Here is a 53166-nt window from a genome sequence, read left to right as displayed (position 1 = left end):
AGCGAACTTGTCAGCACTTTCTGCGAAATGCCGTTCACGCGCCGCTTCAATTCGTTGAAGCGCAACGGCTCCTCATTGAGCCGCTCTATGATCAGCGAGGTCCACTTGTCGCCGATCAGCGACAGGATTTCGCTGATGGGGCGGCAGTTCTCCGAGATGTGGCCGTGACGTGGTTTCATAAAGGTGCCTTCTTGCAACCCGTTTTCCTCTGCCAGATATAGGGGCGGTTACCAAAGGATACCACCGGGAATTTGACCCCGGGCGGACAGAGGAATGAAAAATGAAGAAAATCTTGGTTCTCGTTGGCTCCAACCGGAAGGAGTCGATCAATCGCAAATTCGCCGAGGCGCTGGAAAAGCTGGCCGATGGACGCCTGGAGTTCGAATATTTCGATCTCACCGCTTTGCCGATGTACAACGACGATGACGTTGCGGAATACCCGGCATCCGCGCAAAAGCTCAAGGACAGCGTTGCAGCTGCTGACGGCATTCTCTTTGTTACACCGGAGCACAACCGCTCCATTCCCGCCATTCTCAAGAACGCGATTGACTGGGCGTCAAGGCCCTGGGGACAGAATAGCTGGACCGGCAAAGCGACCGCGATCGTCGGTTCCAGCCCGGGCGCGATGGGGGCGATCGCGGCGCAGATTCACCTGCGCTCGATCATGGTCAGCCTCGGTGCCACGCTGATGACGAGCCCGGAGGTCTATCTCCAGATGAAGCCGGGCCTGGTCGATGAAAACAATGACATCGCCAATGAAGACACAAGGGCTTTCCTGTCCGGCTTTGTCGACAGGCTCTCTGCCTGGGTCGGTGTTGCGCAGGAGCGCGCCGCTGCCTGAGTGGACGGCTTCGCCAACAAAAAAAGCCGGCACGCGTGGCCGGCTTTTTCATGCTTGCGGGAAGGCGATCAGTCGAAAAGGCTCGAGACCGATTCTTCTGTCGCCGTGCGCGAAATTGCTTCGCCGATAAGGTCGGAAATGGTGATGGTGCGGATGTTTTCCGCCGCTTCCACTGCCGAGCTCGGCTGGATGGAATCGGTGATCACCAGTTCCTTCAGCCGCGATCCGGAGATGCGTGCTGCCGCGCCGCCCGAAAGAACGCCATGCGTGATATAGGCGGTCACACTGGTTGCGCCGTTGTTCAGTAGCGCGTCTGCCGCATTGCAAAGCGTGCCGCCGGAATCGACGATGTCGTCGATCAGCAGGCAATCCTTGCCGCTCACGTCGCCGATCACGTTCATCACTTCGGATTCGCCCGGCCGGTCGCGGCGCTTGTCGACAATGGCAAGCGGCGCATCAATGCGCTTTGCCAGCGAGCGGGCACGCACCACGCCGCCGACATCCGGCGAAACCACCATCACATTGGAGAGCGTATAGTTCGCCTTCACGTCGCGTGCCATCACGGGCACGGCGAAAAGGTTATCGGTCGGGATGTCGAAGAAGCCCTGGATCTGGCCTGCATGAAGGTCCAGCGTCAGAACGCGGTCGGCGCCTGCCTGGGTGATCAGGTTGGCCACCAGCTTGGCCGAGATCGGCGTGCGGCCCGAGGTGCGCCGGTCCTGCCGCGCATAGCCGAAATAGGGCAGCACCGCAGTGATGCGTCGGGCCGAAGAGCGCCGGAAGGCATCGATCATGATGAGAAGTTCCATCAGGTGATCGTTGGCCGGATAGGCGGTCGACTGAAGGACGAAAACGTCCTCGCCGCGCACATTTTCCTGGATTTCGACGAATATCTCCTGATCGGCGAACCGTCGCACGGTGGCTTTGCCAAGAGAAATGTTGAGATAGCGGGAAACGGCCTCTGCCAAAACCCGGTTGGAATTGCCCGCAAAGAGCTTCATGGAATGTCCTCGGAGAACGCCTTGACGCTTGACCGCGCTTTTAACGGGGTGAGGCTTTATTGCAAGCGCCTGAGGAAAGAATCACGATGAAATCCCGAAAAAATCAGCCCTGCCGCTGCGCCAGCCATGCGGACAGTTGACTGATGGTCGAGTCTGCCACGGCTTCCATCGTGGCGCTGGTGACGGAAGACCAGCCGTCGCCCTGACCGCCGGGCGCAGCCTGCTGGCCCTGGATGCGGTGCAGCCGGTTGCCCGACGGGTCGAGCACGTCCCATACATAAATCACGGTCGTTTTGCCGCCATCGGCGATGGCCGAGAAGTAGCCTTTCATCACCATGGAGGCGCTTCCGCCCTGGGGCACAATCGCGATGCCGCTCTGCCGCGCGCGCGCCTCGAGACGCCGCGACAGGGCCGGCACGGATTCAGCCGTCGCGCCGATCACCGGGGCAAACTGGATGCGCTCGCTAGTGGTCACGGCCTGCAGGGGGGCTGCCGCAGTCTCGTTCGCCGCGTCCGTCTGTAAGGCGAGGGCGGTTTCGGTCGGCTGCTGCTGAAGCCCGGTCTGCCCACCGGGCACGGTGCCCGACGGTGTCGGCCCAGAGCTCAAGTCGAGCATGGAGCCCGTGTTGCAGCCGGCAAGGCCGGCAAGGCTCAACATGGCGATGCCCGTTATGGCGCGCTTCGTAAAAATACCGCAGCCCCCCTCAATGGCTTCGATCCTGCGCGGCATATTGCCTTCACCTCGTTATAAGGTCCAGCCCGTAGCGCGAAAGCGGCTCGGGGTCGTCTTCGGTGGTCAGATAGGTGCGGCCGAGGCACATGGCGCTGCCCGTGTCGGAATCCATGATGATCATGTGCGCGAACAGCGTCATGCCCGGCGCGATGGGCTCTTCATTGCCGGCATAAAACATCTGTGGATCCATCCAGGACGGCGAGAACCGCGCGCCCAGCGAATAGCCGCAGGCGTTCAGCCGGTGCTTGGTCAGGCCATGCGTCTCCATCACCCGCGCATGCGCGTCGAACACGTCGCCGAACGTGTTGCCCGGTGTCATCGTCTTCTGCACCGCGGTCAGCGCATCGCGTGCCGCGTCGAAAAGCTCCTGATGCCGCTTGGAGACCTTGCCCGTCAGCACGGTCTGCATCATCGCAGCGTGGTAGTGGTGATAGACGCCGGCCCATTCGAGCGTGATCTGGTCGTTCTTGTTGAGCTTGCGCCGGCCCGCCTTGTAGCGGCACAGAAGCGCGTCCTCGCCCGAACCGATGATGAATTCATTGGCCGGATAGTCGCCGCCGCCGGCAAACACCGCACCCTGCATGGCGGCCAGAATCGCGGCCTCGTCGCCGCCCTGTTTGATCAGCGGCAGAGCTGCATCCAGCGCTTCGTCACCGAGCTTTGCGGCGCGTTTCACTTTCTTGATCTCCGCCTCGCTCTTGAACAGCCGCAGCCGGCTGACGAGGTCTGACGCGTCCTCGATCTTGCCAAATGTCTGCAACTGTTCATCAAGCAGGCGGGTGCTGCGGCCCGTCAGGCCATGTGTGTCGTATTCGACACCGATCCTGGCACCCAGCAGGTCGAGATCGTTAAGCAGATTGCGCAGGTCGACGGCCGGGTTGGCGTCGTGCCTGTCTGTCCACAGGACGATGTTTTCGATGGTGGAGGTGTGCCGCGCCTGACGCAGATCGGCCGAGCGTGTCAAAAGCACCATCGAGCCATCGGCTTTCACGACAAGGCACTGGAAGAAGCAGAAGCCGAACGTGTCGTAACCCGTCAGCCAGTACATGCTCTCCTGCGCGAAAAGCAGCATGGCGTCGAGCTTGCGCTCGGCCATTTCGATGACGAGGCGATCGCGCCGGGAATCGAATTCTGCCTGGTCAAAATGAAGCGCCATCAAATGTCCTCCAGGATGATCGCTGAAATCTGGCGTCCGTAGTCCCGTTCACCGCGATGCGTGGCGCGGCGATAGGAGTAGAAATGCTCTTCTTCTTCATAGGTGCAGCGCCCGATCTGCACGGCATGGACGCCGGCTGCCGTCAGCCGCGCCACCGTGTATCCATTGAGATCGAAAAGCGCATGCCCGGCCTTGGGCGACGGGCGGAACCAGTCCCGGTTTGCCGGATTGTGGTTGACGAAACGCTCCACGAATTCCGGCCCGACCTCATAGTTTTCCTGGCTTATGGAGGGACCCAGCACGGCGGTGATGTTTTCCCGCTCGGCGCCCAGCAGTTCCATCGCCGCGATGGTGTTTTCCAGAATGCCGGTCAGCGCGCCTTTCCAGCCGGCATGGGCGGCTGCGATCACCCGCGCCTTGCCATCGGCGAGCAGAATGGGCCCGCAATCGGCAGCAAGCGCGCCAATCGCCAGCCCCGGCCGGTTGGTCACCAGCGCGTCGGCCTCGGGTCGCTCTCCTGCAAAAGGTTCATCGACAATGACGGCATGGGGCGAGTGCACCTGGTGAACCGTCAGAAGATGGTTTGCGTCGACGCCCAGCCATTCGGCCACGCGCCTTCTGTTCTCGGTCACCGTCTCGCGGTCGTCGCCCGAGCCATAGCCCACATTAAGCCCTTCATAGAGCCCCGTCGAAACGCCGCCCGCTCGGGTGAAGAAGCCATGCTTCACACCATTCTCCCGCTCACGGTCCAGTAGCGGGGACCGCAGGGGTTCCGGCCTCGTCGTGTCAAGCATGCGCCGCCTTTTCAGATGTTCTCAAGCGGCGGGATGGTGGGGCAGGGGCGAAATCAAGTCAATGCGCTGAGACGAATGGCGGAACCGCCACTGTGGATGGCGTCACGGCCAATACCTTGAACAATGTTCCCATCTGGTCGGGGCCGGCGAGGCGCTCCACATCGTTGCGAATGGCCTGCTGCTCGGTGGCGTTCCTGCCGGCGCCCAGTCGTCCGGCACGCTCCAGAAGGCCGAGCCCGATGAGGAAGTCACCCTGGCTCATCAGTTCGGCGGCCAGACCCTGCTCCTTTGCCGCACCCGCCAAAGCGGAGAAATCCACATGCGCCGTCAGGTCGGCCTTGCCGGGCTCCTTCAGCACGTCCTGATAGGCGTGGCCGCGCATCGCCTGCAGCGTGTCGCCGGTGGCCGGTGTCGCATAGCCATAATCGATGAAAAGCCCGGCGCCGCCCTCTCTGCCGATGCGTTCGGCGAAGCGGGCCATCAGGGCATTGCGAGCGGGCGCGAGTTCCACGATCGCCCCCTCGGGCGCGTTATTTGCAGCCGGCGGTAAAAGAGCGGGGTCCGCAGAGCCGGCGCCTGCCATGAACGCAAGCCGTTCTTCCGCATCGAGGCCAACCACGCGTTCGCGCCAGGCATTTCCGATCTTCACATATTGCCGGATGGGGATGGCGTCGAACAGCTCATTGCCAATGATGAAGAGTGGCCCTTCCGGCAAAGCGTCCAGATCGGCGATCCATGCCACTTCACCTTCCGGAAGCCCAAGCGTCTTACGCTGCACGTCGCTCAGCCGCGGGCTCGCTTCGATCATGAAAAGCCGCATCTGCTTTCCGAACGCCGGGTCGATTTTGGCCCATGTCCGGAGCATGTCCTTCATCAGCGTTCCGCGTCCGGGGCCAATCTCGGCCACAACAGGCGTTTTCGGTGCGCCGCTCGCCTGCCACGCCGTGTAGAGCCAGATGGCGCACAATTCGCCGAACATCTGGCTGATCTCCGGCGCGGTGGTGAAATCGCCTTCGGCACCGAAGGGCTCGCGCGTCGTGTAATAGCCCTCTTCGGGATCGAAAAGGCAAAGCGCCATATAGTCGGCGATGCTCATCGGCCCCGCCGTTTCGATCTGCGCCCTGATGCGATCCTTCAGTGTTTTCATCGGGCTGCGGCCCGCGCCCTCAGCATCGCCCACACACCCACAAGCACCATGGGCAGCGAAAGCACCATCCCCATGGTCAGCCACCCGCCGGCCAGATAGCCGATATGCGCATCAGGCTCGCGGAAGAACTCGACCACGATGCGCGACAGGCCGTAGCCGCACACGAACGCGCCGGCCACGAAGCCAGGCATTTTTAGCTTCAGCCCCTTATGGGTGAGAAGGCGCAGCACCACGAAAAGCACCAGCCCCTCGAGCGCTGCTTCATAAAGCTGACTGGGATGGCGCGGCTCCGGCCCGCCATTGGGAAAGACAAAGGCCCAGGGCACGTCCGTCACCCGGCCCCAGAGTTCCGAGTTCACGAAGTTGGCCACACGCACCAGACCGAGACCGATCGGCACCACCGCCGAGACCGTATCGAACAGGCTCCAGGCATTGATGCCGCGCTTTCGGGCGAAGAGCAGCATGGCGAGCGTGACGCCGAGCAGCCCGCCATGGAACGACATGCCACCCTCCCACACGGCGAGAATGTCGAGCGGGTTAGCGATGTAGCGGGGGAGGTCGTAGAAGAGAATATAGCCGATGCGTCCGCCGGCGACGATGCCGATCGCGGCCCAGAGAACGAAATCGTCGAGATCCGTGACCGTCATCGCCGGCTTGCCGCCTGCCCACAGGCGCTCGTTCGAAACCAGCCGGCGCGCATACCACCAGCCAAGGAGTATGCCGACCACATAGCCAAGCCCGTACCAGTGGATGGCAAGCGGTCCGACCTGCAGCGCCACCGGGTCTATGTTGGGAAAGGGCAGGGCGGCCAGGGGCGTCATCAGATAGTCGGTCAATCGGGCCTCCGGGCGCGTGGAACTCAGACGCGGCAGGTATTGCGGAGCATCGGGGCGAGGTCAAGGCGCGCTGTGCCGCGGTTTCCCATCTTCAATCTGGAGAAGGCGCTAGGGTCAGGACCCATTAATATGGCCGCAATGGTCGGCTTGATTTGTGCGGATACGCGAAGCAAGGCCGCAGGAAGACTTCATGTCTTTCAAGGTCTTGCGACAAAGTAGGCCGTGCAAATCAGGCCGATCCGAAGGACGTTCGATAGACCGGCGACCTGCTGCGTCAAACCCCTTGACCGGGGGAAGGACCCCGCTCTGCAGGCTTTTCCTTGCATCTCTTGGTCTATCGATCGCCATTGTGGTCATATTAATGGGTCCTGACCCTACGGCTTTCAGTCTAGTCGCTACTTCGCCAGCGGAAGCGTAGAATTGTGGTCTTCAGTCTCGGCAACATGATTTCTCGAAAAGGAGCAGTATCAACCCGGGAGGTAATGATGACCGATACCAAGTGGATGATCAGGGGACGTGAATTTATTCACTGCAACTGCGCGTATGGATGTCCATGCCAGTTCAATGCCCGGCCCACGCATGGAGGCTGTCACGCTGTCGGGGTGGTGCATATCGATGAAGGCCAGCATGGCGGCGTCAAACTCGACGGCCTGAGCATGGCCATGATTGTGTCATGGCCGGGCGCCATTCACGAAGGCCATGGCAGCGTCGTTCCCATCATCGATGAACGTGCCGATGAAAAGCAGCGCGCAGCAATGCTGCGGATCATGAGCGGTGAGGACACGGAACCCGGCGCGACCTTCTTCCAGGTTTTTTCTACCACCTATGAGAAAGTGCATGACCCGGTTTTCGCAAAGATCGATTCTGAGGTCGATGTGACCGGCCGATCGGCGACGTTGAATGTGCCCGGCTGGATCAAGGCACGTGGCGAGCCGATCATCAATCCTGTCAGCGGCCAGCCGCATCATGCGCGCATCAATCTGCCGAGTGGGTTTGAATATGATATCTGCGAGGTGGGACGTGGCTGGGCGGATACGCAGGGGCCGATTGCCCTGTCGATACCGGACTCGCACGCTCATTTCTCGAAGGTTCACATGACCGGCGAGGGCGTCGTGCACTGAGCCGATCGTTCCAGGAGGGCAAGGCATGGCTGCCACCGCACTGGAAAGCACTCTGCGGCGCGACCGCCTGATTGTCGGCGCGGCCCTTGCCGCGCTGACGGTTGTTTCCTGGCTCTATATCCTGTGGCTGGTCGATTCCATGGACATGGCAATGCCCGCTGGCGACGGGATGAAGACGTCCATGCAGGCTGCTGCGCCGGTGGGCGAGGGGATGGTGATGGGGCTGCATCCGTGGAACCTCACCTATTTCGCCTTTATGTTCGTCATGTGGGCGGTGATGATGGTCGGGATGATGACGCCATCCACAGCGCCCATGATCCTCATCTATGCGCGTGTTGGTCGTGCCGCCGAAGAAAAGGGCAGGCCGCTTGCGGCGACCGGCTTCTTTGCCAGTGGCTATCTTCTTGCCTGGACCGCATTCTCCTTCATTGCCACGCTGGGCCAGTGGGCGCTGGAGCGAGCGCTTCTGCTCACACCCATGATGGCGAGCGCGAGCGTACTTTTTAGCGGGCTGGTGCTCATTGCGGCCGGTCTGTTCCAGTGGACCCCGCAGAAGGATGCCTGTCTCAGCCATTGCCAGGCGCCGCTTGCCTTTGTCCATGCCCATGGCGGCTTCCGGCGCGAGCCGGCAGGCGCGCTGGCGCTTGGCTTCCGCCACGGGCTTTATTGCATCGGCTGTTGCTGGGCACTGATGGCGCTTCTCTTCGTTGGCGGTGTGATGAACGTTCTCTGGATCGCCGCCATCGCGATCTTCGTGCTAGCCGAAAAGCTGCTGCCGCCGCGCTGGCCGGTGTCGCGCGTGGCCGGGGGCGTTCTGATTGCGCTCGGCATCTGGGTGCTTGCCGGTGGCACGCTGTAGGCGTGATTCCTGATGGCGCTGCGACAGCAAATGACCTTGCATTCGGCGCGCGAGCCCACTACCTCAAATGGATCAACCTGAAAGGCGCGCCATGACCAACGGAAGCAACCGAATCCTCGACGAGTTCGCCAAGCTGATGACCGATGCCGCAGGCGCGGCCCAGGGCGTGCGCCGTGAGGTGGAGACGGCCTTTCAGGCACAGGCCGAACGCATCCTCAACTCGATGGACGTCGTCCAGCGCGAAGAGTTCGAGATGGTGCGCGAGATGGCGCTCAAGGCACGCGAGGAAAATGCGGCGCTCACCGCCCGCATCGAAGCGCTGGAAGCAAAACTTTCAGAAGGCGGTGCCGCAAAAGCTGCGAAATCTGATTCGAAACCGGCGTCATCCACCCGGACGAAAAAATAATTTTTTATTACCGGCGCCTGTGTATGGCGTCGAAAAATCCTTGTTCGAGAGTCGCTTACGCCGCGCCGCCCGATGCCGCGCGGTGTTTCTATCCACACACCCCTTGGCCTTTCGGCAAAAAAGGTCTGGTCACGCGACTCTGCATCAATACACTGAATTTACAGCGTGATTCGTAACTGGTCATGCAGTCGGGCAGGGGCGGGCCCGCGTTAGTTCCATGCGTTGTCGTTGTCGCTCCACACTGTGTTTCAGGTTTGAAACGTCTTGCGGAAGAGCATTTCCGCTGTGGATTCTTGCGGGGTGTTGCGGCGCCTCCAGATACGGGAAAGCAGATTAATGAGCCTTCTTGAACTCGACATGACCCGTGATGCGCATCCCGTCGATGTCATCGAGCATGTCGCGCACACCAATGACTGGAGCTTCGAGCGCAATGGCGACGACGAGATCGCCATCGCCGTGGCCGGCACATGGACCGACTACAACGTGTCCTTCTCCTGGATGGAGGAATTCGAGGCGCTGCATGTTGCCTGCGCCTTTGACCTGAAGGTGCCCGCGAAGCGTACTCTGGAAGTCATGCGGCTCCTTTCGCTCATCAACGAACAGATGCTGTTCGGCCATTTCGATCTCTGGGAGCGCGAGAATGTGGTGATGTTCCGCCAGGCGCTCGTTCTTGCCGGTGGCGTCGAGCCAACGGGCCAGCAGGTCGAGACCATGCTGAACAGCGCTCTGGAAGCCTGCGAATGCTATTATCAGGCTTTCCAGTATGTCATCTGGTCGGGCAGCACGGCGCAGGAAGCGCTGAACAGCGTGCTGTTTGAGACCTACGGCAACGCTTAGGTCGCAAGCAGGGGAGCGGGCATGTCATCGGAAATGGCCCCGGAAATCACCTTTGACGATTTCCTGAAGGTGGATATCCGTATCGGCACCGTCATCGAGGCAGAGCCTTATCCGGAAGCCCGCAAGCCTGCCATCAAGCTTAAGGTCGATTTCGGTCCGGAGATCGGAATCAAGAAATCGTCAGCGCAGATCACCGTCCATTACACGCCGGAGACTCTCGTCGGACGGCAGGTGGTGGCGGTGGTGAATTTCCCGCCACGCCAGATCGGCAAGTTCATGTCCGAGATTCTCGTTATGGGGTTTTCAGACGAAAATGGCGCCATCGTTCTGGCCGGATGCGACGGGAAAGTGCCAAACGGCAGCCGCCTTCACTAATGCATGTCGCTTTCAAATGAAGACATTTGAAAGACAACGAACATGCATCATTTGAAAGTGTTACAGCGTCCTTTGCGCGTCTTTTAAGACGCACGGCGCTGTAAACAAACTCAGCAGACCTGATCCGGGTTGTATAAATTCGGTCGTCCGTGTCTCAATCCAGATAATCAAATTTGTCCGCACCATCGAAACGGCGAATGCGCAGGCCGGCGATCGCACCCGGCTCCATCAGCCGTGCATTGATGGCCATGCGGTTGCCTTCACCGGTCGGGCGCCAGTGCGTCGTGCACCCGCAGGTGGGGCAATGGTGGATTGCAAGCGTCCTGTCGCCCTGCACATAGGCGACGGTGTCGTCTTCGCCGCACAGGAAGGTCACTTCGGCAGGATCGCAGTGAAGCCAGAGCGCACCGAGCCTGCGGCAGAGCGAGCAGTTGCAGTCGGTCAACCACAAGGGCCGCGCGGATGTCTCCATCCGCACGGCCCCGCAATGGCATGTTGCCGTGAGCATCGCTGTCCGTCAGGCGACTTCGTCGTCGCGCTGGTTGACGAAGATCAGGACGCCGATGATTGCCATGTAGAACTTGAAGGCCGCGTCCTGGCCGTTCCATGTGTCGGACTGCCACATCAGGAACCATTCGCCGCCGACGACCATGAAGCCGAAGAACCAGACAAGAAAACCGATTGTCGCCCCGGCGACCATCAGCTTCTTGGATGCATGGAACTCTGCAGCCGAAGCGCTGCGCGCACCGAGCATTCTGAGGCCGCCGAGCAGCAGGAGCACGAAAGTGAGGCCTTCGCCGGCGATGATCAGCCAGTATCCGGCATGCCACAGCGCTGGCGTGGTGATGGCGCGATACATGGCTGAATTGCCGGGGAATGTCGTGTCCATGCTGAACACGTGCTGCACGAAGGCGAAGTTCGAGCCGTAGTCGGTGATGTTGTTGAACGTCACCATGAACGCGAAGGCAGCGAGTGCCAGTGTCATGGCGATTTTTGCGTAGCGTGAGGTCATGAGCCCCCTCCTTGCGATGAGCGGCCGGGGAAATCATGCGTCTGTAGCCCGGTCGCGACTCAGTGTGTTAGACGAAAGGATAACGTGCATTCTGTCGCGGGCGAAAGATCAAGGGCATGGCCTTCCTTCCGCAGGGTTATCGACAGCAGGAGACGTGCGCTTGAAGACGATTATCGAATTGACCAGTGCCGCGCGCCGCAAGGCCGGGCTTGCCGGACTCGAGGCGCAGCTCGACCGTCTCAGCCTTGGTGAATGGGCCCGCAAGGGCGATTTCGTCGAACTGGCGGGGCGCGGCGAGACCATTGTGTTCATGATCCGCGCCCGACGCATCCGTGTTGATGCCAATGATGTGCAGACGCTGGTCTTTGAACTCGATCATCCACCACGCCCGGCCGTGCGCTGACGCATCTGGTCCGAATTAAGACGGCACCCGGATCACCGCCCGAAGTCCGCCAAGCGGGCTGTCGTCCAGCGTCACGTCGCCGCCATGGCTGCGGGCGATGTCGCGGGCGATGGAAAGGCCGAGCCCCGTGCCGCTTTCGTCCTGGTTGCGCGCTTCATCGAGCCGCACGAAGGGCTTGAACACGTCCTCACGCATGTCGGCGGGAATGCCGGGCCCGTCATCGTCCACGGTGATGGTCAGCGTTCCATTGGTGTTGCGCGCGGTGATTTCCACATTGGAGGCGTAGCGGAATGCATTGCCGATCACATTGTTCAGAAGCCGGCTGAAGGCATTGGGCCGTGCGTGCAGGTGCGTGCTGCCCACGGTCTCGACCTTCAGCGTGCAGTCGCGCAGGCCCGCTTCCTCCACGGCGCGGTCGAAGAAGGCGGCCAGATCGAACGCGCCGGGGTCTTCCGCCGCCTCGCCGCGGGCGAAAGCCAGATACCCTTCCAGCATCGAGCGCATGTCCTCGATATCCTGGTTGAGCGCTTCGATGTCTTCCTTGCTGCCGGCCACGGCAAGCTGCAGCTTGAAGCGCGTCAGGATGGTCCGCAGATCGTGGCTCACGCCGGTCAGCATGGCCGTTCTCTGCTCGATCTGGCGCTCGATCCTTTCGCGCATCAAGAGGAAGGCGCTGCCGGCGCGGCGGATTTCCTCCGCGCCGCGCGGCCGGAAATCGCTCGGTGTCGGTCGCCCCTTGCCGAAACTGTCGGCGGCGGCGGCCAGTTGCAGGATGGGGCGGATCTGGTTGCGCAGAAACGCGACCGCGATGGCGATGAGCACGAGCGATGTACCGACCATCCACAGAAGGAAAATATGCGTGTTGGAAGCATAGGCCTGGCTGCGTCTGGCAAAGACACGCAGCACCTGATTTTCGAGCTGAATGCGGATCTCGATGATGTTCGAATTGCCCACCGTGTCGAGCCAGAAGGGCCGGTTGATCTGTCGGGTGATCTCCTCGCCGAGCGTCTGGTCGAGGATGGAGAAAAACGGTTTCGGGCCGGGCGCGGGCAGGGGGTCGGGCGGCAGAAGGTCGATCTTCAGCGCCAGCCGCTCCTGGGCGATGCGGATCACCTGCGCATAGCCGTCATTGCCCGGATAGGTCTCGATCATGTCGATGATGGCGGAGATGTCGCGCGTGACCGCCTGGCTCAGCCGCTGCGTGACCGTCTGCCAGTGGCGTTCCATGAAAACGAAGGCAATGACCGACTGCAAAAGCAGCATCGGCGCGATCACGATGATGAGGGAACGCGCATAGAGCTGTTTGGGCATGTAGCGCGAGACGATGCGCCAGAACCGTCGCCACGGTCTGCGCATCGCGCCGAATGCCTGTCTGAAGCGCGTCAATGGCGTGATCTTCCCGGCCGGCGTCTTCTGATCTGAGCTGATGTTCAATTCCGCCATTCGCCCTTGCGGGCATCCATTCCCGAACTGCAATCCGGTCTGATCCTATGCATTGGAGGCGCAAGAGGAAACAGCTTTTCCGTGCGCTGCAAACATGCGGTCAACGCGACGCCGCGTGCAGGCCGGAAAAAGCACCGACCGCAGCGAAAGACCTCTTGACTTAAAGTCAACTTGAACTTCGACAGTGCGCCGCATCACCGTTCCATCCGTCCTTCAAGGAGACACCATGTCCGCACGCCCGCAAACCGCGCCTTCCGCCAATGCTATCTACCGGGTCGATAAATTTGCCGTACCGGCGCCGGCCCGCGAAGAGTTTCTCGAGCGCGTTTCCGCCACGCACGCCCTCCTGCGCCAGCAGGCGGGTTTCCTGGGCGACGTCATTCTCGAACAGGCATCGGGGCCGGGCGAGTTCAATTTCGTCACCATGGTCGAGTGGGAAGGGCCCGAAGCGATCGCGCGCGCGGGCGAGGCCGTCGCGCGCATGCACTCGGAAACCGGTTTTGACCGCCACGAGATGATGGACCGCCTCGGCATCCGGGCCGACATTGCGAACTACCAGTCTCTTGCCGTCTGACGCCGCGGGTTACTCGACGCTCAGCCGGTAGCCGATGCCGCGCACGGTCTGCAGGTAGACCGGGTTGGACGGGTCGCGCTCGATCTTGCGGCGCAGGCGATTGATCTGCACGTCGATGGTGCGCTCGCCCACTTCCGAGTCCTCGCCCACCAGTTCGTGCCGCGGCACGGTCTCGCCGGCCCGTTCGGCGAAGATAACCATGATCTCGCGTTCCCGGTCGGTCAGCTTCACCAGCTTGCCGCTGTGCTTCAGTTCGCGCTTGGCGATCTGGAAGGCGTAGGGGCCGAACACCACCTGCTCCACCTTTGGCGTGGACTGTGGCGTGCTGCGGCGCAGAATGCTGTTGATGCGCAGCACCAGTTCGCGTGGATCGAACGGTTTTGGGAGATAATCGTCAGCGCCGGCTTCCAGCCCGGTGACGCGGCTGTCGGTTTCCGAGAGCGCCGTCAGCATCAGGATCGGCGTGTCCTTTTCCTCGCGCAGAGATCTGGTCAGCGATACGCCGTCTTCTCCCGGCATCATCACATCGAGCACGACGAGGTCGAAATCGAGGCCCACCAGCTTGCGGCGCGCCTCGGCAGCGTTGCCGGCAATGGTCACGCGGAAGCCGTTTTCACGCAGGAAGCGGTTGAGCAGGCTGCGAATGCGCGTGTCGTCGTCCACCACCAGCAAATGCGGCGCATCATCGCTCAGGACAGCGCGGTCCGTCTCGAGATTGCCGGTTTCGCTCATTGTGACGATCTCCTCAACCGATGTGCCCGATGTGCCATGCATCTTCTACTTAGAGCGTCCGTTGGGCAGTTTGTCCATCTGGGCGCGCAGTTCCGGGTTCACCATGGCGCGCAAAAAACGCTCCACCGCGGCACTGTCGCCCGGTTCCGCCTCTTCAAGTGCCGCACGGATGCGGCGGGACTGTGGCAGCGCCAGCGCCAGCGCCAGGTCGCGGCCTTTCTGTGTCGGGTAGAGTTCGCGCTGGCGGCGGTCGCGTGGCCCTGGAACCTGCACGATATACCCATCGTCGATGAGCTGTTTCAAGACGCGCGCCAGGCTCTGCTTGGTGATCCTCAGGACCTCCAGCAGTTCCGCCACGGTCAGCCCCGGCAGTCGGTTGACGAAATGCAGAACCCGATGATGCGCCCGTCCAAAACCATATTCGTCAAGGATGGCGTCCGGATCGGCAGTGAAATCCCTGTAGGCGAAGAACAGGTGCTCGATGATGGCGAAATCTACACCATCGTCGAGTGTCAGCGGGGTTTTGATCGGGTCGGCGTCGGTCATGCTCTTGGGCTGCTTCCGGTCGTTTCGGTCGATTGACAAAGAAATTATGTCAGCCTTATTGACATAATTTCAAGGCGTGGTAATTTTTGACAATGTTTTCGTCCCGGCACGAACGAAAAGGTACTCTGAAGGTCATTTTTCGGAACATCCTTCAAATTCCTTTTGGTAACGCATAGGCTGTGACGATTGAAGGCGTCGCCCACGGGCGGTATTTTCGGTTTGCCCGGTCCCACGGAAACGGACCGGCGGGAGAGGTTACATGGCAGCGGTTCCTTTTGATCAGCTCGAGGGCTTTATCTGGCTCAATGGTGAATTCGTCAAATGGGCAGATGCGAAGATTCACGTATTGTCCCATGGCCTGCACTATGCCAGCGCCGTGTTCGAGGGCGAGCGTGCTTATGGCGGCGAGATCTTCAAGCTCACCGAACATACCGAACGCCTGCATGAATCCGCCCGCATTCTGGGCTTCACCATCCCGTGGTCGGTGCAGGAAATCGACGATGCATGCCGTGAGCTTCTGGCGCGCCAGGGCTTTGCCGATGCCTATGTGCGGCCGATCGCCTGGCGCGGCAGCGAGATGATGGGTGTTTCGGCGCAGAACAACCGCATCAACCTCGCCATCGCCATCTGGCAGTGGCCGAGCTATTTCGACCCGGAACAGCGCCTGAAGGGCATCCGCCTCGACATGGCCGAATATCGCCGGCCCGACCCGCGCACCGCGCCGTCCCGGTCCAAGGCTGCCGGTCTATACATGATCTGCACGCTCTCCAAGCATGCGGCCGAGGCAAAGGGCTATGCCGACGCCATGATGCTCGACTGGCGCGGTCAGGTCGCTGAGGCGACGGGCGCCAACATCTTCTTCGTCAGGGATGGTGTTCTGCACACGCCGACACCTGACTGCTTCCTCGATGGAATCACCCGCCGCACGGTGATCGATCTTGCCCGCCACCGCGGCATCGAAGTGGTCGAGCGCGCGATCATGCCGGAAGAGCTGGAAGGTTTTGAACAGTGTTTCCTGTGCGGTACCGCTGCCGAGGTCACACCTGTCTCCGAGATCGGCCCTTACCGCTTCGAAGTGGGCGAAATCACGCGTTTGCTGATGAATGACTACGCCAACGAAGTGCGCCCGAAACTGTCTGTGGCGGCCCAGTAAACCGTCGCAACCGCAGGTTACTTCATCAAATATTCACAGCCTCTTATTTGACATGGGCCGGAATCGCGCTTTCATGGGCGGGCCGGCCCCTGGAGGTCGGCTCTTTGAGAGGGACCGGACATGGAAGCTCTACTTCCCATTATCGTGCAGGCTGTGACTGGCATTCTTGGCGGTGAGGCAATCGGCTCAGTCGTCAAGAAGGCTGCGATGGGTCACGGCGCCAAGATACTGAGTGGCATCATCGGCGGCGTTGGCGGTGGTGCTCTGCTTTCCGGCATGGGCGGCGATGCCGGTGCGCTGAGCGGCCTGTTGGGCGATGCTATCGGCGGTGCTGTCGGTGGCGGTGTTCTGACTGGTATTGTCGGCGCCGTCATGGGCGCGATGAACAAGAGCTGATTTTCATCAATTCTCTGAAACGGGCAGCCGGGGGCGGTTGCCCGTTTCCTGTTTCCGCCCCGCATCTCCGGACCACCAGCAAGAGGGCTTCATGGGCAATCTCCGTGCCGGTGTCATTCCCGTGACGCCATTCCAGCAGAACTGCACCATTCTCTTTGACGAAGATATCAAGAATGGCGTGGTGGTTGACCCGGGCGGCGAGGTGGATCGCATTCGCGCAGCCATTGATGACAACGGCATTACCATTGAATCGATCTGGCTGACCCACGGCCATATCGATCATGCCGGTGGTGCGATGGACCTCAGGGAGGCGCTGGGCGTGCCGCTGATCGGACCGCATGAGGACGACCGGGAGCTTCTGGCCAACCTGGAAAACCAGGCGCGCATGTTCGGCCTCGATCAGTCCGTGCGCAACGTCACGCCCGACCGCTATCTGAGCGAAGGCGAGACGGTGTCGTTCGGTGAGCATGAGTTCGAGGTTCTGCATTGCCCGGGGCATGCGCCGGGCCATGTTGTCTTCTTCAATCGCAAAGCCCGCTTCGCGCATGTGGGCGACGTGCTTTTCAACGGTTCGGTCGGCCGTACCGACCTGCCGGGCGGCGATCATGATGCGTTGATCCGCTCGATCAGGGAGAAGCTTCTGCCGCTCGGTGACGATATCGGCTTCCTGTGCGGCCATGGCCCCGGCGGGCGCTTCGGCGACGAGCGGCGCTCGAACCCGTTTCTCGTATAGTTGCGCGTTCAGTCTGTGCGGAGCCGGGCAATCCCGTAGCCGGCAAGCGCCAGCGCAATGCCGGATGCGATCGTCCGCGTCTGGTTCCAGAACTGCCAGCGTGAAGAATAGTCGGACCAGATCGTTTCTGCCGCTTCAATCTCTTCCGGCACCGCAATGAGCGCCAGCGCCTCGTTCATCGGTACGTTGACCGTCATCGTCAGAAAGAGACCGAAGACCAGGTAGGTCGCGGCGCCCGCAGCGATCCAGAAGGCGGGGCCCCTTTGCCCGTCGCGCCAGATCACCAGCGCTGCCAGCGCAAGGACCGCGGGCGTCAGAAAAAAGGCGGGAAAGAAAACCGCATTGCGCACCGAGGCGTTCATCGCCTGCATGGCCGCGATCGCCACACGCGGGTCCGCCTGGTCGAGGCCCCACATGGTCGAGCACACCCAGGCATAGAAGAACCCGAAAATCGCCCCGGAGAAAAGAACAGCGGTTACCGAAAGTCCCGTAATCAGGCTGCGCATCGCCACGTCTCCCAAAAATCGTACATATGTGTACACTTTCTAATCTCGTACATTTGTGTACGGTAGCTGTCAAGACAGCGGGAGATGCGCATGCGCGAGGAAGCGAGAACAGAACGCCAGGCTCAGATAGAACGTGCCGCCTATCGGCTCTTGCGCGAAAGGGGCTATGGTGGAACGTCGATGCTGGCCATTGCCCGGGAGGCTAGGGCGTCGAACGAAACGCTCTATCGCTGGTATGGCGACAAGAATGGCCTCTTCAAAACGATGGTCGAGGCGAATGCGCGTGAAACCCGCGAAGCCTTGCTGCGGGCAATCGAGGCGGGGGACGATCCGCTGGAATGTCTGGAGAACGTTGCCCCGGTTCTCCTCTCCATGCTTCTTGGCGAGAGGGCGATTGCTCTCAACCGTGCCGCTGCCGCCGATGAAAGTGGAGAACTGGGCGCGGCGATTGCCGCTGGCGGGCGCAATGCCGTGGCGCCGCTCGTCGAAGAACTGCTTCGCCGGGCATGTGAGGCAGGCAGTCTCACAGCATTGTCACCGTCTACCGCTGCAGAACAGTTTCTCGGCCTTCTGATTGGCGATCTTCAGATCAGGCGCGTTATCGGTGTTTTGCCGGAACCGGAGGCCGATTTCGTGGAAGCGAGGGTTTTCACCGCCATGACTGCATTCAAAAGCCTGTGCGGTTCTTCTCGTATTGATTGACAGTTTGTAAAAAAATCAACTATGGATTGTTTCCCGTGCGGAATGATCGTGAACATCTGCGGATGGCCTCGATCCAGGTCCAGTATACGTTGCTAATGCATGTCGCTTTCAAATGAATTCATTTGAAAGACAACGAACATGCATCATTTGAAAGTGTTACAGCGTCCTTTGCGCGTCTTATAAGACGCGCGGCGCTGTAGTGTCCGAGTGCCGGTTCTTCGTTTTTCCCTGAGTGTCCATTGGATGCGTTCGCAATCTCCACATCCAGCTTTTCATGAAGAAAGGCCGGGCTGAGCCCGGCCTCATTTCTTCTCGGGGCAGGGAACTCCGAGATTAGCGCGGCTGGCAGAAATGCCGCTGGCCATCATAACCCATGAAGGTGCCGGTGCGGCCGTCAAAGCTGCGATAGCGGTTGGCGCAGTACCGGAACCATTCGCGCGACCATGGCTCCATCGCGGGGCGATAGCGAACCGGATGTTCGCGATATACCGGGCGTTCCCGGTAGCGGTATGCTGGGCGTTCTCGGTATTGGTAGACAGGCTGGTAGTCGGGACGATAGGGCGGGTCGATGTAGACACGATCGTCGCCGCGGCGCGACTCGGAGATGAGCCCGCCGACGATGGCGCCTGCGGCCAGGCCGATGACGCCGGCAGCAATCGCGTCACTGTTGTTGTTGCGGTGACGATGGCGGTGACCGGCATCGGCGGTGGAGATCGCTCCGAGCGTCGTGGCCGCGACGGCCAGCGAGAGAATGCCCGTCTTCAGGAAGCGTTTCATGACTTTACCTCTTCAAACACGAGCTGCGTTTTTTCAGGGGGAGCCGCAGCTTTCGCACTGGGTTTATCCATTCGCACCTGAATGGCACCTGAATGAGGCAGGCAGCCTGCGTTCAACCATTATGAACGCTCCTTATCCTGCGTGTTGCGGGTGTGACCGATGTCTGGACGGCGATCCATCGTTTCGCCCGAACGCGGGTTGCGCTAATCTCTGATTCCGGTGCTGCCCGCGCCGCCTCCCTCCATCGGGAAAGCAAACGTCATGCAGGGCTGTCTGCCTTTTGAAACCGACTGTTCGGGCGGCTGCATAAGGAGGGGTTGCGAAACCAGCTCGCAATGGGAGGTTTCCGATGAAACTGACTGCCCCTCTCTATGCCCTGAAGCGCAGGGCGAAATTCCTGTCCCGCCGTGATGGCGTCCCGCTCCACGCAGCGCTCGATCGCGTTGCCTGCGAACAGGGATACGGTGGATGGAGCCTGCTGGCGGCAAAGGCCGCATCGCGTCCGCCGGCAGCCATGCTGTTGTCCAGGCTCACGTCCGGCGATTGCCTTCTGCTTGGCGCGCGTCCCGGTCAGGGTAAAACGCTTCTGGCGCTGGAACTGGTCGTCGAAGCCATGAACAACGCACATTGCGGCGCATTCTTCACTCTTGAATATACCGAACGCGACATTGTGGAGCGGTTTGGCGCTCTGGGGGCGGAAGCGGTTCGCCATGCCGGCCGCTTCATCTTCGACAGTTCTGACGAGATCTGCGCCGACCATATCGTGCGCGCGCTTTCGGCAGTGCCGCGCGGCACACTTGCCGTTGTCGACTATCTCCAGCTTCTCGATCAGAAGCGGGTCAATCCCGATCTTATGGAACAGATGCGGTCTTTGCGGGGGTTCGGCGGCAGGAGAGGGGTGATCTTTGTTTTCATCTCCCAGATAGACCGCTCCTTCGATCTGTCGGGCAGGTCGCTGCCCGATATTGGCGATGTCCGTCTGCCCAATCCGCTGGATCTGTCATTGTTCAACAAACACTGTTTCTTGCACAATGGCGATGTTCGCTTCCATGGGTAGTGCCATTGCGGGCGCTTTCCTGCGCGATTGCATCGGGCCGGCGGGAACGGAAACGCAGGTCGCAGGCCGCCATTTTTGCCTGCGGTCTGCTGCGCCGGTGCCTGAAATTTGGTGAAAAAGGAGAAAGAGCGCGCGGCGGCTCGACTGACGCGCGTTCCCTGTTCTGCCTGCAGCAGAAGGGCCTGCCCGGAGGGCAGGCCGAAGCCCGGCGCTTTCGAAGCGGTCCCCGGAAAAGCGGAAGCCGGTTTTCCGGTCGGAACTGTCCGAAAACCAGGACCTGAGCCGCTTCGCCAGTTTACGAAAACGATGAAGCGGTCTGGCCGGCACCCGTCACCCGGTCAGGGCGCAACCTCCAGGTTGACGGCTTTCGGGCCTTTGCCACGCTTGTCCGGCTCGGTCTCGAACGTGACTTTCTGCCCGTCCTCGAGGCCCTGCAGGCCGGATGCCTGAACGGCTGAAATATGAACAAACACGTCCTTCTCGCCATTATCCGGGGTGATGAACCCGTATCCCTTGGCCTGATTGAAGAACTTGACGGTACCACTCTGCGACATAGGAAGGAGTCCTTTCTCCCTTTATGCTGGTTTCGGCGGGCAAACCTCTTGGTGGGTTCTCGCCCATGGCGTCATCGGTCGTTTACTGGGGGAGAAGAAACAGTCAGCTTCACGCCTCTCATCGGGACCTGTGGTGCGGGCTACTTGCCCGGACAAGTTGTTTGTCCTCGTTGCTTCGACGCGACTTCCTGAGGGCGTGATTATATCCGCCGCCAGGGCATGCCATTCCAGTCTCCGGGCCGGCAAATGCCCGAATGGCAGGGAGCTTGTTCGATTTTTTTAAAGGGAGCAAGCGAAAGTTTTGTGAATAATACGAATTGCGAAGAACAATGCGCCTGCAATCTCTGCGGGCAAATAAAAAGCGCGGCGAGTGAACGCCGCGCTCGATATGTGCATTCGGGGAGCCTGGAAATCAGACTGCCGCCAGATTGACAGCCTTCGGGCCCTTGCCCATGCGGTCGGGCTCAACCTCGAAGGAAACCTTCTGGCCGTCGGTGAGCGTGGTCATGCCGGAGCGCTCGACTGCCGAGATGTGTACGAACACGTCTTTCGCGCCATCATCGGGGGTGATGAAGCCGAAGCCTTTGCTCGCATTGAAGAATTTAACGGTGCCTGTCTGGGCCATTGGGAAACTCCTTTTCCCTTTGAGAAGTCGCGTCTGCGCAACGTGCACAGCTTAGCGGTGGTTCGAGAGTTTGAAGAAAATCGGGGAAAGGGGCCGTCCAAATCATAAAGCTTCCAGTCTCCGGGTCTGCAATCACCCGAGCGCGGGGAATCTATGGCACGAAAGGGAAATGGCTACAAGACTGCCTGAAAAGCCGGCTCTCATCCTCTTTTGGTCATGCCGCCGGCCTGTTCTGCGGAAACGCCCGGGTAGCGGGAGGCCGGCAAAATGCCATTTCCCGCCGGCTCCCGAGGCAGATTCCGGCCGATCTTCGACCAAGGTATAATGTCAGTCAGCCCCTTGCGGCGGCTTCAAGTCCGGCAATGTCGAGCTTCACCATTTGCAGCATTGCCCCCATCACACGCTGCGCCCTTGCGGTATCCGGATCGTTTATCAGTTCGCCAAGCCGCCGCGGCAGGATCTGCCAGCTCAGGCCCCAGCGGTCCCTGAGCCACCCGCACTGTTCCGTCGTTCCGCCCTCGCCAAGCGCGCTCCATAGCCGGTCGATCTCGGCCTGGGTTTCGCATTCGAGCATGATCGAAAAACTGTGGTTGAACGCGTCGAGCGGTCCTGCCTCAAGCCCCTGATAGCGCTGATCACCAAGTGTGAAGCTTGCTACTTTCACACTTCCTGCCGGCCCGCCCGGTGTTTCGGTGGGCAGCGCCTTCATGCTCTCTATTCTGGAGCCGGGGATCAGCGAGGTGTAGAGCCGGAGCGCGCTTTCCATGTCTTTTTCGAACCAGAGATGCTGTGCGACCTTCATGGCATTGCCCTTTCATTCTGATGGATCTTGCCACATAGGACGCACGGCGCACCCCGCTTCCGACACGGGTCTCAGACTTCTGGCGCAATGCGCATCCAGTGGGGCAGGATTTCCATGTCCGGCAGTGTTGCGGGCCAGAAATGGCCTGAAACGGCTGGTTATGCGCACGGTCGATGGGAATGAAAATGCGTTTTGCCATTGCTCTTTTTCTGCCACGGCGCGCATGGCGCGTCCATCCTGCGGGAGCGCTCAGTCTTGTGGCGCGGTGCCAAGCCGCGCGCCTTCATAGCCCTGTCTGGCAATCGTAGAGCACAGGCCAAGCCATTCGCAGCCAAGGCAGGCCTGCCGGGTCTTGCCCCCGGCAAAGGCGGTGCGCATCCGCCCGATCAGTTCCCGGTCGGGGTGAAGAATTTGCCCTGCGGCAATCTCATCGCCGAGCCAGCGCGAGAGGGCGCCTGCCGCCCGGGCATCCCGCTCCCGCACGCGCGCGTTCAGGCAATGCGGCTGCGGCTCTTCATCGAGCAGTGGCCGGCAGATGTCGTCCGGTCCTTCGATGACAAGCACATCCTCGCCCGCGTTGAGGCGCGCAACGATGTCGTCGTAATTCTTGGTGAAGGCGGGGCTGTAGCCCCGCCCGACATAAGTCAGCATGCACAGAAGGTGATGTGCACGCAGCCGCACCGTCATTGCGCATCACCGCGCTTTGCCGTGCGTGCGAGCGCCACCAGAGACGCAGCGCCGAGCGCCGACTTCAGGATGCCGCCGATCACGAATGGCGCAACGCCAAGCACGAAGGCCTTCTCCATGCCGATCAGGCCGGCGAGCCAGACACCGCCCATGGCGAGGCAGAGTGCATTGGCTGCCAGCATGGAGGTGAAGGCGAGGAGCGGGCGCTCGGCGTTCCAGCCGCGCTCTGCCAGAAGGCCGACAAGCAATGCCATGACCGGGAAGGACGCCAGGTAGCCGCCCGTCGGTCCGGCGAAGTGTGCGAGGCCGCCGGCGCCGCCGGCCAGAACCGGCAGGCCAACCATCGCCTCGCCGAGCCAGGCGAGAACGGTCAGCGTGCCGAGACGCGCACCATAAAGCGCTCCTATCATGGCAATCGCAAATGTCTGCATGGTGACCGGCACCGGCACCATCGGCACCTCAATGCGTGAGGCCAGGGCCAGGAACAGCGTGCCAAGCACGACCGCACCGGCCCTGAAGGCGAACGATCTCTGGTCGAGCTGCAGCGCACCGGCGCTGCCGATCAGCCTTGTGGTTTGCGATGTGGCGAAACTCTCAGACATGGGGCACCTTTCGAATTATAGATAATTTTAAGTCTTGATCTATTATTGAGTCCACATTCGCGCGCTCTTGGCAAGAGGGGTGTGGACAATCCCTCCTCTTTCGTCCGCTTGCGGGTGATTGCGCTTAGTTCTGGCGCTTCCGGTTCCGGAGCCTGGGCGCCGGCAGGAGACGCCGGGGAGGGCGTGCCCCGGTCAGCCCTCGATCACGAAGGCCTTGCGCTGCTTCCCAGACGCGGTCTCGACGGGTTTGTGCCCGATCCATTGCACATGCCGCGCGAGCACCGTGCAGGCCGCATCCAGTTCACCGCGGCGCAGATGCTCAAGGATCGCGCGATGGTCGCGGTCGGTGCGCGTTTCCCAGTTCGAGCGCCAGGCCGAGAAGAGAAAGCGGGCGCTCGCCGCATGCAGGTCGTCGATGGCCGCCAGCAGGCGCGGCATGCCGCATGGGGTGACCAGAAGCCGGTGAAACCGCCGGTTTGCGGCTTCCCAGGCCATCACGTCCCGCGCCCGGTCGCCTTCCAGCGTCGCCTCTTCGGCAGAGGCGAGGATCGCCGGCGTCAGGTGCTGCGCGGCGTTGCGCAGGGCCAGCACTTCCAGAGCCGCCCGCATCTCCGCCACTTCGCGCACCTGGTTCAGGTCGAATGCCGCCACCCGCACCCCGCGGCGTGGTTCGTTCTTTGCCAGTCCCTGTGCTTCGAGCAGCCGAAACGCCTCGCGCACCGGCACATGGCTGGCACCGAACTCCTCGGCGACATGGTCCTGCCGCAGCCGGGCGCCAGGCTCCAGCGTGCCGGAGATGATGCGGTCGGCCAGCGCGCGTGCGATCTGGGCGGCTTTGGTCTCTCTGTGCTCGGTCATAATTATAGATAATTTGGTCGGCGCGGCTTTGTCGAGTGGGCATGTGTCCTGATCGTGAGAAAGATGAGGCGGTAACGATGTCGCTTGACGATTTCCATATTTGGGATAATTTCTCAAACATGGATTCTTCTTCGTACGATGATCACACCATAGACCAGCGTATTGCCGAGCGCCTGCGCGCGCTTCGTCAGGAGCGCGGCTGGTCGCTTGATGATCTCGCCACGCGCTGCGGGGTCAGCCGCGCAACGCTTTCGCGGCTTGAAAACGCCGAGGTCAGCGCAACCGCCAGTGCGCTGGGCAGGCTTTGCCAGGCCTACGGCATGACGCTCTCGCGCCTGATCCATCTGGTCGAGGACGATTTTCCGCCTTTGGTGCAGCGCGCCGGGCAGACGGTCTGGGAGGATGCCCGCTCGGGCTTTGCGCGCCGCATCGTCTCGCCGCCCGCCCGTGCGCTTGCCGGCGAGGCGATGGAGGGTGTGCTGCGCCCCGGCGCCCGCATCACCTATGAGGGGCCGCCGCGCGCGGGGCTGGAGCATCATCTTGTCCTGCTGGAAGGTGCGCTTCGCGTCACGGTGGATGGTGTGGCCCACGCGCTTCATCCGGGCGATTGTCTTCGGTATCAGCTTCGCGGGCCGAGCCGGTTTGAGGCTGGTGAGGCGGGCGCCCGCTATCTCCTTTTCACGGTCTGAATCATGCAGGTTTCTTCTACCCTCTCCATAGAACGCATGGATGCCGGTGCGGCGGAGCACATCCTGCCCGAACTGGCGGCGCTGCTTCATGCCTGTGTCCATGACGGAGCGAGCATCGGGTTCATACTGCCCTTTGGCATCGAGGACGCAGCGGGCTTCTGGCGCGGAACCATCCTTCCCGCGCTTGTGTCAGGCGGGCGCATTCTCTTCATCGCCCGGCAGGGCGGCGCGCTCGCAGGCTCCGTTCAACTCGTTGTCGACACCCCGCCCAATCAGCCGCATCGCGTCGAAGCGTCCAAGCTTCTGGTCGATCCCGCCTTTCGCCGGCGGGGCATCGGCCGTGCGCTGATGGGGGCGCTGGAAGGCGAGGCGCGCAGCCTTGGCCGCAGCCTCATCACGCTCGACACGCGTACGGGCGACAGGGCCGAACCGCTTTATGCAGCTCTTGGCTTTTCCGTCGCAGGTATCATTCCCGGTTACTGCCGCGATCCCTTTCACGACCATCTCGACGCCACCACGGTCATGTACAAGCGGCTGTGACTCCGGATGCTGTCTCACGCGTCCGATACCGTTGCGAACAGATCGTGATGCAGCCTGCGGAACGCGCGCGTGGTAACGGCACTTGTCTGTCGGGGTGGCTTCAGTTCGGCGAATGGAATCATGCGGCATCTCAGAAAACTGCATCGCGCGCGGATGCCTGCGCATCGCGGTGGTCATGGGCTGCTGCGGCGCACAGGTTCGTTCCGCAGGCGTGAGGTCCCGCGTTCCCGTTCAGGCCGGCATTTCATGAATGAGCAAGGGACACTGTACATCCATGATCGATTTCAACCGACGGGATTTTCTTTCTCTCGCGGCGGCGTTTTCTGTCGTCGCGCCGTTGCCGGGCAGGGCGCTTGCCGCCGCCGGCGCGCCCGGCCTGACCTTCGGGCCGGCAAAACCCTTCAGTTTCGACTGGTTGAAAGAAGAGGCGAAGGCGCTCTCGGAAAGGCCATGGCAGAATGCGCGCTCGCCCCATGGCGAAACACTGGAGAAGATCGACTACGATGCTTTCCAGAAGATCCGGTTTCGCAGCGATCATGCGCTCTGGGCTGATGGAAAGGGCGGTGCGCCGGTGCAGTTTTTCCATCTCGGTCGGTATTTTCAGGAACCCGTCCTTATACACGTGGTGGAAAATGGCGAGGCCCGCGAGGTGCTCTACAGGCAGGCGTATTTCGACCTTCCTGCAGATCATCCCGCCCGAGGCCTGCCCGACAATATCGGGTTTTCCGGCTTTCGCCTGCATGAACCCTCGCAGAAGACCGACTGGCTCGCCTTTCTCGGTGCGTCCTATTTCCGCTCTTCCGGTGCGCTCAACCAGTATGGCCTCTCGGCGCGCGGTCTTGCCATCGACACAGCTCTGCCGAAGCCGGAGGAGTTTCCCCGCTTCAGCCGCATCTGGCTTGAGCGTGTGGAGGGCGAGCCCGACCGGGTGCTGGTTTATGCACTGCTCGACAGCCCCAGCATCACAGGCGCCTATCGCTTCGACTGCGCAAGGGCCGACGGTCCGGTGATGGACGTTTCCTCCACGCTCTACCCGCGCAAAGCCATTGAGCGACTGGGCGTCGCGCCGCTCACCTCCATGTACTGGTACTCCGAAACCAATCGCGGACAGGCGGTCGACTGGCGGCCGGAAATCCATGATTCAGACGGACTCGCCATCTGGATGGGCAATGGCGAGCGCCTCTGGCGTCCTCTCAACAATCCACCCGCAACCGTCACCAACGCCTTTGTGGATGCGCGCCCGCGTGGCTTCGGCCTGCTACAGCGCGATCGGGAATTCACCCATTACCAGGATGATGGCGTCTTCTATGACCGCCGCCCCTCTGCCTGGGTCGAGCCGGTCAATGAGTGGGCGTCGGGGCAGGTGCAACTCGTTGAGATTCCGACCGACGACGAGATTCACGACAACATCGTCATGTACTGGGTTCCCGATGAGCCGGTGGAGCCGGGCAGGGCGCTTCAGTTCGACTATCGCCTTCACTGGACCGCGAGCGAGCCCTTTCCTGCAGAACTACTCGGACGCGTCATGGCCACCCGGACCGGTACGGGCGGTATTCCCGGTCAGCCGAGGCCGAAAAACACGACACGTTTCGTCGTCGATTATCGTGGCGGCGAGGTCGGCGCGCTCGAGCGCGGTGATGCCGCGCCGGTCGTCGATCTTTCGCGCGGTGAGGTGACGCTCGCCGATTCGCATCCGGTTGTTGGCCAGTCCGGCCTGTACCGCGCTTTCTTCGATGCGCGGATCGAGGGCACCGACCCTGTCGATATGCGTATGTATGTGAAGGGAAAGGGCGACCGCGCCCTCACGGAAACCTGGCTCTATCAGTATTTCCCCAACCGGAGTGCGCAGGGCCGCGGTTCGTGAAGCGGCCTATCCACCAATCAGCCAGGTGCTTGCCAGCGCGGCCAGATAGAGCCCGACCCCGAAGGAGGTGTGCGCGATCAGGCTGCGCAGCCGGGCCGTGTTCGGAGCCGGTGTTCTGGATGCTGCAATCCCGGCACCCATTCCGGGCTGAAGTGTAAGGAAGGGGGCGAGCACCGTTACGAGGCCCGTTGCGAGTGCGGGCAGGAAGCTGGGCTGGCGTGCCCAGTCCAGTCCTGCAATGGCGATCAGCGCTCCGGCAAAGACCACGCCGATGGCATAGTGCGCAACCCAGCCGATCCCGCGTTCACCGGCAATCGGCTGGGCGGCGCCGATGGCCGCATGGCGGAATGCTCCCCTGCCCAGATGGCCGATCCAGCGCCCGACCATCGCGTAGTTGAGGCCGACCACGCCAAAGGCCCGTTTCTGAAACAGCGCCCAAAGGTCCATCACCGCCGTTGCGCCCACTCCGATCAGAAAGGCGCGTACGCAGAATTCGATTGTTTCGGCCGTCATGACTCACCCTGTTTCCTGCCTGCCCGGATGCCGGGGCTTCGTTTTGCATCGGCTGCTCGGGACCAATGCACCGAGCGCCATTGGAACGGCTCACCGCTTCACGGAAACCCGCTCCGTTCTATCTATCTGTTTTTCCGCATTTATGCGGACGTCAGGTGATTCCGCCTGACTGCAAAATGCTCCAGATCGCCGTCCGTCCATCCGGGCGCACAAGGCACGATCTAAGTTATTGATGGAGCATCGGAATGATCCGAAAACCGGATTCCACTTTTCGGTCCGATGCTCCAACGCATCGTCGGACATCCAAATAAATATTCAATTGTTTTATTGATTGATTGCTTGAAAGCTGGGCTTTTGTCAATGCGTATCGGACGGGGGACCGGGCATCAATCTGCTGCCCGGCCGCCGGTCATTTGCGGGACACGCGATCTGTCTCGAGAGTTCAGCTTTCGAAAGCCGCCGCTGCCAGCCGCTCGACATGCGCTTTCAGGTCAGCCGGCCATCCGCCGATCCGGCTTTGAAAGCGCTTCGCATCGCCGGCATAGAGCGCGCGGGCGGCCTCTTCATAGCCCGGCTGGTCGCCCAGCATGGCCATCATGAAGCGATCTGTGGCTGCCTGCGCCCTGCGCAGGCGCTCACGCGGCGCGTCGGCGGTTCTTGCGGCATCGACCAGCTTGCGGAGTGTGGCCGAAGCCCCGCCGGGCTGCTCGTTGAGCCAGTCCCAATGACGCGGAAGCAGCGTGACCTCGCGCGCCACGACGCCGAGTTTCGGTCGGCCAGGCGCGCGCTTCGCGGATGCTTTGGCTGGCTCCCCGCCGGACAGCCTAGCGGCCACTTCGGCATCGCTGCCGCTCAGATTGAAATCGACCTGCCGTCCGGTTTCATCGTCGAAGACCAACACGTCGGCGCCGGGATGTTCCGTCAGCAGCGCCTTCACGGCCAGCGCGACATCGATGCTCGCACCGCTGGCGAGGCGTTTCCTGCCGTGAAAGGCCGTGTAACCGGGCATGAGAACTCTCCATTCAATTTTTGCGCCTTTTACCCGGGTATAATATTTCTGTCAATATACCCGGATAAAACATGGAGTATCGTCTCGTGCCGGCTTTGCCGGGCAGGGGCGACAAAATAAGAGGGGGATGATGAAAGAGCTTCTGCTTTTGCGCCACGCGAAATCGAGCTGGGATGATCCGTCTCTGGCCGATGTCGAGCGTCCGCTCGCGCCGCGCGGTCGTCGGGCCGCTCCGCGCATGGGGCGCGAGCTTGCGCGCCGTGGCTGGCTGCCCGATCGGGTTCTGGTTTCTCCGGCCCGGCGCGCGCAGCAGACCTGGCGGCTTGTCGCCGCCGAAATCGGTCGGATGGAGCTTGCGCCGGGCAGCGGGGAGGGGCTCTACATGGCCGCGCCTGAGCAATTGCTCGCCGCCTTGCAAAAGATCCCAGAGAAGGCCGCGCGTGTCCTCCTTGTCGGCCACAATCCGGGCATGGAGGACTTCGCCAGCCGTCTGGCCGGCGATGGGTCCGAGGAGGACGCGCTGGAGCGCATGCGCGAAAAATTCCCCACCGCCGCCGTCGCCCGCTTCGCGTTTGACGGACGCTGGGATGCGCTCTCCTTCGGCCAGGCGCGGCTGCTCGACTTTCTGAAGCCGAGGGATTTTAGCTGAAACCGTCCCGTGCAGCCTTGCGTCTGCGCTTTTCCCGCGCTAGCACCCGGTCAACTGTCTGGAGGTTTTATGTCCCGGTGAAGCGGGGGCGGCTGCGCCCCTGAAATGGATGATGGCTGGTGCTCATCCGGCCCGCGCATCCGTTTCGCATCCTGAACCGATTTTTTCGCAGCAGCGTGCCTTTGCCGGCGCGCGTGATGCTGCGCAACCGGACATGACCAATGATCAAGACCTATGAACCGGGCGTCGATGATGACGCCATCGTTGCCATCTGGCTCGCCGCCAGCCGGCTCGCCCACGCCTTTCTCGGCGAAGATTTCATCGCCGGCGAGGCCGAGAATATCCGCAATGTCTATCTGCCCATGGCCGATACCCGCACCGTCTGGGCGGATGGCCGGCTTGTCGGCTTCCTGTCCCTGCTCGGCAATCAGGTCGGCGGCCTGTTTCTCGATCCGCAATTTCATGGCCGCGGTCTGGGGCGGGCGCTGATGGACGATGCCGTGGCCCGCATGGGCACGCTCGAACTCGATGTGTTCGTCAAGAACGATATTGGCCGTCGCTTCTATGAGCGCTACGGCTTCACCGTGGTGGACGAGCGCATCGACGAGCCCACGGGCGAGCCGCTTCTGCATCTTCGCTACCGGGCCTGACACAATCGCGCATGATGGTTCCTGACAGCCTTCTGTCAGGAGCCGAGCGGGGTGGTGCATTCCCTGTGCGCCACCCCTTTCCATTTTGTTCCTGCGGTTCCATATTCGCCCCATGGCCAGATCACCCGACAAGAAGAATGGCGGCTTCGCCGAAGCCCCCCAGCCCGCGCTTTCGGGCACACCGCTCTCCGGTTCTATCGCGGACTGGGCGGATGAAATCGCGCAGGAAGCCGAAAAGCCTGCAAAATCGAAGAGGCCCAAAAAGCCTGCCGAACGCTCTGCCTCCGCGTCGAAGACTGCGCGCGGCACCTCCATGGGCGGCGCGGCCTCGGCCAAGGAGCGCGCCGCTGCCGGTCTCATGCCCGTCGCGGGTCTCGACGTCACGCTGGAAGAGGCCGAGGGGCTTTCCTCCTCGGGTGTCACCGCCACGGTTGCAGCGCTCTCCAAGCTCATTGAAGGGGGCGATCCGAACCTCCAGTCCACATGGACACCGCACCGTCCCGCGCGACCCGAAAAGTCCGAGGGCGGCATTCCGCTCAGAATGGCGACGGAGTTCAAGCCTTCCGGCGATCAGCCCACGGCCATTGCCGATCTCGTCGCCGGCCTCAAGGGCTCCCCCTCCGTGGCAGGGCAAGCGAGCGTAGCGAGCGCCAGCCCGCGAACGGACGCAGCGCCGGATGGCGGTGCGGAACCGGCAATACAACCCGAAAGGACGCAAGTCCTTTTGGGCGTCACGGGTTCCGGCAAGACCTTCACCATGGCCAAGGTGATCGAGGAAACGCAGCGCCCGGCCATCGTCCTCGCGCCCAACAAGACGCTGGCCGCCCAGCTCTATGGCGAGTTCAAATCCTTCTTCCCGGACAATGCGGTCGAGTATTTCGTTTCCTATTACGACTACTACCAGCCGGAAGCCTACGTCCCGCGCTCCGACACCTATATCGAGAAGGAATCCTCCATCAACGAGCAGATCGACCGCATGCGCCACTCGGCCACGCGCGCCCTGCTCGAACGCGATGACGTGATCATCGTCGCGTCGGTCTCCTGCATCTACGGTATCGGCTCGGTCGAGACCTACACGGCCATGACCTTCCAGATGCAGATTGGCGACCGGCTCGACCAGCGCCAGCTTCTGGCCGATCTCGTCGCCCAGCAATACAAGCGCCAGGACATCAATTTCGTGCGCGGGTCCTTCCGCGTGCGCGGCGACACGATCGAAATCTTCCCCGCCCATTTGGAAGACCGCGCCTGGCGCATCTCGCTCTTCGGCGACGAGATCGAGACCATCACCGAGTTCGACCCGCTCACCGGCAAGAAGACCGGCGATCTGCAATCGGTCAAGATCTACGCCAATTCGCACTATGTCACGCCGCGCCCCACGCTCAACCAGGCCATCAAGGGCATCAATGCCGAGCTGAAACAGCGCCTTGCCGAACTTGAGCGCGCCGGTCGCCTGCTGGAGGCCCAGCGCCTCGAACAGCGCACCCGCTTCGATCTCGAAATGCTGGAAGCCACCGGCTCCTGCGCCGGCATCGAGAACTATTCGCGCTATTTGACCGGCCGCGCGCCCGGCGAGCCACCGCCCACTCTGTTCGAGTACATCCCCGACAATGCGCTGGTCTTTGTCGATGAGAGCCACGTCACCATTCCGCAGATCGGCGGCATGTATCGCGGCGACTTCCGCCGCAAGGCGACGCTCGCCGAATACGGATTCCGCCTGCCTTCCTGCATGGACAACCGCCCGCTCCGCTTCGAGGAGTGGGACGCCATGCGCCCGTCCACGATCGCCGTCTCCGCCACGCCCGGCAACTGGGAGATGGAGGCTGCCGGCGGCGTCTTTGCCGAGCAGGTCATTCGCCCCACCGGCCTGATCGACCCACCTGTCGAGGTGCGCCCGGCAAAGACCCAGGTCGACGATGTGCTGGGAGAAATCCGCGAGACCGCCGCCAAGGGCTATCGCACGCTCGTCACCGTGCTCACCAAGCGCATGGCTGAGGACCTCACCGAGTACCTGCATGAGCAGGGCGTGCGCGTGCGCTACATGCACTCAGACATCGACACGCTGGAGCGCATCGAGATCATCCGCGACCTGCGCCTCGGCGCCTTTGACGTGCTCGTCGGCATCAACCTTCTGCGCGAGGGCCTCGACATTCCCGAATGTGGCCTTGTCGCCATTCTCGATGCCGACAAGGAAGGCTTTCTGCGTTCGGAAACCTCGCTCATCCAGACCATCGGTCGCGCCGCGCGCAATGTCGATGGCCGCGTCATGCTCTATGCCGACCGCATCACCGGCTCCATGGAACGCGCCATGGAAGAGACCAACCGCCGCCGCGAAAAGCAGCTTGCCTATAATGAGGAGCACGGCATCACGCCGGCTTCCATCAAGAAGAACATCGCCGACATTCTCGATTCCGTTTATGAGCGCGATCATGTTCGCGCCGACATTGGCGGTGCTGGCGGCAGGGGCGACGACCTCAACAATCTCGTCGGCAACAATCTCGCCGCCCATCTCGAACATCTCGAAAAGGCGATGCGCGACGCCGCCGCCGATCTCGACTTCGAGGAAGCCGCGCGCCTGCGCGACGAGATCAAGCGCCTCAAGGAAACCGAGCTCGCCATCATGGACGACCCGCTCGCCCGCGACGCCGGCGTGGAAAACACCCAGAAATCCCGCCGCGACAAGGCGCGCGGCAAAAAAGGGCAGGGCGGGCAGGCTAAGGGCGCGGGCGCACAGTCAGCCCCTCATGGTGAGCCTGTCGAACCACGGGGGGCGGGCAGCAAAGCTCCGGCCTCATCACTCTTCCACAAGCCCGATCTGGACGAAATGGGTGGCGCAGGCGCCCACGCACGGCCTGCGGGAAAGAGCCTCTTCCGCAAGAACGATCTGGACGAGATGACGGTCGGCCGCACCGAAAAGCCGGTGCGCAAGCCGGTTCCGCAGAAGCCGGAAGACGACACCAGACCGGTCAAACGCCACCGGCCCGGCATCGGCTCCTATGAGGATCCGGCAGATGAACGCCGCAACAAGCGCCGGCCCGGGAAGACCGGGCGGCCGGGGCGGTAGCGCCAGGCACCCTCGCCCTTCGACAAGCTCAGGATGAGGGTTACTGAGAGGGCTTGCCTGATCGGCAAGGGATTAATCGCTATCGATGACAGCAGGATGATCCTCCGTCACCTCAGGCGAGGCGCCGCAGTAGCCCTCATCCTGAGCTTGTCGAAGGGCGAGGGCGCTTGGTAGCAAGTTTGCTGCAGGGTTGCATGCCAAATGCTTGTGAGGGAAGGAAGGGGAGGTTCAGTTACTTTTACCGCCCAGTGGGGCCTTAATTTCATCTGAGATGGAGCTCCACCCCCCACGCGTTCGCTTGTCTGTGACGCCAATAGTGTTCTTCAATCTGAGCTCGACAGCTTGTTTGGAGACATTGAAATGAGTCGAAAGTCGGTTGAGCAACTCCCAATAGGCTTGCTGGTTTCCCGGCTGGTCATCGACATATACGTCTCCATACCCTCTATTGCGCAGGTCCAGCGTCCTCCGTATCTCTCTCACTTTCATCCTGAACGCTGTGTCGGGCATCAGAAGGTGTGAAGCAAACTTGTTTGCCTGGATTTCAAGTCTGTCGTAATCGAATTTGGACTCGTTCTCGTCTTCCTTGAAGAAGTCGCTTCTGATAACAGGCTCGGAGCGTAGATAACGGTCATGTTCCAAGCAGAAGTGTCCTATCTCATGCGCAATGGTGAAGCGTTCCCGATGCTTGTTTTCATGCCGATTGACTGAAATGATCCTGCGTTCGAAATCTGCGTGTCCCAGAATTTCATTTCCGTGAGAGTCCCATTGGTCTTCGTCTTGAAAAGATAGCTCGACAGATATCTGATCGCAGATTTTTGTAAGGTCGACTTCTCCTGCTTGATAGTTTCCTTTTAGAAGAAGATCATTGACCGCGCTCGCGATATCTGTGTCTGAGACAAAGGGGGCGGTGGCGGGATTCTGGTCTCTCAGGGGAGGTTTCGACTGGAGTGATGGAACAAGGCCGGTCAAAAGATCACTTAATGATCCATAGAAACGATCATTATAAATCGCTGAGAATTTTAACGGTTTTGATTTTTCGTCTGTATCAATTAATTGATTTCTCAAAGAAAAATTCTCGATCCCAATACCACCTTTCCTCTCTAGGATTACGTCAAGTCCGTTCTCATCAAATTTGGCAATCCCCATTCCGCTGTTCTTCGCAGTTTTCTCGGCGCCAGATTGCAATCTTGATGATACGACGAATATTCCTCTCGCGGAATGCTTGAAAATACGGGACAATTTACTCGAGAGATCATTTACATAAATTTCCGGTATGTTGTTTTTGTAGTTTTTACACTCGAAAACGACGTGCGTATGCGGTAATTCTGCGCCGTTTCGATAAACTTCAACTACGATGTCGAACTCAACTTCTCCTTCACGATATTTGCAGTAATACCTCGGTTTCCAGCGGATATTGCACTGATTGTGAATATACGTCCCATAAATTGCTTCCTCACGTTTCTGTTGAGCGAGAAGGTAGTTGTAGAAGCTCAGCTCGAGTTGGTCGCCCCTTTCTATAGTATGCATTTTTTTCTCCGATAGATGAGGTGAGTGGATGAAAATTTATGATAACTACAATATAAGTGTTTGAGATCGTGATCTACAGGACAGCCTTTTCACTCCCGATCCCGCTCAAACCGCGCTTTCATTGGAAACGCCGGCAGCCACTTCTCGCGGCGTGACACCCACAGCTCATAATCCGGCACAAGCTGGTCCGGCGCGTCCAGCGTGCCGAGATGCACTTCTATCTCGTCACCGGTGCGGGCAAACACGGAGGAGCCGCAGCGTGGGCAGAAGTGGCGACCCTCAAAGGCGTGAGTCTCGCCGGTGATACGCACCGCCTCCGCCGCAAAGACGGCTGCCGCATAAAACAGCGCGCCATGGTGCTTGCGGCAGTCGAGGCAATGACAGATGCCCACGCGGTCGGGCTCTCCCGCAGCTTCAATCCGCACCGCACTGCACAGGCATCCTCCACTCAACCGCTTCATTGCCTGTTCCCTTTCCTGCTTTTGGTTAGGCGGACTCTGCCGCCTGAGAGATACGGCGGCAAGGGACAGGGCAAGGGGAGGCGGCTTGAAAATGCCTATCCATCATCCTTATCCTACCAAAGCACCGGGGATAAACTTCGGCCTCCAGGAAACCGCCCAACTTTTTCTCACCCGCACCCCGTCATCCCCGCAACGTCATGGCTCCTATGGTCAAACGACGGGACGACGAGGCGAATGAAGCGCGTTCCCTGCTCGCTATTCGCTACTCCCTATTCGCTCTTTTCTCCCCACCCCCAAAACCTCCACTACACTTCCCCCCATCGCCCCTGTCGGGAACCGGGTCCGGAGCCGGGGATCAGGAGGGGCGACGGCAGCCTCCCCCTCGGGTTCGGTGACCCGGGGCCTGTGAGGGCCCGCGAAAGGCCGGCGGCCGGCATCATGTCGGTTGCGGAAAAGCCGCTAGGGCACAGATCGCCCGAGTGACCGGCCGGCAGTCGGGACAGCGGCCGGCGGGGCGCGCTTTTCGCGCCACTTCAATTCCAACAGAGAGGCACGAAAAACGCGCCCCGTTTCCCGAACTGATGGCAAACCCCGGCGGAACCCCGCGCGGCAACGAAGGAGCCTGTCTTGAAATGCCCGCGCCACACCCCCCTCTGTCCTGTCGGACATCTCCCCCTCAAGGGGGGAGAATGGCTGGCGGGCAGGCTGCACACTCCTCAATCCGGTGGCGATTGGCAGAAACCCATCCACCGACTGATCTCCCCCCTTGAGGGGGAGATGTCCGGCAGGACAGAGGGGGGTAGCTGCGCCAACGGTCGAAACCAGCCCCACCCCCTCTGCAGAATGCGCACCAACGTCAAACGCCCCCTTCTCCCCGCGAGCGGGGAGAAGGTGAGGATGAGGGGCGAGCGCCGTCAGTGGCCGGGATACCGACAGAGGTGGAAAAGCTGGCAAGGCATCGCCCGCTCCTCATCCCCCTGCCGGGACCTTCTCCGCGCCTGCGGGGAGAAGGGGCCGTCATCCCGGAAGCCGCGATCCATTGGAAAACGTGCAGGGGCACGGCCCGGTCGGCAGGAACCCGCAGTGCCCGCTCGCTGAAGTCATCAACGCAGAAAATCAGGGAGACCCCCACATGCCACGCAAAACCAGAAAACCGCAGGCGCAGACCGAGGCCAATGCGAAACTTTTCGAGATCGTTGGTGGCCTTGCGAGGATTCGCGACACGCTATTGGATGAGAAGGGCATCAAGCCACCTTTTCCCATTAGCCCGCCCGAATGGCCGTGTGAGGAAATGCAGGTGGCGTTTCGGTATCTCGCCGGACAGGCCGACAGGCCGCAGCATTGTTCAAACCAGCGGTGCCGGCGCGCGGGCATGTGTCAGGCAGGGGCGGATGCGCCGCTGGATGCGGACTGTTTTTCGAACTGGAACGATAGCGATGTCTCGCGGCTCCATGCTGCCTGGCTGGGTGTCGTTCTGTGCTGGATGTACGATGCGGAGCGGTACGAGCATTTCATGGCGGTGGCGCTGTGTGAAACGCAGGAATGCACCTTGCCGAAACGGAAGCGAGCCATTGAGGAGACCAGGAAAAAACTTACACGGACACCCGTCTGACGGCGATGTGCCAGCAGGTTTTTCGCCCGTGGAGGCTCTCGGATACGTGCGATCGTGTCCTCAGGCTTCGAGCCGCGCCACGCTGTCCAGCCCGGCCTGAACCAGGTTCAGTGGCAGGCGGCGTCCGCTTGCCCAGGAACGCATCACATGTCCGGCAACCCGTTCGCGGGATTTGCTGTCGCTCTGTCCTATGCCAAGCTCGGCGCAGACGGCTTCGATGGCGTTTTCCATCGCTGCCATTTCCTCTGCATCGTAGATGCCGGCGCTCTTGTGCGGTACTCCAGACTTGGCCATGGTCCGGCCCTCCTCAGCCGTGCGAAGTTGCAGTCGGCGCGCGTTACCTCCAGTGCCGCCGTCCACTGTCACTCCACCATAAACGGTAACAGGTTTATTTCCCGTGTCTATTATGGCGAATCTATGTTGCGTGTATGCGACGGGCCCGGCGAAAAAAAACGCGGGGGCCGTGAACCTTTCTTTTTCCTCCTGCGACAGACGGGCATCGGACGGCTGCACCAGCCGGCCATCGATCGCAAAGGAGGATGATGAAATGTCCCTGAAACGCACCATCGCAACCGGCCTGATGGCCGTCACCCTTGCCGCCACGGCGCTTTCGGCCGCCAGTGTCGAAAGCCGCGCGGGGAGCCTGTCTCCGGGTGAGGCTGCGGCCATCGCCGGGCTCGGTGGTTTTATTGCAGGCGGCCTGATCGCGGATTCCCGCGCCCGGTATTATGGCCCCGCGCCGGTTTATGGCGGCGCGTCCGCCTGGGATCGGCATGTGGCTCGCTGCTACGCGCGCTACCGCTCCTATGACGAGTACAGCGATACCTTTCTCGGCTATGACGGCTATCGCCATCGCTGCCGGCTCTAGAGCATCGGACCGAAAAGTGGAATCCGGTTTTCGGATTATTCCGATGCTCCATCAATGGTTTGGATCGTCCTTTGTGCGTCCGGATGGACGCACGGCGATCCAGAGCATCGGACCGAAAAGTGGAATCCGGTTTTCGGATTATTCCGATGCTCGATCTAGCTCTTCACGCAAAGGCGATGCGCGGTTACCCGATTTGACCGCGCCGCCACGGCGTGTCGGGAAAATCCGGGCGGGTCGTGAACGCGGGCCGTTCGGATTTTGTCCGCTTTGCAGCAGGGGCGGCGTGAACCAAAGCCGGTATCGCGCGTTGTTCAGCACGCAACCGCCGGCAAAGCGGGGGATTGCGGCAAAGCTTTGGCGGGAGGCGTGTTTGCGGCGGTCATCCTGTTTGATTTGAGATTGCCGGTGTCCGGCGCCACCTTTTCCCCGTCGGCCTGGTTCCCGGCTCCCCCAAAAACTGTCGACGGGGGCTGGGCCGACATGAAAACACAAAAGGGAGTTCTCTCCATGAAGAAAATCCTCGCAGCCCTTGCCGCCACCGGCTTCCTCACGCTCTCGGCCTATGCCGCGGATGTGCAGGGAACCGTGCAGTCCGTCGACCCTGCCACCAGAACCATCGCACTCGACGACGGCACGGTCTACACAGCCGGCGAGGGCGTCGATCTCGCCAGCATATCGGCTGGCGCTTCGGTCACGTTGACCATAGACGACACAACCAACGAGGTGACTTCCGTCGAAGCGCAAATGTAACCCTGCCCGTCCTGTCCTTCCCCTGGGACGGGAAGCCGGCCTCCAAAGGAGGCCGGCTTCTTCGCGTATGTTTGTCCTTTCGGAACAAACTGTCATAAAACAATGTTAAGGGGGCTTTCGAGAAGGGAATCAATCTGTTTTCCCTTGCCTGATGCATTGATGACCGGAGGCGGAATTTCATGAAGATTGCAGTTCTTGGCGGCGATGGATTCGTCGGCTGGCCGACCTCGCTTCACCTGTCGGCCCGTGGGCACGAGGTCCACATCGTTGACAATCTGTCCCGGCGGTGGATCGACACCGAGCTCGGCGTTCAGTCGCTGACGCCCATGGACTCCATTCAGGAGCGCACCCGCATCTGGCACCAGGAAACGGGCCGGCGCATCCATTTCCACCTGATCGACCTGGCGCGCGATTATGATGTGCTGAAGGCGTGGCTTGCCGAGCACAGGCCCGACGCCATCGTGCATTTTGCCGAGCAGCGCGCTGCGCCCTATTCGATGAAGACGGACCGTCACAAGAACTACACCGTCAACAACAACGTCAACGCGACCCACAATCTGCTCAACGCGATGACGGAGATCGGTCTCGACGCGCATCTGGTCCATCTGGGCACGATGGGCGTTTATGGATATTCCTCCGTCGGTGCGGCAATCCCGGAAGGCTATCTCCCGGTCGGGGTCGAGACGCTCTCGGGCGAGACGGCGTCGCAGGAAATCCTCTACCCGACCAATCCGGGCTCCATCTACCACATGACGAAGTCGCTGGATCAGCTTCTGTTCCAGTTCTATGCCAAAAATGACAGCGTGCGCATCACCGACCTTCATCAGGGCATTGTGTGGGGCACGCACACGGAAGAGACGAAGCTCCATGCGCAGCTCATCAATCGGTTCGACTATGATGGTGACTACGGAACAGTGCTGAACCGCTTCCTGATTCAAGCGGCGATTGGCTACCCGCTGACCGTGCATGGCACGGGCGGCCAGACGCGGGCATTCATCCACATTCAGGATTCGGTGCGCTGCGTCGAGATCGCATTGAACAATCCGCCGAAGCGGGGCGACCGCGTGGAAATCTTCAACCAGATGACCGAAACGCACCGCGTGCGGGACCTGGCCGAGCTCATCGCGCGCATGACGGGCGCGAAGGTCGCGTACCTGCCGAACCCGCGCAAGGAAGCGGCGGAAAACGATCTGGTCGTGAGAAACGACAAGTTCCTGTCGCTCGGCCTCAATCCGATCACGCTCGAAGAAGGGCTTCTGGCCGAGGTCGTCGATGTGGCGAAGAAGTTCGATTATCGTGTCGACCGCTCGCGCATCCCGGCCGTGTCCGCCTGGACCAAGGACATTGCGCCGACCATCGAGCGCGATCCGGAAGGCAAGCGGCTCAAGAGCGTGGGCTAAGCGACGGCTTTCATGTCGAAACACGCCTATGTGACGCTTGTCACCAATGAAGATTATGCGATGGGCGCGCTGGCTCTGGTGCGCTCGCTACGGCTGACGCAAACGGATGCCGATCTTGTGGTGATGCACACCGGTGGAGCTCCCGCCCACGCGCTGAAGCCGCTGGCTGCGCTCGGCGCACGGCTTGTGCCAGCGGAGCTTCTGCCCACCTCAGATGCCTTCAACGAGCGGCATCAGCGGGCGCGGCTTCACGCGAATGCACCCTTCTCCAAGGGCAACAAGCCGAGTTTTCACACCCCGCTCGACAACTTCGCCAAGCTCCGGCTGTGGCAGTTGACCGAGTATGAACGGGTCGTGTTCATCGATGCCGACGCGGTGGTGGTGCGCAATATCGACCGGTTGTTCGGCTATCCGGAATTCTCCGCCGCGCCCAATGTCTATGAGAGCCTTGCGGATTTTCACCGGCTGAATTCAGGCGTGTTTGTAGCAGCGCCTTCGGAAGCGACATTTGCCGCCATGCTTGCGCGACTGGATCAGCCCGAAGCGTTCTGGCGGCGGACCGACCAGACTTTTCTGCAGGCGTATTTTCCGCACTGGCATGGTTTGCCGGTGTTTTTCAACATGCTGCAATATGTGTGGTTCAACCTGCCGGAGCTCTGGGACTGGACGTCGATTTCAGTGGTTCACTATCAGTATGAAAAGCCCTGGGAGCGCGATCACCCCAGAGCAGCCGAATTGCAGCCGTTGATCGACCTCTGGAATGCGTATCACTCGGGTGAGGGCATTCCCGACATCGATGCGCTGGCGAACCCGGTGCCATGAGCACGCCTCACAGCATCGTGTCCGGCGGGACCGGGCTTGTCGGGCGCTTCATTGTCGAGGGGTTGCTGGCAGCGGGGCACCGGGTGACGGTGCTGGGACGCAACGCGCCGCCGGAAGGCCATTTTTCAGGGGCGGTCGCATTTGCGCCCATGACGCTTGAGCCGACATCCATCTCGACGGCCCTGTTCGAGGGGGCGGATTTCTTCGTGCATGCGGCCTTCGACCACCTGCCCGGCCGGTACCGGGGCGGGGAGGGCGATGATGCGGCTGGGTTTCGCCGACGCAATCTCGACGGAAGCATTGCCATGTTCCGTGCCGCGCGGGCGGCGGGTGTGGCGCGAACGGTGTTTCTTTCCACGCGCGCAGTGTATGGGCCACGCGCACCGGGGTCGATGCTCGATGAGACCGATGCCTGCCGGCCCGACACACTTTACGGCCAGGTAAAGCTGGCCGGTGAGGAGGCGCTCTCGCAGCTTTCCGGCGAGGGATTTAGCGGTGTGAGCCTGCGTGTGACAGGGGTCTATGGAGCGGCGGGCAGCGGACGATCGCACAAATGGGCAGGCCTTTTTGAGGATTACCTTTCCGGCCGTGAGATCGCACCGCGCGTGGCGACTGAAGTGCATGGTGAGGATGTTGGATCGGCTGTGCGCCTGATGCTGACATTGCCGGCGGCAAAGCTTGTGGGCGGTGTCTTCAATGTGTCGGATCTGCTGCTCGATCGTCACGATCTTCTGGCGCTCGTGGCACAGGAAACTGGATGCAGGAATCCGTTGCCGCGTGCCGCAGACAGAAGCGCGGTCAATGTGATGAAAACGGATCGCCTGCGCGCCCTCGGATGGACGCCTGCCGGCATGGCGCTTCTGAGGCGAACAGTGCCTGAATTGTTAGGCAGGCGTTAACCGCTGCGTGGTTTGTGAACCCCGGCAGCAACCGTAAACTTCACGTATCGATTCAAGTACCTGATGTGTTGATTCAGGTTTCTTGCGCGATGATTCATTTTGTCGCGGCAAGTTTCTGAAAACGAATCGGAAATCCGGCCTGCTATTTTGCCGAGATCGGTGCCTGCGTCGCCTGGAGATGCAGCTCGCCACCCTCATAGGGGTGAGCTTCGGCGACGTTTTCGTCAAGCTCGACACCAAGCCCCGGTTCTCTCGATGGAATGACAAAACCATCCTCCCAGCGAATTTTCTGTTTGAGCAATCGAGCGTGAAAACCGTCGAAGGTGCGGATCGCTTCCAGGATCAGGAAATTGGGAAGGGTGACGGCGAGCTGGATGTTTGCGGCAGCGACAATGGGGCCGCAATAGCAGTGCGGCGCGATCTGAACATGATGAGCTTCTGCCATAGCCGCGATCTTCTTCGTTTCAAGAAGGCCTCCTGACCGGCCGAGATTGGGCTGGAAGATGCCGGCGGCGCCAAGGCTGAGAAGCTGGGCAAATTCATACTTCGTGGTGAGTCTTTCCCCCGTGGCGATGGGGATCGTGGTTCCACGTGCGACCTGCGCCATGGCTTCGGGACTGTCCGGAGGAACAGGCTCCTCGAACCAGAGCGGATCATAGGGTTCGAGCGCGCGGGCCATGCGGATCGCACCCGACGGTGTGAACTGGCCGTGGGTGCCGAACAGGATGTCGGCGCGCCTGCCGACAGCTTCGCGCACCGCGGCAACCATGCGTATGGAAAGGTCGATATCGCTTTGGCGCGGCTGATGGCCGCCGAAGGCGGTGTATGGGCCCGCCGGATCGAATTTGACCGCGTCAAAACCCTGCGCAAGGCAGGCCAATGCGGCTTCGGCGGCAAGGTCGGGATCGTTGTAGACATTGCGTTCGCTATCGGTCTCGCTCGGTACGGCGCTGCCCGTGGCAGGGTAGAGATAGGTGTAGCTGCGCAGCCGCTCATGCACCTTTCCGCCGAGCAGCTTGTAGACCGGTTTGCCCGCCTCCTTGCCGATGATGTCCCAGCACGCCATTTCGAGGGCGGACACGCACCCCATCAGTGTTGGATCGGGCCGCTGGCTGAAGCCGGAGGAATAGGCGCGGCGAAAGAAGGTTTCGATGTCGTGCGGGTCGTGGCCGATCAGGTACCGTTCGGCCACGTCTTCGATCATGCGTGCGGTGAGTTGTGGGCCGAAGGCGGCGGAGTAGGCCTCGCCATAGCCAACCACACCGCCATCGGTGACGAGCTTCACAAAGATGAAATAGCGCCCGCCCACATGCGGTGGCGGGTTTGCGGTGACGAAGGTTCTGGCTTCGGCAATCTTCATTCGAAGATCACCACATTGCGCAGGGCCTGTCCGTTCTTCACGGCGGCAATCGCCTCGTTGATCTCCTCGAGCCTGTAACGGGCGGTGATGAGTTCATCGAGTTTCAGCCGGCCCTTCTGATAATGCTCGACTAGGATGGGTATGTCGTGGCGGATGCGCGTTTCGCCCATCTTGGAACCGATGATCTTCTGGTTGAGTGCAGCAAGCTTGCCCGGATCATAGGGGATGCGCACGCCATTGGCCGGCATGCCGACAACGATGACAGAACCGTTGCGGGTTATATAGCGCGGGGCGCTGGCAAGCGCTGCCTCGACGCCCACGGTGACGAAGACGAAATCCACGCCACGCCCCTGTGTGAGCGTTTTGATCGCCTTCGCGTGATCGGGATCGGCGGGGCTGAACGCGTGGGTGGCGCCGAATTCGCGGGCCGCTGTCAGCTTGTCGTCACTGAGATCAAGCGCGATGACCGGACTCGCGCCGGCGAGTGCCGCACCCTGAATGGCATTGAGTCCGACGCCGCCGCAGCCAACGATAGCCACCGCGTGGCCGGCGGAGACGTGGGCCGTGTTGGTGACCGCGCCAAAGCCGGTGATGACACCGCAGGCAAGGAGCGAGGCGACGTCGAATGGCATGTCGGCCGGAACATGGGCGAGCTGGCTTTCGTGAACGACCACTTTTTCGGCAAAAGCGCCTGTGCGCAGCCCCTGCTCGCAGGCGCCGCCATCGGCAAAGGCGAGGGGGCCTTGCTGATCGAGCGGGAAAACCTCCTCGCACATGACCAGGCTCTGACGCGCGCAATAGTGGCAATGGCCGCAGGAGCGGATGAGCGTGACGACGACATGATCGCCAGGCACAACACCGGTGACGCCGGGGCCCACTGCGGAAACCACGCCGGCTGCCTCGTGGCCGTAGACAGCCGGGAGATCGCCGCCCCAGGCGCCCTCGGCATAAGAGATGTCGGAGTGGCAGATGGCACAGGCTTTGAGGTCGACGAGAACTTCACCCCGCCGTGGCGGAGCGAGCTCGAGCGTTTCGATCGTGAGGGGTTTGCCGAACGCCCGGCATATGGCGGCCTTGATCTGCATGGAAACCTCGCTGGAATGCGTGCAATCCGAATTAAAGCCGCAAGTTCATCATGGGTGCAACGCAGATACGACACCGAAGGGCAACCATGCGTCAACGGAAGAGGTGCCATGCGCCCGCGTTTGTTGACCGGGAGACCTGTCGGGGCTACGCCGGATGACGTTCAAAAAAGGGGGAATGACAGGTCATGAATGCACCGGAAACACCCACGGGCGATCTGACGCTTCGTACGCAGGCGATGCCAGGTGACGCCAATGCCGCCGGCGATATTTTCGGTGGCTGGGTCATGGCGCAGATGGACCTCGCGAGCGGCATTCGCGCCGCCGAACGCGCCCATGGCCGCGTGGTGACGGCCGGTGTGAAGGAAATGGCCTTCGCCAAGCCGATGAAGGTTGGCGACACGTTGTGCATCTACACCCATATCGAGGGGGTGGGGCGCACGTCGATCCGGCTCAAGGTCGAAGCATGGGCACAGCGCTACCTGTCGCCGACCATGGAAATGGTCACCCATGCAGATTTTGTGATGGTGGCGCTCGACGCCAATGGCAGGCCCACCCCGGTCCCACCCGAAGACTGAGGTCTACGCCTCGGCCACCTCGTCGAGTTTCGTTGCAAGCACGCGGTCGATCCGGCGATTGTCCAGATCCATGATCTCGAAACGCCAGCCCATCGCGTCGGTGCTTTCGCCGGTCTTCGGCAGATGCGTGAACTCGTTGAGCAGGAAGCCTGCGAGCGTGGTGTAGGTGCGCTCTGCGGGAAGGGTGAAGCCCAGATGGTCGGCCATCTCGTCGGCGGGCATGGAGCCGGGCAGGAGCCAGGAGCCGTCGGCGCGCTCGACGATGTCCATCTCGCCTTCCTCGGCATCGGCACGAAAAAGGCCGGCAATGGCCTCCAGAATGTCGGAGGGCGTCACGATGCCTTCGAAATGGCCGTGCTCGTCGTGCACCAGTGCCATCGGCACTGCCGCTTCGCGCAGGACGGAAAGCACATCGAGCGCGTCGGCCATATCGTGAACGATCGGTGCTGGCAGAACATGCGTCCGGATATCCAGTGCTTCGCCCGATAGCTGGACGGCAAGCAGGTCGCGCAGCTTGACCACACCGGCGATCTCATCGATGGACCCTTCGCCGGCGGGAAGAAGGGAGTGACCGGACTCCCTGACATCATCCGCCAGTGCCGCTTCATCCGCTGTCAGATCGAGCCAGTCGATCTCGCCGCGCGGCGTCATGATGGCACGGGCCTTGCGGTCGGCAAGGCGCATGACACCTGCAATCATGCGACGCTCGTCGGATGCGATGGTGCCGCTGGTTTCGGCCTCGGCGATGAGTGTGCGGATTTCTTCGTCGGTCACGCGCTGGCTCGATTCCGCGCCCTGGCCGAGCAGTGCCAGGACCAGCCGGCCCGACACATCGAGCAGCCACACGAGCGGCAGGGTGATGCGCGACAGGAGGCCCATGATCGGCGCTACCTTGACGGCGATACCTTCGGCATTCTTCAGCGCGATCTGCTTTGGAACAAGCTCGCCGACGATCAGCGATACATAGGTGATCAGGGCCACGACCAGGCCGACGCCCAGCGGGTTTGCCACGCCTTGCGAAACGCCCTGCATGACGAGCCAGTCGGACAGGCGTGTGCCGAGCGTTGCGCCGGAGAAGGCGCCGGAGAGCACGCCGACCAGGGTGATGCCGATCTGGACCGTGGAAAGGAAACGGCCGGGATCAGCCGACAGTGCAAGGGCGCGGGCGGCGCCGCGCTGGCCCTGTTCGGCCCGGGACTTCAACCGGGCGGGTCTGGCCGACACAACGGCCAGCTCCGACATGGCCATGAAGCCGTTGAAGAGGATAAGGACGAAGAGAATGACGATTTCGACAATGAGCATGGCTGCTCTTTAGCACTCCGGGGTGAACGGCGCGAGACTGCATTGTGTCCAGAAAGGGCGCTATTTACAGGCGCGATAGCCGTTGCGGCGGCCTTTCAGGTCGAAGTGGAAGTGATCGCGGTGATCGTAGTTGTAGCCGGGACCGAGAACCGTCGTGAAATAGTCGCAGCCCTCGGCGCGCACCGTGTTGAGCAGACCGCGCTGGCGGAACGCGAAGAAGCCGGGCTTGCGCACATCGATCTCGCGGCCATTCTTCAATTGGATGCTCATTACGTCGAGTGCGTTGCCCTTGGAGTGCTCGGAGGCAACGCTGGTGCCGGCGATGCGCCGGCAGGAATAACTTGAGCCCTGACGGATCTTGCCGATACCGGTGAGGTAGCGCTTGCGTGCGGCCGGTGCGAGCTCGCTTTTGGTCCAGCGGGCAAAGGTCTCGGCCATCTGACAGTTGAGCGTGGCGGCGGGCGCCATTTCGATGTTGCCGGACAGGCCGCTGACCTTGACGGGCCAGTCGATGCGGCAGGCGCCGCCATCGTTGATGGGTTCGAGGTCCTGATATTTGACCCCAAGCCGCTTGAGGCGGCGGCGACAGGCGACCTCTTCCGGCGGCATGACGCGGGCCGAACTTTCGCTGCGCGGCAGGGTGAAGCGCGGGTAGGAAACCATCATCGGGTTTGAGGGAACGAGTGCCTGCAGGCCTTTCGTGCTGTCGGGCGTGGGTGTGGAGGCGGAGACGGATGGTGTCGCCGCTTGGGGCACTGGCGCAGCGGGAGCCGGGGCAAGACGGGCGACAGGCACTGCCGCGGTCTGCACGCCGATATCCACGGAGGGACGCGGCGACATGACATCGCTGACCGAGCAGGCGGAGAGGGCAACAAGCGTCGCACCGGCCGCCGCGAGCAGCATACGCGCGCGCAGCGGCCCTCCAATCGACTTGCCAATACGAATACCCACCATGAACACGCCCCGCCAGCCTCATACGCTCTTTCACGGCAGCAAGCCTAGCCAGACAAGGTAAAGGAAAGGTCAGCGGGGGTGTTCAGACCTGTGACCCGATTGTGGCGTGTGGGTCACCAGCTACTTGCAATACAGAGAGTTGTTCCGGCGCTTTTGCAGATCGAGGTGAAAATGATTGGCGTGGTCGGCGTTGGAACCCGGGCCGAGAACGGTCTTGAAGGGACCGCAGGCGGCTGTGCGGAACGCCTTGAGAAACCGCGCTCTTCCGCTTTTCGGGCTGGGCTGTCGGGCGACGTCGAGTTGCGTGCCGTCGGCCAGGGTGAAGGCGGCGATGTCGAAGGCGTTGCCGAAGGCATGCTCGGAAAGCTTCTGCAATCCGCGCCGCGACCGGCAGACATAGGCCGAGGCATGGCGAACGGTCGTGACCGGCTGCTTCAGATGACTTCGGGCGAGTGGCGGGACCTCCTCCGAAAAAAAGCGTGCGAGTGCGAGGGCCGTCGCACAGTTGAGCGTGGCCTCCGGTTGCAGCGCGATCTTTCTGGAAAGTCGCGTGATGACCAGCGGATGGGGAATGGCGCAGCCGGCTGCCTCGGAGATCGATGGCCGGTCGGAGAACGAAACGCCGAGTTTCGTGAGGGCGCGGCGGCAGGTGGTTTCCTGTCCGGGCATGCGGCCGGGTTTGTAGGGTGCGGGTGGCTTTTGCGGTTGGGTTTTTTCCTCGGGCCGGGGCGAGGGGATCGGAACGATCACTGACATTTCCGATCGCCGTACCTCTCCGCGGGCCTGCGGAATGGGGCCCGTTGCCGGCAGAGGCACGGACGGGGCCGCCTCTGCGGCGTCTGCATTGCTTGAGGACAGGACGGGAACCAGTGCGCACAGGAGCATGGCCGTCAGCGCACTTCGAACGGCTAAGAGAACGATCATGCCTGATGTTTGCCCCAGCGACCGCTGATCGGGAAATAACGGTGTGTTTCGGAGCGTGTCAGGATGCGCCGAGCGCGTCCAGACCGTCGATCAGCCAGTCGCACAGCATCGGCATTCCCAGAAGATAGGTGGCGACGTGCTTTGCACCATGCTGTCTTGCGTCGGCGACGGCATTCGCCCATTCGCTTACGTCGTAGTCACCGCGGCCGATCCATGCCAGCGCGACCAGGTCGGCAAGCTCGTCCACGTTGAGGTCTGCCACGAGCTCGCGGAATTCCTCTTCTGTGAGGTCTTCTTCCTCTTCCTCGATGAGCCCGTCATGCTGGTGTCGGTCGCGTGCATCGCCATCAATCTCGACTTCATGCTCATGCCCGCCATCGTAGTCGGTGTTGAGCGCGGCACTGATGGCCCGTGCCTTGCCTGCCAGCAAGCGCACGGTTTCCGGGTCTATCGAAAGCTCCCATTCGCGTTCAACCGGTCTCTGCACGGGCCTATCCTCCGGGCAATCAGGGGCATGATAGCGCAGAACGCGTTGAATGCGCGACGTTTTGTTGATGATGCCGCTCAGGCGACGCTGCGCTGCCTGTTGCGCAGGGCCGGCACGATCTCGACCGCGAGGATCGCAGCGAAGATCAGACCGCAGCCCGCCAGACCGAGCGCGGGCAGGCGTTCGCCGAGGAAGATCGCGCCGAAGAGTGCGGCGAAGACGGCTTCTGTGGACAGGAAGATCGCGGCCTGCGGGGCCGTGGTGTAGCGCTGGCCGATGACCTGAAGCGTGAAGGCGATGCCGCCGGAAAAGATGCCCGCATAGAGGATTTCCGGCAGGGCGGTGCGCACTGCGGACAGATCGATGGGCTCGACAAGACCGGCAATGGCGAGCGCGATGACTGCGGTGATGCCGAACTGGCTGACCGACAGTGTGACGGGGCGGCCGGTGTGGCTGGCGCTTCTGCCGATCATGATGACCTGCAGCGCCCAGAAGAGGGCACAGACGATGGTCAGCCAGTCGCCGGTTGTCAGCGCGACGCTGCCTGCGCCCGAAAGCAGCCAGATGCCGGCAAGCGCGGAAAGGGCCGCCGGCCAGACCACAGTGTGCGGCCATTGACGGAAGAGAAGCACCGCCAGAAACGGCACCATGACCACGTAAAGACCGGTCAGGAAACCGGAATTGGTGACGCTCGTGGTCAAAAGACCAACCTGCTGCGCCGCCATGCCTGCGAACAGAAGCAGGCCGATGACCAGGAAGTTCCGCTTGTCGATGAAGGTTAGCGCTCCCGTGCTGCGCCGGGCTTCCCACATGGCGAAGGGCAGCATGGAAAGACAGGCGATGGCAAAGCGCAGGCCGATGAACAGGAACGGGCCAATGGCATCCATCGCGGTCGACTGGGCGACGAAGCCCATGCCCCACATGGCACCGGCGAGAAGCAACAGAAGATTGGCCTGAACCCGTGTCATGCGTATATCCGGACAGGAGGAAACGCGTTTGTCTTACGGAGCGCGTGCGCAGCGCGCAAGGGCCGCGGCCCCTGCCTCCTATGGGCCAGATCCGTGCAGGCTATTCCCCGGCGCGGAATATGCGAATGATCTCGCCCCGGCGTTCGTCGGTCAAAAGCCAGAGCGAGCCATCGGGTGCGACATTGACATCGCGTATGCGCCCGAAAGCCCCCTTGAAGAGGCGCTCCTCGTCGGTGATGCCGCCATTTTCGTCCCGATCCAGGCGCGCGACGAGATGGTACTTCAGCGCTGCGACAAGGAAGTCTCCCTGCCATTCGGGAAACATTTCGCCCTGATAGACCGCTGTGCCCGATGGCGCGATGGACGGGTCCCAGTAATATTCGGGCTGCTCGTAACCGGGTGCCTCGCTGCCCACGCCGATCTTGGTGCCGCTGTAGTTGACGCCGTAGGAGATGACCGGCCAGCCGTAATTCCTGCCGGCTTCGGGGCGATTGACCTCGTCGCCGCCGCGCGCACCGTGCTCGACCGTCCACACCGCGCGGGTCACGGGGTCGAAGACGGCACCCTGCGGATTTCGATGGCCCATGGACCAGATTTCCGGTGCGGTGTCCGTGCTGCCGGCGAAGGGATTGTCTTCGGGTACCGTGCCGTCGCGATTGATCCTGAGCACCGAGCCGGCATGGTCGGCGGGATCCTGCGCCCTGTCGCCTTCGCCCCGGTCGCCGATGGTGAAGAAGAGCGTGCCGTCGGGGTGCAGCACGATGCGGGAACCGAAATGCTGACCCGCCGCGCTCTTGCGGTTCATGGAGAAAATGGTGGTGACGTCCTCAAGGCGGGCTGCCCCTTCGTTTCTTACCAGTCTGGCGCGGGCGATTGCCGTGCCTGCGCCGCCTTCGCCGGGTTCCGAGAAGGAAAGGAAGATCACTCCCGTCTCGGCGAAGTCGGGCGAGACGGCGACGTCCAGCAATCCACCCTGTCCGACCACGGCCACCTCGGGTACGCCGGGGATCGGCTCCGAGAGGGTGCCATTGGCGAAGAGGCGCAACTGGCCGGAACGTTCGGTAACGAGCGCGCTTCCGTCGGGCAGGAAATCAAGACCCCAGGGATTTGAGAGACCGCGGGCAAGTGTTTCTGCCTCCACGGTGACCGCCTGCGTGACGAAGGTTTTGGCCGCGGCGGCGCCCGGTAACGCCAGGAGGCTGGCAGCGAGGGCAGTGCGGAGGAACTGATCCTGCATCAAGGTGTCTCCCGTTTTCGGTTTTATCAAGAGATAGGTTTTGAGTGCCGCCGGACAAGGCAACGCACATGTGCGCAATCGGCTGCTGGAAGACGGATACGCAAAAATTTGCGTGAAAATCGTCACCGGCTTGTTATATTGGGACAGGTCATACGAAACGGTTCCGTAGGCAGACGCTTTCGGACCGTTTCTTTTTATGTCTGCACCGGCGGCAGGACGGCACTTCGCGTGGCGCGTGTGGGGTCTTCCTGCCTTCATGTCTGGAAGGTGAATGAAATGAACAAGGTCCCAATGACGCTTGCCGGAGCTGCGGCGTTGAAGGAAGAGCTGCGCTGGCGCCAGCAGGAAGAGCGGCCACGCATCATTGAGGCGATCGCCGAGGCGCGCGCCCATGGCGACCTTTCGGAGAATGCGGAATACCACGCCGCCAAGGAAGCACAGAGCCTCAATGAGGGCCGCATCGGAGAACTGGAAGACTTTATCGCACGTGCCGAAGTCATCGACGTGACAAAGCTTTCCGGCGACACGATCAAGTTCGGCGCCACGGTGATGCTCGTCGACGAGGATACTGAAGAGGAAAAGACCTATCAGATCGTCGGCGACCAGGAAGCCGATGTGAAGTCGGGCCGCATTTCCATCTCCTCGCCTATCGCGCGGGCGCTGATCGGCAAGGCGGTGGGCGATTCCATCGAGGTGAATGCTCCGGGCGGTGCGCGGGGCTATGAGGTGGTGGAAGTCCGCTACGGCTGACCATGTCCGGCAAGATGCCCGCAAGCGGCCATCGGGTCCGCGTCCGTGACGTGGATGTGGTGGCCCCCAATTTCAAGAAGCGGCTTTCGGGCGTGACCAGCACGATCGTGCAGCTTGTGCCGGAGCAGGCAAAATCACTCTCGATTGCCACTCTGGGGCCGGGGCTTCCCGATACGCTGCCCAGACTGCGCTGGTGGCAGGTGCCGGGCCTGTTGCGCAGGCCCGCGAACAGGCCGTCTCGCATCTGGCATGCGCGGCGCAATCCGGAAATGCTGGCCGGTGTGGTTTTGCGGGATATCTTTCGTGCACCGGTGAAACTTGTTTTCACGTCCGCCTCGCAGCGCGAACATACGCGCTGGACCCGGTTTTTGATCCGCCGCATGGACCGGGTGGTGGCCACAAGCCGCAAGACGGCCGGCTATCTCCGGGTTTCCAGCCGCGTGGTGATGCACGGCATCGATACCGGCCGTTTTTCGCCGCCTTCGAGCCCCGGCGAGGGGGCGGCAGCGGTGGGGATGGCGAGCGATCAGCGCTATGTCGGCTGTTTTGGCCGCGTGCGGCGCCAGAAGGGCACGGACCTTTTCGTCGATGCGATGATTGCGCTCCTGCCGGAGCGCCCCGGCTGGTCGGCGATTGTTGCCGGTCAGGCAACCGGACCGCACGCCGATTTCGAGGCGGAACTGAAAGAGCGCGTGCGGGCAGCGGGGCTCGCCGAGCGCATTCTATTCGTCGGTACGCGTTCGGATATTCCGGACTGGTATCGAGCGCTTTCGCTTTTTATCGCGCCGCAGCGCTGGGAGGGGTTCGGACTGACGCCACTTGAGGCGATGGCGACGGGCGTTCCCGTTGTCGCAACGGATGTGGGGGCTTTTTCCGAGCAGCTTGAGGGCAGTGATGCGGGGGCGCTCGTGCCGGTTGACGATCCGGCTGCGATGATCGCCGCCGCGGGGCGCTATATGGATGACGAGGCGCTGCGGAGCACCGCGGCGCGCGCAGCGCTGGCGCATGCGCGCCGGCATTTTCCCCTTGAGGGGGAAGCGCAGGCGCTGAATGCGCTTTATGCGGAATTGTGGCGAGAGGCCTCCAGATGAAAATCGAAGGTTTCATCGTTCATTTGAGGCGTGCGATGGCGCGTCGCCCGCAGGTGGAGCATCTGCTCGCGTCGCTGCCTGTCGAAACCCATGTTGTGGACGCTGTGGACGGTCAGGCGCTCGGCGATGACGAGGTCGGCCGGCACTATGTGACGGGGCTGCATCAGCCGGCCTATCCATTTGCGTTACGGCAATCCGAAATCGCCTGTTTTCTCTCGCACCGGAAGGTGTGGCGTATGATCGTGGAACGCCGGCTTGATGCGGGGCTGATCGTCGAGGACGATGTGGCGCTCGACATGCCGCTTTTCGGGCGCTGTCTGGATTTGGCAAAGCGTGCCTGTGTGGGGAAAGCGTATGTGCAGTTTCGCATAAGCCCGGTTCGCGGCAGGATGCGGGACGTGGCGCGGGACGGTGAGGTTCGGCTTGTGGCTCCGCAGGTTTCGCAACTTGGCACCGTGGCGCAGCTTGTGACACGCGAGGCGGCACAGCATCTTCTCGCCCTGACGGAGCGTTTCGACCGGCCGGTCGACACGTTTTTGCAGATGCGCTGGGTGACTGGTATCGCGCCCTTCTGTGTCGTGCCGTCAGGCATAAGCGACCAGTCGGCCGAAATCGGCGGCAGTACCGTCAGCGCGTCGGGGAAGGCGCGGCGCAGCCCTGGCGAACGCCTTTGGCGGGAGTGGAGCCGTTTCATCTATCGCCGCCGGGTGCAGAAATACTCGCGAGACTGGTGCGAGACAGAGGTGGAACGGCGATGAAGACGCTTGTCATCAATCTGGAACGGGAGACGGCGCGCCTGGCGCATATGCGCAGGGTCTTCGGCGAGCAGGGTCTCGATTTCGAGGTGGTGA

Annotated in this window: 63 protein-coding genes (2 of these 63 cut by a window edge); 30 read left to right on the top strand and 33 right to left on the bottom strand. The window is 61.6% G+C overall.

Translation table 11 applies throughout. The annotated features are described in order from the left end of the window. Nucleotides 1-179, bottom strand: the 5' portion of a protein-coding gene (locus KUG85_RS15950) for a winged helix-turn-helix transcriptional regulator (protein WP_223005990.1). It extends 244 nt beyond the left edge of the window; only the first 179 of its 423 coding nucleotides appear in the window; its start codon is at nt 177-179; the stop codon falls past the left edge of the window. Nucleotides 180-280: 101 nt separating this feature from the next. Here KUG85_RS15950 and KUG85_RS15945 point away from each other — a divergent pair, with 101 nt between their 5' ends. Next, complete coding sequence (locus KUG85_RS15945) at nt 281-841, top strand: NADPH-dependent FMN reductase (protein ID WP_065815450.1); 561 nt, start codon at nt 281-283, stop codon at nt 839-841. Between the two features lie 68 nt (nt 842-909). On the opposite strand, the gene KUG85_RS15940 is transcribed toward KUG85_RS15945, so the two are convergent. The 6 genes from KUG85_RS15940 to lgt form a co-directional block, all read right to left on the bottom strand. Further along, nucleotides 910-1842, bottom strand: a complete 933-nt coding sequence (locus tag KUG85_RS15940; RefSeq protein WP_007009902.1) for a ribose-phosphate pyrophosphokinase — start codon at nt 1840-1842, stop codon at nt 910-912. Nucleotides 1843-1945: 103 nt separating this feature from the next. Beyond that, entirely contained in the window at nt 1946-2572 is a 627-nt protein-coding gene (locus KUG85_RS15935; RefSeq protein WP_223005988.1) for a hypothetical protein, read from the bottom strand. A 7-nt stretch (nt 2573-2579) separates the two neighbouring features. After that, nucleotides 2580-3731, bottom strand: a complete 1152-nt coding sequence (locus KUG85_RS15930; protein WP_007009904.1) for a M24 family metallopeptidase — start codon at nt 3729-3731, stop codon at nt 2580-2582. Next, nucleotides 3731-4525, bottom strand: a complete 795-nt coding sequence (gene pgeF, locus KUG85_RS15925) for a peptidoglycan editing factor PgeF (RefSeq protein ID WP_223005987.1) — start codon at nt 4523-4525, stop codon at nt 3731-3733. The genes KUG85_RS15930 and pgeF overlap by 1 nt, the downstream gene beginning before the upstream one ends. 58 nt (nt 4526-4583) lie before the next feature. Beyond that, nucleotides 4584-5672: a class I SAM-dependent methyltransferase gene (locus KUG85_RS15920; RefSeq protein ID WP_223005985.1), complete on the bottom strand. Its 1089-nt coding sequence runs from the start codon at nt 5670-5672 to the stop codon at nt 4584-4586. Beyond that, the gene (gene lgt, locus KUG85_RS15915; RefSeq protein WP_407673704.1) at nt 5669-6493 is read right to left on the bottom strand and encodes a prolipoprotein diacylglyceryl transferase; all 825 of its coding nucleotides are present in this window, start codon (nt 6491-6493) and stop codon (nt 5669-5671) included. The genes KUG85_RS15920 and lgt overlap by 4 nt, the downstream gene beginning before the upstream one ends. 500 nt (nt 6494-6993) lie before the next feature. Here lgt and KUG85_RS15910 point away from each other — a divergent pair, with 500 nt between their 5' ends. From KUG85_RS15910 to KUG85_RS15890, 5 genes are all read left to right on the top strand, one after another. Continuing rightward, the gene (locus tag KUG85_RS15910) at nt 6994-7629 is read left to right on the top strand and encodes a DUF1326 domain-containing protein (protein WP_223006358.1); all 636 of its coding nucleotides are present in this window, start codon (nt 6994-6996) and stop codon (nt 7627-7629) included. A 25-nt stretch (nt 7630-7654) separates the two neighbouring features. Beyond that, entirely contained in the window at nt 7655-8488 is an 834-nt protein-coding gene (locus KUG85_RS15905) for a DUF2182 domain-containing protein (RefSeq protein ID WP_223005982.1), read from the top strand. Nucleotides 8489-8579: 91 nt separating this feature from the next. Then, entirely contained in the window at nt 8580-8894 is a 315-nt protein-coding gene (locus KUG85_RS15900; RefSeq protein ID WP_223005980.1) for an accessory factor UbiK family protein, read from the top strand. Between the two features lie 336 nt (nt 8895-9230). Next, complete coding sequence (locus KUG85_RS15895) at nt 9231-9731, top strand: type III secretion system chaperone family protein (protein WP_007009910.1); 501 nt, start codon at nt 9231-9233, stop codon at nt 9729-9731. 21 nt (nt 9732-9752) lie between these two features. Then, entirely contained in the window at nt 9753-10106 is a 354-nt protein-coding gene (locus tag KUG85_RS15890; RefSeq protein ID WP_210180064.1) for a tRNA-binding protein, read from the top strand. 154 nt (nt 10107-10260) lie between these two features. Here KUG85_RS15890 and KUG85_RS15885 read toward each other — a convergent pair whose 3' ends face one another. Together KUG85_RS15885 and KUG85_RS15880 are read right to left on the bottom strand one after the other, a co-directional pair. Next, nucleotides 10261-10614: a GFA family protein gene (locus tag KUG85_RS15885; RefSeq protein WP_223005979.1), complete on the bottom strand. Its 354-nt coding sequence runs from the start codon at nt 10612-10614 to the stop codon at nt 10261-10263. Between the two features lie 9 nt (nt 10615-10623). Further along, nucleotides 10624-11118 carry a DUF2165 family protein gene (locus tag KUG85_RS15880; protein WP_065815443.1) on the bottom strand — a complete coding sequence of 165 codons (495 nt, stop codon included), beginning with the start codon at nt 11116-11118 and terminating at the stop codon, nt 10624-10626. 160 nt (nt 11119-11278) lie between these two features. Between KUG85_RS15880 and KUG85_RS15875 the strand changes: the two genes are divergently transcribed. Then, nucleotides 11279-11521, top strand: a complete 243-nt coding sequence (locus tag KUG85_RS15875) for a hypothetical protein (RefSeq protein WP_223005977.1) — start codon at nt 11279-11281, stop codon at nt 11519-11521. Nucleotides 11522-11536: 15 nt separating this feature from the next. Here KUG85_RS15875 and KUG85_RS15870 read toward each other — a convergent pair whose 3' ends face one another. Continuing rightward, complete coding sequence (locus KUG85_RS15870) at nt 11537-12877, bottom strand: sensor histidine kinase (protein WP_065815968.1); 1341 nt, start codon at nt 12875-12877, stop codon at nt 11537-11539. A 313-nt stretch (nt 12878-13190) separates the two neighbouring features. Here KUG85_RS15870 and KUG85_RS15865 point away from each other — a divergent pair, with 313 nt between their 5' ends. Further along, nucleotides 13191-13538 carry an antibiotic biosynthesis monooxygenase gene (locus tag KUG85_RS15865; RefSeq protein WP_223005976.1) on the top strand — a complete coding sequence of 116 codons (348 nt, stop codon included), beginning with the start codon at nt 13191-13193 and terminating at the stop codon, nt 13536-13538. A gap of 9 nt (nt 13539-13547) precedes the next feature. On the opposite strand, the gene KUG85_RS15860 is transcribed toward KUG85_RS15865, so the two are convergent. Beyond that, nucleotides 13548-14270 carry a response regulator gene (locus KUG85_RS15860; RefSeq protein ID WP_223005975.1) on the bottom strand — a complete coding sequence of 241 codons (723 nt, stop codon included), beginning with the start codon at nt 14268-14270 and terminating at the stop codon, nt 13548-13550. A 45-nt stretch (nt 14271-14315) separates the two neighbouring features. Then, a complete protein-coding gene (locus tag KUG85_RS15855; RefSeq protein WP_065815439.1) occupies nt 14316-14816 on the bottom strand; it encodes a MarR family winged helix-turn-helix transcriptional regulator in 501 nt (166 codons plus the stop codon). A gap of 259 nt (nt 14817-15075) precedes the next feature. Between KUG85_RS15855 and KUG85_RS15850 the strand changes: the two genes are divergently transcribed. The 3 genes from KUG85_RS15850 to KUG85_RS15840 all read left to right on the top strand — a co-directional run bounded on the left by KUG85_RS15850 (nt 15076) and on the right by KUG85_RS15840 (nt 17098). Beyond that, nucleotides 15076-15969, top strand: coding sequence for a branched-chain amino acid aminotransferase (locus KUG85_RS15850; RefSeq protein ID WP_223005973.1), 894 nt, complete (start codon nt 15076-15078; stop codon nt 15967-15969). A gap of 120 nt (nt 15970-16089) precedes the next feature. Then, nucleotides 16090-16365, top strand: coding sequence for a hypothetical protein (locus KUG85_RS15845; RefSeq protein WP_007010439.1), 276 nt, complete (start codon nt 16090-16092; stop codon nt 16363-16365). A 91-nt stretch (nt 16366-16456) separates the two neighbouring features. Then, complete coding sequence (locus tag KUG85_RS15840) at nt 16457-17098, top strand: MBL fold metallo-hydrolase (protein WP_223005971.1); 642 nt, start codon at nt 16457-16459, stop codon at nt 17096-17098. Nucleotides 17099-17106: 8 nt separating this feature from the next. Here the strand turns inward: KUG85_RS15840 and KUG85_RS15835 are convergent, their stop codons facing one another. Beyond that, nucleotides 17107-17604, bottom strand: a complete 498-nt coding sequence (locus KUG85_RS15835) for an anthrone oxygenase family protein (RefSeq protein ID WP_223005969.1) — start codon at nt 17602-17604, stop codon at nt 17107-17109. Nucleotides 17605-17694: 90 nt separating this feature from the next. On the opposite strand from KUG85_RS15835, the gene KUG85_RS15830 reads away from it, so the two are divergent. Further along, nucleotides 17695-18306, top strand: a complete 612-nt coding sequence (locus tag KUG85_RS15830) for a TetR/AcrR family transcriptional regulator (protein WP_223005967.1) — start codon at nt 17695-17697, stop codon at nt 18304-18306. A gap of 333 nt (nt 18307-18639) precedes the next feature. Here KUG85_RS15830 and KUG85_RS15825 read toward each other — a convergent pair whose 3' ends face one another. Further along, nucleotides 18640-19083: a BA14K family protein gene (locus KUG85_RS15825; RefSeq protein ID WP_065815434.1), complete on the bottom strand. Its 444-nt coding sequence runs from the start codon at nt 19081-19083 to the stop codon at nt 18640-18642. Nucleotides 19084-19432: 349 nt separating this feature from the next. On the opposite strand from KUG85_RS15825, the gene KUG85_RS15820 reads away from it, so the two are divergent. After that, a complete protein-coding gene (locus KUG85_RS15820) occupies nt 19433-20140 on the top strand; it encodes a DNA helicase (protein WP_223005965.1) in 708 nt (235 codons plus the stop codon). A gap of 338 nt (nt 20141-20478) precedes the next feature. Here KUG85_RS15820 and KUG85_RS15815 read toward each other — a convergent pair whose 3' ends face one another. The 6 genes from KUG85_RS15815 to KUG85_RS15790 form a co-directional block, all read right to left on the bottom strand. Then, complete coding sequence (locus KUG85_RS15815; RefSeq protein ID WP_223005964.1) at nt 20479-20694, bottom strand: cold-shock protein; 216 nt, start codon at nt 20692-20694, stop codon at nt 20479-20481. 412 nt (nt 20695-21106) lie between these two features. After that, the gene (locus KUG85_RS15810) at nt 21107-21319 is read right to left on the bottom strand and encodes a cold-shock protein (RefSeq protein ID WP_065815432.1); all 213 of its coding nucleotides are present in this window, start codon (nt 21317-21319) and stop codon (nt 21107-21109) included. Nucleotides 21320-21650: 331 nt separating this feature from the next. Continuing rightward, on the bottom strand, nt 21651-22121 hold the full coding sequence (locus KUG85_RS15805) for a VOC family protein (RefSeq protein WP_223005963.1): 471 nt from the start codon (nt 22119-22121) through the stop codon (nt 21651-21653). Nucleotides 22122-22370: 249 nt separating this feature from the next. Then, entirely contained in the window at nt 22371-22808 is a 438-nt protein-coding gene (locus tag KUG85_RS15800; RefSeq protein WP_223005962.1) for a DUF1284 domain-containing protein, read from the bottom strand. Beyond that, a complete protein-coding gene (locus KUG85_RS15795) occupies nt 22805-23410 on the bottom strand; it encodes a biotin transporter BioY (RefSeq protein WP_223005960.1) in 606 nt (201 codons plus the stop codon). Before KUG85_RS15795 ends, KUG85_RS15800 begins: the two co-directional genes overlap by 4 nt. A gap of 192 nt (nt 23411-23602) precedes the next feature. Then, nucleotides 23603-24268, bottom strand: a complete 666-nt coding sequence (locus tag KUG85_RS15790; protein WP_065815428.1) for a GntR family transcriptional regulator — start codon at nt 24266-24268, stop codon at nt 23603-23605. Nucleotides 24269-24387: 119 nt separating this feature from the next. On the opposite strand from KUG85_RS15790, the gene KUG85_RS15785 reads away from it, so the two are divergent. From KUG85_RS15785 to KUG85_RS15775, 3 genes are all read left to right on the top strand, one after another. Beyond that, nucleotides 24388-24957 (top strand): helix-turn-helix domain-containing protein, encoded by a 570-nt coding sequence (locus KUG85_RS15785; protein WP_223005958.1) that lies wholly within the window; start codon nt 24388-24390, stop codon nt 24955-24957. Between the two features lie 3 nt (nt 24958-24960). After that, nucleotides 24961-25497, top strand: coding sequence for a GNAT family N-acetyltransferase (locus KUG85_RS15780; protein WP_255606448.1), 537 nt, complete (start codon nt 24961-24963; stop codon nt 25495-25497). 274 nt (nt 25498-25771) lie between these two features. Next, nucleotides 25772-27361, top strand: a complete 1590-nt coding sequence (locus KUG85_RS15775; protein WP_223005957.1) for a glucan biosynthesis protein — start codon at nt 25772-25774, stop codon at nt 27359-27361. Nucleotides 27362-27367: 6 nt separating this feature from the next. On the opposite strand, the gene KUG85_RS15770 is transcribed toward KUG85_RS15775, so the two are convergent. Further along, nucleotides 27368-27874, bottom strand: a complete 507-nt coding sequence (locus KUG85_RS15770; protein WP_223005956.1) for a DUF2938 domain-containing protein — start codon at nt 27872-27874, stop codon at nt 27368-27370. Nucleotides 27875-28316: 442 nt separating this feature from the next. After that, nucleotides 28317-28883 (bottom strand): DUF2239 family protein, encoded by a 567-nt coding sequence (locus KUG85_RS15765; protein ID WP_223005955.1) that lies wholly within the window; start codon nt 28881-28883, stop codon nt 28317-28319. 127 nt (nt 28884-29010) lie between these two features. On the opposite strand from KUG85_RS15765, the gene KUG85_RS15760 reads away from it, so the two are divergent. The 3 genes from KUG85_RS15760 (at nt 29011) to uvrB (ending at nt 33243) form a co-directional block, all read left to right on the top strand. After that, nucleotides 29011-29532: a SixA phosphatase family protein gene (locus tag KUG85_RS15760; RefSeq protein WP_223005954.1), complete on the top strand. Its 522-nt coding sequence runs from the start codon at nt 29011-29013 to the stop codon at nt 29530-29532. Nucleotides 29533-29753: 221 nt separating this feature from the next. Next, nucleotides 29754-30182, top strand: a complete 429-nt coding sequence (locus KUG85_RS15755; RefSeq protein ID WP_223005952.1) for a GNAT family N-acetyltransferase — start codon at nt 29754-29756, stop codon at nt 30180-30182. Between the two features lie 112 nt (nt 30183-30294). Then, entirely contained in the window at nt 30295-33243 is a 2949-nt protein-coding gene (gene uvrB / locus KUG85_RS15750; RefSeq protein ID WP_223005950.1) for an excinuclease ABC subunit UvrB, read from the top strand. A 228-nt stretch (nt 33244-33471) separates the two neighbouring features. Here the strand turns inward: uvrB and KUG85_RS15745 are convergent, their stop codons facing one another. Then, entirely contained in the window at nt 33472-34770 is a 1299-nt protein-coding gene (locus KUG85_RS15745) for an ImmA/IrrE family metallo-endopeptidase (RefSeq protein WP_223005948.1), read from the bottom strand. A gap of 89 nt (nt 34771-34859) precedes the next feature. Further along, complete coding sequence (locus tag KUG85_RS15740; RefSeq protein WP_223005947.1) at nt 34860-35231, bottom strand: GFA family protein; 372 nt, start codon at nt 35229-35231, stop codon at nt 34860-34862. Between the two features lie 1039 nt (nt 35232-36270). Between KUG85_RS15740 and KUG85_RS15735 the strand changes: the two genes are divergently transcribed. Then, complete coding sequence (locus KUG85_RS15735) at nt 36271-36843, top strand: hypothetical protein (RefSeq protein WP_223005945.1); 573 nt, start codon at nt 36271-36273, stop codon at nt 36841-36843. A 60-nt stretch (nt 36844-36903) separates the two neighbouring features. Here KUG85_RS15735 and KUG85_RS15730 read toward each other — a convergent pair whose 3' ends face one another. Then, nucleotides 36904-37137 carry a hypothetical protein gene (locus KUG85_RS15730; protein WP_007010466.1) on the bottom strand — a complete coding sequence of 78 codons (234 nt, stop codon included), beginning with the start codon at nt 37135-37137 and terminating at the stop codon, nt 36904-36906. Between the two features lie 253 nt (nt 37138-37390). Here KUG85_RS15730 and KUG85_RS15725 point away from each other — a divergent pair, with 253 nt between their 5' ends. The 5 genes from KUG85_RS15725 to KUG85_RS15705 all read left to right on the top strand — a co-directional run bounded on the left by KUG85_RS15725 (nt 37391) and on the right by KUG85_RS15705 (nt 41582). Beyond that, entirely contained in the window at nt 37391-37711 is a 321-nt protein-coding gene (locus KUG85_RS15725) for a BA14K family protein (RefSeq protein WP_223005944.1), read from the top strand. 507 nt (nt 37712-38218) lie between these two features. Further along, complete coding sequence (locus KUG85_RS15720; protein ID WP_223005942.1) at nt 38219-38461, top strand: DUF1344 domain-containing protein; 243 nt, start codon at nt 38219-38221, stop codon at nt 38459-38461. Nucleotides 38462-38640: 179 nt separating this feature from the next. Further along, complete coding sequence (locus KUG85_RS15715) at nt 38641-39861, top strand: NAD-dependent epimerase/dehydratase family protein (protein ID WP_223005940.1); 1221 nt, start codon at nt 38641-38643, stop codon at nt 39859-39861. A 12-nt stretch (nt 39862-39873) separates the two neighbouring features. After that, the gene (locus KUG85_RS15710; RefSeq protein ID WP_223005939.1) at nt 39874-40683 is read left to right on the top strand and encodes a glycosyltransferase; all 810 of its coding nucleotides are present in this window, start codon (nt 39874-39876) and stop codon (nt 40681-40683) included. Next, nucleotides 40680-41582 (top strand): NAD-dependent epimerase/dehydratase family protein, encoded by a 903-nt coding sequence (locus KUG85_RS15705; protein WP_223005937.1) that lies wholly within the window; start codon nt 40680-40682, stop codon nt 41580-41582. The genes KUG85_RS15710 and KUG85_RS15705 overlap by 4 nt, the downstream gene beginning before the upstream one ends. A 142-nt stretch (nt 41583-41724) precedes the next feature. On the opposite strand, the gene KUG85_RS15700 is transcribed toward KUG85_RS15705, so the two are convergent. Continuing rightward, nucleotides 41725-42942, bottom strand: coding sequence for a mandelate racemase/muconate lactonizing enzyme family protein (locus KUG85_RS15700; RefSeq protein WP_223005936.1), 1218 nt, complete (start codon nt 42940-42942; stop codon nt 41725-41727). Continuing rightward, nucleotides 42939-44027, bottom strand: coding sequence for a Zn-dependent alcohol dehydrogenase (locus KUG85_RS15695; protein WP_223005935.1), 1089 nt, complete (start codon nt 44025-44027; stop codon nt 42939-42941). The genes KUG85_RS15700 and KUG85_RS15695 overlap by 4 nt, the downstream gene beginning before the upstream one ends. Before the next feature lie 185 nt (nt 44028-44212). On the opposite strand from KUG85_RS15695, the gene KUG85_RS15690 reads away from it, so the two are divergent. Next, nucleotides 44213-44602 (top strand): acyl-CoA thioesterase, encoded by a 390-nt coding sequence (locus tag KUG85_RS15690; protein WP_007010475.1) that lies wholly within the window; start codon nt 44213-44215, stop codon nt 44600-44602. Nucleotides 44603-44605: 3 nt separating this feature from the next. On the opposite strand, the gene KUG85_RS15685 is transcribed toward KUG85_RS15690, so the two are convergent. The 6 genes from KUG85_RS15685 to KUG85_RS15660 form a co-directional block, all read right to left on the bottom strand. Further along, complete coding sequence (locus KUG85_RS15685; protein WP_223005933.1) at nt 44606-45904, bottom strand: hemolysin family protein; 1299 nt, start codon at nt 45902-45904, stop codon at nt 44606-44608. Between the two features lie 60 nt (nt 45905-45964). Further along, nucleotides 45965-46858, bottom strand: coding sequence for an extensin-like domain-containing protein (locus KUG85_RS15680; RefSeq protein WP_407673680.1), 894 nt, complete (start codon nt 46856-46858; stop codon nt 45965-45967). Between the two features lie 120 nt (nt 46859-46978). Next, nucleotides 46979-47782 carry an extensin-like domain-containing protein gene (locus tag KUG85_RS15675; RefSeq protein WP_223005932.1) on the bottom strand — a complete coding sequence of 268 codons (804 nt, stop codon included), beginning with the start codon at nt 47780-47782 and terminating at the stop codon, nt 46979-46981. A gap of 58 nt (nt 47783-47840) precedes the next feature. Next, complete coding sequence (locus tag KUG85_RS15670) at nt 47841-48269, bottom strand: DUF3775 domain-containing protein (RefSeq protein WP_025030685.1); 429 nt, start codon at nt 48267-48269, stop codon at nt 47841-47843. 77 nt (nt 48270-48346) lie between these two features. Continuing rightward, nucleotides 48347-49237, bottom strand: a complete 891-nt coding sequence (locus tag KUG85_RS15665) for a DMT family transporter (RefSeq protein ID WP_065814837.1) — start codon at nt 49235-49237, stop codon at nt 48347-48349. Nucleotides 49238-49337: 100 nt separating this feature from the next. Continuing rightward, entirely contained in the window at nt 49338-50474 is a 1137-nt protein-coding gene (locus KUG85_RS15660) for a PQQ-dependent sugar dehydrogenase (protein WP_223005930.1), read from the bottom strand. Nucleotides 50475-50750: 276 nt separating this feature from the next. Here KUG85_RS15660 and greA point away from each other — a divergent pair, with 276 nt between their 5' ends. The 4 genes in view from greA to KUG85_RS15640 are tightly spaced (at most 2 nt apart) and all read left to right on the top strand, a layout consistent with a single transcriptional unit that may run on beyond the window. After that, entirely contained in the window at nt 50751-51224 is a 474-nt protein-coding gene (gene greA / locus KUG85_RS15655) for a transcription elongation factor GreA (RefSeq protein WP_007010482.1), read from the top strand. 2 nt (nt 51225-51226) lie between these two features. Continuing rightward, complete coding sequence (locus tag KUG85_RS15650; RefSeq protein WP_223005929.1) at nt 51227-52315, top strand: glycosyltransferase family 4 protein; 1089 nt, start codon at nt 51227-51229, stop codon at nt 52313-52315. Further along, nucleotides 52312-53073: a glycosyltransferase family 25 protein gene (locus tag KUG85_RS15645; RefSeq protein WP_223005928.1), complete on the top strand. Its 762-nt coding sequence runs from the start codon at nt 52312-52314 to the stop codon at nt 53071-53073. The genes KUG85_RS15650 and KUG85_RS15645 overlap by 4 nt, the downstream gene beginning before the upstream one ends. After that, nucleotides 53070-53166: the beginning of a glycosyltransferase family 25 protein gene (locus tag KUG85_RS15640; RefSeq protein WP_223005927.1), read on the top strand. 707 nt of this gene lie beyond the right edge of the window; the window shows 97 of its 804 coding nt (coding positions 1-97); its start codon is at nt 53070-53072; its stop codon lies off the right edge, out of view. The genes KUG85_RS15645 and KUG85_RS15640 overlap by 4 nt, the downstream gene beginning before the upstream one ends.

It is taken from the genome of Nitratireductor rhodophyticola (assembly GCF_019891355.1).
Lineage (GTDB): Bacteria > Pseudomonadota > Alphaproteobacteria > Rhizobiales > Rhizobiaceae > Nitratireductor > Nitratireductor rhodophyticola.
This window is presented reverse-complemented; position numbering and strand designations above follow the sequence as displayed.

Bases quoted from the DNA above. Each gene is read 5' to 3' on its own strand.
- KUG85_RS15945 (WP_065815450.1), top strand. From the start codon at position 281: ATGAAGAAAATCTTGGTTCTCGTTGGCTCCAACCGGAAGGAGTCGATC.
- KUG85_RS15940 (WP_007009902.1), bottom strand. From the start codon at position 1,842: ATGAAGCTCTTTGCGGGCAATTCCAACCGGGTTTTGGCAGAGGCCGTT.
- KUG85_RS15935 (WP_223005988.1), bottom strand. From the start codon at position 2,572: ATGCCGCGCAGGATCGAAGCCATTGAGGGGGGCTGCGGTATTTTTACG.
- KUG85_RS15930 (WP_007009904.1), bottom strand. From the start codon at position 3,731: ATGGCGCTTCATTTTGACCAGGCAGAATTCGATTCCCGGCGCGATCGC.
- pgeF (WP_223005987.1), bottom strand. From the start codon at position 4,525: ATGCTTGACACGACGAGGCCGGAACCCCTGCGGTCCCCGCTACTGGAC.
- KUG85_RS15920 (WP_223005985.1), bottom strand. From the start codon at position 5,672: ATGAAAACACTGAAGGATCGCATCAGGGCGCAGATCGAAACGGCGGGG.
- lgt (WP_407673704.1), bottom strand. From the start codon at position 6,493: ATGACGCCCCTGGCCGCCCTGCCCTTTCCCAACATAGACCCGGTGGCG.
- KUG85_RS15910 (WP_223006358.1), top strand. From the start codon at position 6,994: ATGACCGATACCAAGTGGATGATCAGGGGACGTGAATTTATTCACTGC.
- KUG85_RS15905 (WP_223005982.1), top strand. From the start codon at position 7,655: ATGGCTGCCACCGCACTGGAAAGCACTCTGCGGCGCGACCGCCTGATT.
- KUG85_RS15900 (WP_223005980.1), top strand. From the start codon at position 8,580: ATGACCAACGGAAGCAACCGAATCCTCGACGAGTTCGCCAAGCTGATG.
- KUG85_RS15895 (WP_007009910.1), top strand. From the start codon at position 9,231: ATGAGCCTTCTTGAACTCGACATGACCCGTGATGCGCATCCCGTCGAT.
- KUG85_RS15890 (WP_210180064.1), top strand. From the start codon at position 9,753: ATGTCATCGGAAATGGCCCCGGAAATCACCTTTGACGATTTCCTGAAG.
- KUG85_RS15885 (WP_223005979.1), bottom strand. From the start codon at position 10,614: ATGCTCACGGCAACATGCCATTGCGGGGCCGTGCGGATGGAGACATCC.
- KUG85_RS15880 (WP_065815443.1), bottom strand. From the start codon at position 11,118: ATGACCTCACGCTACGCAAAAATCGCCATGACACTGGCACTCGCTGCC.
- KUG85_RS15870 (WP_065815968.1), bottom strand. From the start codon at position 12,877: ATGCGCAGACCGTGGCGACGGTTCTGGCGCATCGTCTCGCGCTACATG.
- KUG85_RS15865 (WP_223005976.1), top strand. From the start codon at position 13,191: ATGTCCGCACGCCCGCAAACCGCGCCTTCCGCCAATGCTATCTACCGG.
- KUG85_RS15860 (WP_223005975.1), bottom strand. From the start codon at position 14,270: ATGAGCGAAACCGGCAATCTCGAGACGGACCGCGCTGTCCTGAGCGAT.
- KUG85_RS15855 (WP_065815439.1), bottom strand. From the start codon at position 14,816: ATGACCGACGCCGACCCGATCAAAACCCCGCTGACACTCGACGATGGT.
- KUG85_RS15850 (WP_223005973.1), top strand. From the start codon at position 15,076: ATGGCAGCGGTTCCTTTTGATCAGCTCGAGGGCTTTATCTGGCTCAAT.
- KUG85_RS15845 (WP_007010439.1), top strand. From the start codon at position 16,090: ATGGAAGCTCTACTTCCCATTATCGTGCAGGCTGTGACTGGCATTCTT.
- KUG85_RS15840 (WP_223005971.1), top strand. From the start codon at position 16,457: ATGGGCAATCTCCGTGCCGGTGTCATTCCCGTGACGCCATTCCAGCAG.
- KUG85_RS15835 (WP_223005969.1), bottom strand. From the start codon at position 17,604: ATGCGCAGCCTGATTACGGGACTTTCGGTAACCGCTGTTCTTTTCTCC.
- KUG85_RS15830 (WP_223005967.1), top strand. From the start codon at position 17,695: ATGCGCGAGGAAGCGAGAACAGAACGCCAGGCTCAGATAGAACGTGCC.
- KUG85_RS15825 (WP_065815434.1), bottom strand. From the start codon at position 19,083: ATGAAACGCTTCCTGAAGACGGGCATTCTCTCGCTGGCCGTCGCGGCC.
- KUG85_RS15820 (WP_223005965.1), top strand. From the start codon at position 19,433: ATGAAACTGACTGCCCCTCTCTATGCCCTGAAGCGCAGGGCGAAATTC.
- KUG85_RS15815 (WP_223005964.1), bottom strand. From the start codon at position 20,694: ATGTCGCAGAGTGGTACCGTCAAGTTCTTCAATCAGGCCAAGGGATAC.
- KUG85_RS15810 (WP_065815432.1), bottom strand. From the start codon at position 21,319: ATGGCCCAGACAGGCACCGTTAAATTCTTCAATGCGAGCAAAGGCTTC.
- KUG85_RS15805 (WP_223005963.1), bottom strand. From the start codon at position 22,121: ATGAAGGTCGCACAGCATCTCTGGTTCGAAAAAGACATGGAAAGCGCG.
- KUG85_RS15800 (WP_223005962.1), bottom strand. From the start codon at position 22,808: ATGACGGTGCGGCTGCGTGCACATCACCTTCTGTGCATGCTGACTTAT.
- KUG85_RS15795 (WP_223005960.1), bottom strand. From the start codon at position 23,410: ATGTCTGAGAGTTTCGCCACATCGCAAACCACAAGGCTGATCGGCAGC.
- KUG85_RS15790 (WP_065815428.1), bottom strand. From the start codon at position 24,268: ATGACCGAGCACAGAGAGACCAAAGCCGCCCAGATCGCACGCGCGCTG.
- KUG85_RS15785 (WP_223005958.1), top strand. From the start codon at position 24,388: ATGGATTCTTCTTCGTACGATGATCACACCATAGACCAGCGTATTGCC.
- KUG85_RS15780 (WP_255606448.1), top strand. From the start codon at position 24,961: ATGCAGGTTTCTTCTACCCTCTCCATAGAACGCATGGATGCCGGTGCG.
- KUG85_RS15775 (WP_223005957.1), top strand. From the start codon at position 25,772: ATGATCGATTTCAACCGACGGGATTTTCTTTCTCTCGCGGCGGCGTTT.
- KUG85_RS15770 (WP_223005956.1), bottom strand. From the start codon at position 27,874: ATGACGGCCGAAACAATCGAATTCTGCGTACGCGCCTTTCTGATCGGA.
- KUG85_RS15765 (WP_223005955.1), bottom strand. From the start codon at position 28,883: ATGCCCGGTTACACGGCCTTTCACGGCAGGAAACGCCTCGCCAGCGGT.
- KUG85_RS15760 (WP_223005954.1), top strand. From the start codon at position 29,011: ATGATGAAAGAGCTTCTGCTTTTGCGCCACGCGAAATCGAGCTGGGAT.
- KUG85_RS15755 (WP_223005952.1), top strand. From the start codon at position 29,754: ATGATCAAGACCTATGAACCGGGCGTCGATGATGACGCCATCGTTGCC.
- uvrB (WP_223005950.1), top strand. From the start codon at position 30,295: ATGGCCAGATCACCCGACAAGAAGAATGGCGGCTTCGCCGAAGCCCCC.
- KUG85_RS15745 (WP_223005948.1), bottom strand. From the start codon at position 34,770: ATGCATACTATAGAAAGGGGCGACCAACTCGAGCTGAGCTTCTACAAC.
- KUG85_RS15740 (WP_223005947.1), bottom strand. From the start codon at position 35,231: ATGAAGCGGTTGAGTGGAGGATGCCTGTGCAGTGCGGTGCGGATTGAA.
- KUG85_RS15730 (WP_007010466.1), bottom strand. From the start codon at position 37,137: ATGGCCAAGTCTGGAGTACCGCACAAGAGCGCCGGCATCTACGATGCA.
- KUG85_RS15725 (WP_223005944.1), top strand. From the start codon at position 37,391: ATGTCCCTGAAACGCACCATCGCAACCGGCCTGATGGCCGTCACCCTT.
- KUG85_RS15720 (WP_223005942.1), top strand. From the start codon at position 38,219: ATGAAGAAAATCCTCGCAGCCCTTGCCGCCACCGGCTTCCTCACGCTC.
- KUG85_RS15715 (WP_223005940.1), top strand. From the start codon at position 38,641: ATGAAGATTGCAGTTCTTGGCGGCGATGGATTCGTCGGCTGGCCGACC.
- KUG85_RS15710 (WP_223005939.1), top strand. From the start codon at position 39,874: ATGTCGAAACACGCCTATGTGACGCTTGTCACCAATGAAGATTATGCG.
- KUG85_RS15705 (WP_223005937.1), top strand. From the start codon at position 40,680: ATGAGCACGCCTCACAGCATCGTGTCCGGCGGGACCGGGCTTGTCGGG.
- KUG85_RS15700 (WP_223005936.1), bottom strand. From the start codon at position 42,942: ATGAAGATTGCCGAAGCCAGAACCTTCGTCACCGCAAACCCGCCACCG.
- KUG85_RS15695 (WP_223005935.1), bottom strand. From the start codon at position 44,027: ATGCAGATCAAGGCCGCCATATGCCGGGCGTTCGGCAAACCCCTCACG.
- KUG85_RS15690 (WP_007010475.1), top strand. From the start codon at position 44,213: ATGAATGCACCGGAAACACCCACGGGCGATCTGACGCTTCGTACGCAG.
- KUG85_RS15685 (WP_223005933.1), bottom strand. From the start codon at position 45,904: ATGCTCATTGTCGAAATCGTCATTCTCTTCGTCCTTATCCTCTTCAAC.
- KUG85_RS15680 (WP_407673680.1), bottom strand. From the start codon at position 46,858: ATGGTGGGTATTCGTATTGGCAAGTCGATTGGAGGGCCGCTGCGCGCG.
- KUG85_RS15675 (WP_223005932.1), bottom strand. From the start codon at position 47,782: ATGATCGTTCTCTTAGCCGTTCGAAGTGCGCTGACGGCCATGCTCCTG.
- KUG85_RS15665 (WP_065814837.1), bottom strand. From the start codon at position 49,237: ATGACACGGGTTCAGGCCAATCTTCTGTTGCTTCTCGCCGGTGCCATG.
- KUG85_RS15660 (WP_223005930.1), bottom strand. From the start codon at position 50,474: ATGCAGGATCAGTTCCTCCGCACTGCCCTCGCTGCCAGCCTCCTGGCG.
- greA (WP_007010482.1), top strand. From the start codon at position 50,751: ATGAACAAGGTCCCAATGACGCTTGCCGGAGCTGCGGCGTTGAAGGAA.
- KUG85_RS15650 (WP_223005929.1), top strand. From the start codon at position 51,227: ATGTCCGGCAAGATGCCCGCAAGCGGCCATCGGGTCCGCGTCCGTGAC.
- KUG85_RS15645 (WP_223005928.1), top strand. From the start codon at position 52,312: ATGAAAATCGAAGGTTTCATCGTTCATTTGAGGCGTGCGATGGCGCGT.